Here is a 57,671-nt window from a genome sequence, read left to right on the forward strand (position 1 = left end):
GCACCAATCAACGAATTTTCGGGTAGCTTCTTCGTCACAAACTCCACGGACGGAGAACTTCATGACTTCTGGATCACTGAGCATTGCGGTGAGCACCGGAACGTCTTGATGGGACAGCTTCCTTGCAATCAACCTCTCTGTTTCAAACAATGGCACCTATCTCTCCCTGTGCATAACGCCAATATTAAGCGGCCGACTTGCCGGAGCACCGCGTAGGCAAGGCGGTCCGGTGGAGGCCCGTCAGGGCCGGAACGTACTTGAATGACTGGTTATGCTTTACTCATACAAAGTGGGCTCATCCCTAAGGCATTGCTCCAAATCCTTGGGCTCCATTACCCAAAAAACCCACTCTTTGTTTGGAAACACTGCCACCTTTACGCCGTCGCTCTCGAAAGTTGGAAGCCAATGAGACAGGAATTCATCTAGCGTGATTTCAACCGCATGATGACCAGGAAAATGCTCATCTACGATTTTCTGAGCATATTCCGGATGCGGCCAAACAGGGAAATATTCCAATTCATCAGGGGTAATTGGAACCAGCCAACCATCTTCGTTTTTCACACCCCATAGCTGCTGCCAATCAGCAACCTTACCGACAAAATGAGTGCTTCGATCAGCACTGCTAAGCGCTAATACAGACTCATATTGTTGGGGATTCATTCGATAAGGCATGTGATTTCCTTTTGAGCATAACGCCATGAATAAGCCGCCAATTTGGAGCGGCAGCGGAAAATTGGTCGGCTTAATTCACTTGTTAGCCGCTATGCCCGGCGATTCCGGAGCCGTGACACTTATGTAAACACTTTCCAATTCACCGGCGAAACCTCCAAGTACACTTGGATCTGAAGTATCTATCTCAGGGGCATTTCCACTGCTGGCATTCAAAACACCGGAGGACGGCATTGCAAAGGTAGCCAAGTATGTTCCCGGCTCTCTAACCGGAACGAGAAATTTAAAACCGCCTTTTCGATACGAAGCAATATGCCCCTTATTAGTTACAGTGCCACCAATCCGACCATCCTCTGTGATCAGTAAGGTCTCAGGTGTCAATCTGGCGACTGCAGCAAGCTCAGGCTCTGTTCCATTTGTCTCGTAGGAGATCTTTATGATGGAGAGAAATGCTTTACTGAAATCATAGTAGTAACCACGGCGGTTAGCCCCTGTGATTTGAACATTCACATTGATGAGATACGGTAAAGCACTCGTCGGCTGCTGTTTTGCCGAAACCACAATACCTGGGCCTGAAACATTTTTTCCATCAGCTACGAACTGATTTACTGCCCAGAGTCCGCCACAGATTGCCGCCACTACCAGAACGATGTGTTGGATAGCGGCAGCTTTCTTCTCGATTTGTTCCCAATCCCATCTTTCTGGCCCTGTCTTGCGAGCTTCGGTTTTCTTTTTTGTATGAGGCATATATCTCTTCTTGGCTAACGCCGCCAGCATGCGCGGCTACGAAATGGAGGCGGAGCCGCAATGTAGTAGGCGTCGCCGTGCCTGGCTTGGTTATGTGGCTGGCTCAATTTGCACCGCACCAAGAGCCAGTACCTCAACATTGTGATCTCCGCCAAGAAGCACGTAATGACAAAGGCTTTTTTCCTCCAGCATCTCTGCTAGTTCTGTCTGGAACTCTTGGCGCCATGAAGAGTCTTCCCAAATGTATGAGCACAACCGTTGCCGATCACGCTCAACGTGAAACCGCGCGTTCCGATCAAAACTCTCATCACAAATCTTGAGTGCCACTACGCTCTCAAACCAGACGCGCCAACGTTTTTCATCCTCTACAAAAACAGACATTTTCCCAAGGTGCGCCTCCATTGATACCCAGACGCTCGGGAAGAGATGCGACATGAAAGGTGTTTCCCAAGCTAGAAGTCTGCTCATTGCATTACCACATAACAGCTAATTATACGAACCCGTTCGTATATCCCAAGTTCGCATAATTCCAGAATTTTCCGAGGAGAATCAGAAGGGCATCCCTGAACGGAAACAGGCACATAACACCAATCCACCACGGCTACCGCAGGAGTTATGCGCCCTGTTTTTGAGCCACCCCTGCTCACGTTCTTGGGCGTATAACTCCGCCCGACTCCTTTCCTGTTTCCAACCTTATCAGAAGGTTATCGGTTTTTCGTTGGCGTTTTGCGTATCCGTTCGTATAACTCCGTCCGGATTTGATCTGTGCCAAAAAGGTTTTGGGGCAGTATGCGGAAGCCGAAGGGAGGTCTAGTCAAGGAAAGCGGTAGTAAGATAAAGGGATCAACAGGCAGAAACCAAACTGGCAACGCGAAGCAAACCAGCTTGAGTGCGCCGGCGTGTAACGAGAGAAATTCAGGGGGAATAGAAGAAGAAAGAAAAATGGCGGTGGGCCAGGGATTCGAACCCCGGGACGGCTACTAACCGTCGGCGGTTTTCAAGACCGCTGCATTCAGCCACTCTGCCAGCCCACCGTCTTACTTTTTTCATTGGAAACAACTGCTTGTCTCCGGCCGTCATTGCGACAGCGGGGAGAATGATACCGGATCTGCTCTCGCTGTCAACGCCTCGGCGGAAAAACTGGCGAAATTCCAGCGCCCGGTGGTGTCCGGCGCGAAAAATTAAACCGTTGTAATGGAATCCATTGCTGGATTTTCTGTCGTAAATGATTGAAAGTCACGCGTTCGACATTATGATTAGTAACAGCACTCAGTTTCATTAAGCGGAGAGAATAATGGAAGACAAACGTTTCGGCGTTCAGAACAACCAGGCGACGTATTCGTCAGCCGGTGAAACGGCGCGCGCCGGCATCAGCGATGACGCGATGAAGGTCCTGCGCAGCACTTACCTGCTGCTGGGCATGACGCTCGCATTCTCTGCTTTGACGGCGTTCCTGAACATGAACGGAAGCCATCCCGGTTTCATTATTACCATCGTGGGCTACCTTGGCCTGCTGTTTGCCACCTATAAGCTGAAGAACAGCGTATGGGGCATCGTAACCACCTTCGCCCTCACCGGCTTCATGGGTTACACCCTGGGCCCAATCATCGGTGCCTTCGTGGCTGCTGGCGCGTCCCAGATTGTCGCCCAGGCGCTCACACTGACCGCCGTGGCCTTTGTGGGTCTGTCTGCCACTGCCATCATCACCAAGAAAGACTTCAGCTTTATGTCCAGCTTCCTGACCGCTGGCGCATTCGTACTGATTGGTGCCATGGTGCTGGCGTTCATTATGGAAAGCTCCGCACTGCACCTGGCGGTGTCTGCCGGCTTCACCATCTTCGCCTCAATCATGATCCTGTTTGAAACCAGCCAGATCATCAAGGGCGGCGAGCGTAACTACATCATTGCCACGGTGGGCCTGTATGTGTCCATCTACAACCTGTTCGTGAGCCTGCTGCACCTGCTGGCTGCATTCAGCGGCGAGGATTAATCAGGGCCTTACAACCCTGACCCACGAAACCCCGGCCTTTGCCGGGGTTTCTGCTTTAGGTAGACTCCATAACCGACACCCCACCGGACACGAACCGAACTCATGTCGACCACCCTTTCCTACACACTGGTGATTACCGGAGCCCCCTGGGCCTCCCAGGCGCCCCAGAGCGCGCTGGCCGTTGCCCGTGAACTGATACAGGCCAATCACCGGATCGACCGGGTCTTTCTTTACGGTGAAGGCATTCACCTGGCGTCCGCGTTGAGCACCCCACCCTCGGATGAGCGCAACTGGCCCCGGGAATGGTCGGAATTTCTGGCCGAACATTCCATTCCGGCCGTTGCCTGCGTGGCCTCGGCACTGCGCCGTGGTTTGGTGAATGACGCGGAGCAGGCCCGTTACGAGCTGCCGGCCAGCAACCTGCGTGCGCCGTTTGAAATTGCCGGACTGGGTGAATGGGTCGAAGGCACCATGAAGTCTGACCGCGTCCTCTACTTTCACGGGAGCATTTGAGTATGAGCACTCTGATTGTGGTGGATCAGGCCCCCTACGGCTCCTGGGCCGGCCGTGAAGCGCTGGACATGACGCTGTCCCTGGCCGCGTTTGACCAGCCCGCTGCCCTGCTCTTTATCGGCGCCGGCGTAAACTGGCTACGCCAACAACAGGCACCCGAAGGCATTGGCCAGAAGTCCCTGGAGAAGAACCTGTCGGCCGCGCCCATCTTTGGCGTGGAGACCATCATGGCCAGCGCCAGCGACTGCCAGCGCTATGGGCTGACAGACGCCAATACGCTCGCCGGCGTGGTAACCGTCGACGACACAAAAGCGGCCATGGCCGGGTACGAACAGGTGGCTTTCGCAGGCTGAGGAATGAATATGACCAGCACACCCGTACAGACTCCAACTCTGCACATTTTGAACAAGGCCCCGGAGCACTCCCGGTTTGCAGCCTGCCTGGGCGCACTATCGCCGGGCGATGTGCTGGTGCTTTCGGAAAACGCCGTACTGGCGCTGCCGGCCCGGCGGAACGAGCTCCCCGAAGGTACTCTGGCTGTCTCAGCTGATCTCTCGGCCCGCGGTCTGGAAGAAGCCTTTGCTGCCCAGTCCATCGACTACGCCGAGCTGGTCCGTTTGACCGAACAACACCCACGCATTATCAGTTGGTGACCCATGACCGATTCAGCTATGCCACAACGCAACAACGAAGGTTTTCTGGAAGACGCCAGCGCCTGGACGCCGGAGGTGGCCCGGGTGATTGCCGGTGAATCCGACATCGAACTGACCGATAATCACTGGGAAATCATCGACTTCCTGCGGGATTTTTACAGGGAACACGAGATGTCGCCGCCATCAAACCGACTGTTCGTGAAGGCGGTCAAGGAGCATTTCGGAGAGGAGAAAGGCAACAGCATCTACCTGATGCAGCTGTTCCCGGGCACGCCGGCGAAAACCGCCTGCCGCATTGCCGGGATGCCACGGCCCACCAACTGTTTGTAAACCGGCCAGCCCTACCGAACCACAAAAAAGCCCGCAGGAGCGACAAACTCTCTGCGGGCTTTTGCGTACCAGTGCTGAACAATCTTACTGGTAGTAGGCGTTCTCGGTGTAGGAGTGGTCGGTCACGTCCCGCACTTCGGTGATTTCCGGCACCACTTCCTTCAGTGTTTTCTCAACGCCCTGCTTCAGGGTCAGGCTCACAGCGGAGCAACCCTGGCAGCCACCGCCGAAGCGCAGCACAGCCACGGACTCATCCACGATGTCCACCAGCTGAACATCGCCACCGTGGGCGGCCAGGTTCGGGTTGATCTCGGTGGCCAGCACGTAGTTCACTCGGTCCGGCAGGGGCGCGTCGTCGGCGACCTGCGGTACCTTGGCGTTGGGGGCCTTGATGGTCAGCTGGCCGCCCATCTGGTCCTTGGAATAATCCACGTACGCGTCTTCCAGGAAGGGTACCGAGTTGTGGTCCAGGTAAAGCGTGAACTTCTCCAGATCCACCTGCTCGTCGGTCGGGACGATCTCGTTCGGCGGGCAGTACGCCAGACAGGTTTCCGCATTGCGGGTGCCGGGCTGGGTGACGAAAACACGCACGCCCATGCCTTCAACATCCTGCTTTTCAATAAGTTGAGCAAGGTAGTCTCTTGCTGAATCTGTAACGGTTACCAAAGCCATGCTTCCTACCTGTTATCGAATTTACCCTCATTTTAAGAGAGTTCGCAGTAACTTAAAAGACCAAGTAAAATAGTCGGGCTTTAATGGGATAATCAATTGCACGTATTTCCCGCTTTTTTGCTATGATTCCGCGCCATTAACGTTAAAAAGCCGTTACACACGATATCCGGAAGAATTCTATGACCGATCGCAACACCCGTCTGGAACAGCTCAAGCAAGCTCTCAAGGAACGCATTGTCATTCTTGATGGGGGCATGGGCACGATGATCCAGAACCTGAAACTGGAGGAAAGCGCGTTCCGGGGCGATCGGTTCCAGGACTACGACCGGGAAGTCCAGGGCAATAACGACCTGCTGAACCTCACCCAGCCGGCCCTGCTGAAGAACATCCACGCCGACTATCTGGATGCGGGCGCGGACATCATCGAAACCAACACCTTCAACTCCACGCAGCTGTCCCAGGCGGATTACGGCCTGGAAGAGATTGCCCGGGAGCTGAACGTGGCCTCGGCCAAACTCGCTCGCGAAATCGCCGACGAGTTTACCGCAAAGAACCCGGACAAGCCCCGCTTCGTGGCCGGTGCCGTGGGCCCGACTTCCCGCACCGCATCCATTTCACCGGATGTAAACAACCCCGGTTACCGCAACGTGGATTTCCAGACCCTGGTGGATAACTACTACGAAGCGGTGTCCGGCCTGGTTGAAGGCGGCGTGGATCTGATCCTGCTGGAAACCATTTTCGACACCCTGAACGCCAAGGCGGCCATCTACGCCACCCAGCAGTTCTTCGAAGACAGCGGCATTGAACTGCCGATCATGATCTCCGGCACCATTACCGATGCCTCCGGCCGCACCCTGTCGGGCCAGACCACCGAAGCTTTCTACAATTCCGTGGCCCACGCCAAGCCCATTTCCATTGGCCTGAACTGTGCCCTGGGTGCGGACGCACTGCGCCCCTACGTGGAAGAACTGTCCAACAAGGCGGAAACCTACGTCTCCGCCCACCCGAACGCCGGTCTGCCCAACGAGTTTGGCGAATACGACCAAACCCCGGAAGAAATGGCCGAGATCATCGAGGGCTTCGCCCGCGATGGTTTTTTGAACATTATCGGTGGCTGCTGTGGCTCCCGCCCCGATCACATTGAGGCGGTGGCCAAAGCGGTTGCCAAGTACCCGCCGCGCCAGATTCCCGAGCGCCCGAAGGCTCTGCGCCTGTCTGGCCTGGAACCCTTCACCGGGGACGAGAACACCTTGTTCATCAACGTGGGCGAGCGTACCAACGTAACCGGTTCCAAGCGCTTCCTGCGCCTGATCAAGGAGGAGCAGTACGAAGAGGCCCTGAGTGTGGCCCGGGACCAGGTGGAGAACGGCGCCCAGATCATCGACATCAACATGGACGAAGGCATGTTGGAGTCGAAAGACGTGATGGTCACCTTCCTGAACCTGGTGGCCTCGGAGCCGGACATCTCCCGCGTGCCGATCATGATCGACTCGTCCAAGTGGGACGTGATCGAAGCAGGCCTGCGCTGCATCCAGGGCAAGGCGGTGGTGAACTCCATCAGCCTGAAAGAAGGCGAGGAAGAGTTCATCAAGCGGGCGAAAGACTGCATGCGCTACGGTGCCGCCGTGGTAGTCATGGCCTTTGACGAAGACGGCCAGGCCGACACCTTCGAGCGCAAGACCGAAATCTGTAAGCGCTCCTACGATGTGCTGGTGGGCATCGGCTTCAACCCGGCCGACATCATTTTCGACCCGAACATCTTTGCCATTGCCACCGGCATCGAGGAGCACAACAACTACGCGGTGGACTTCATCAACGCCACGCGCTGGATTCGTGAGCACTGCCCTCACGCGTCCATTTCCGGCGGCGTGAGCAACGTGTCCTTCTCCTTCCGGGGCAACGACGCGGTGCGCGAAGCCATCCACTCGGTGTTCCTGTACCACGCCATCAAGGCCGGCATGAACATGGGCATCGTGAACCCCGGCCAGCTGGTGATTTACGATGAAATCGAGCCAGACCTGAAAGAACTGGTGGAAGACGTGGTACTCAACCGCCGCGACGATTCCACCGACCGCCTGCTGGAGGCGGCCGAAAAGTTCAAGGGCAAAGGCGGCCAGGCCAAAGAAGAAGACCTCGCGTGGCGCGAATGGCCGGTGGAAAAACGCCTGGAGCACGCGCTGGTTAAAGGCATTACCAGCTACATCATTGACGACACCGAAGCCTGCCGGCAGAACGCCGAGCACCCCATCGAGGTGATCGAAGGTCCGCTGATGGCCGGCATGAACGTGGTCGGCGACCTGTTCGGCGACGGTAAGATGTTCCTGCCCCAGGTGGTGAAAAGCGCCCGGGTGATGAAGCAGGCCGTGGCCCACCTGATTCCCTATATCGAGGCGGAGAAGTCCGAAGGCCAGCAGGCCAAGGGCAAGATCCTGATGGCCACGGTCAAGGGCGATGTGCACGACATCGGCAAGAACATCGTGGGCGTGGTGCTGCAGTGCAACAACTACGAAGTGATCGACATGGGCGTGATGGTGCCCTGCGACAAGATTCTGGAAAAGGCGAAGGAAGAAAACGTTGATCTCATCGGCCTGAGTGGCCTGATCACCCCGTCGCTGGATGAGATGGTGCATGTGGCCCGTGAAATGCAGCGCCTGGATTTCAACATCCCACTGATGATTGGTGGCGCCACCACCTCCAAGGCCCACACGGCGGTGAAGATCGAGCCGCAGTACAAGAACGACATCGCGTTGTACGTATCCGACGCCTCGCGCTGCGTGAACGTGGCCTCCCAGCTGCTCAGCAAAACCGCCAAGCCGGCCTTTGTGGAGGCGGCCCAGAAGGAATACGACGAAATCCGTGAACGTCGCAAGAACCGGGGAGACCGCACCAAGCTGGTCTCCCTGAAAGAAGCCCGCAACCGGGCACCGGAGATCGATTTCGAAGACTACCAGCCACCCAAGCCGGCTTTCACCGGCGTGCGGGTGTTCGAGGACTATGACCTCAAGGAAGTACTGAATTACATCGACTGGACGCCGTTCTTCATTTCCTGGGACATTGCCGGCAAGTACCCGGCCATTTTCGATGATCCCAAGCGTGGCGAAGCCGCCCGAACCCTGTTCGACGATGCCCAGAAACTTCTGGCCCGAATGATTGAAGAGAAGCGCATCACCGCCAGGGGCGTGATCGGTTTCTGGCCGGCGAACCGTCGTGGCGATGACATCGTGGTCTACACCGATGAATCCCGCACCGAAGAGCTGACCACCCTGCACCACCTGCGCCAGCAGGATGAAAAGGCACCGAACAAGCCCATGATGGCGCTGTCGGATTTTGTTGCGCCGGAAGGCTCCGGCAAAGTGGACTATGTGGGCGGCTTTGCCGTGACCACAGGCATTGGCGTGGACGAGTTCACTCAGGAGTTCAAGGACGCCCACGACGACTACAGCGCAATCATGGTGCAGGCGCTCGCTGACCGCTTGGCGGAAGCCTTTGCCGAATGCATGCACGAGCGGGTGCGCAAGGAATTCTGGGGCTACGCCACCGACGAACAATTGGCCAACGAAGACCTGATCAAGGAACGGTATCGCGGTATTCGCCCGGCACCGGGCTACCCGGCCTGCCCGGACCACACCGAGAAGGGCACGCTGTTCGAGCTGCTGGAAGCCACCGAGAACACCGGCCTGCAACTGACCGAGCACTTCGCCATGTTCCCGACGGCGGCGGTGTCCGGCTGGTACTTCGCCCATCCGGAATCCAAGTATTTCGCCGTGGGCAAGATTGGCGTGGACCAGGTTGAGGACTATGCTGAACGCAAAGGCATGTCGAAGGCCGAAGCCGAGCGCTGGTTGATGCCAAGTCTGGCCTACGATCCGGCGGAGTAAACTTGAGGGGGTTTAATGGGCAGACCTGAGAACAACGAAAACAACCAGGAAGCTCAGAACCAGAACCCGCCCCGCAAACCCGGGGTGGGCAAAATCATGCAGAGCATTCTTGCCGGTGCCTTTGGCGTGCAGTCTGACAAACGCCGGCAGGAAGACTTTTCCAGCCACAGCCCGGTGCCCTACATCGTAGCCGGGTTGCTGTTTACCGCCATCTTTGTGGTTTCGCTGATTATTATTGTGAAACTGGTACTCGCCAGCCAGTAGCGTTTACTGGCCGGATACCCAAAGCACCGCAAACGACACCGCCAGCGTAATCAGTAGTACGGCAGCAATGGCGTCGGCCGTGCTGTCAGAACGGATGCCCTTTTTCATTTGGCTCTCCTCCCGGTTTTGTTCTTCTGCTCTTCAGTTAAGCCAGTAAATGCCTTTCCGTCCAATCCTCGCCCAACTCACTTATCGTCTGAGTCGATAACCATATGTTGAAATAATCATTTTGAGAATAAAAACTGAGTGGTATCCTGCGATTCAGTAATAACAGGCAGGATATTGACTCCATGTACGTATACGACGAACACGATCGAAAAATGGCCGCCGAGCGGGTTGCCCAATTCCGGGATCAGACTCGCCGTCGGCTGGCCGGCGAACTCGCAGAAGAAGAGTATCTGCCGTTGCGCCTGCAAAACGGGCTTTACGTGCAGCGCCACGCACCCATGCTGCGGATTTGTGTTCCTTACGGCATGTTGCGCTCCAAGCAGCTGCGCCGGCTGGCCCGCGTAACCCGGGACTACGACAAGCGTTTTGCCCATTTCACCACACGGCAGAACCTGCAGCTGAACTGGCCGGAGCTGGAGCAGGTACCGGACATTCTGGAAGAGTTGGCGGAAGTGGAAATGCACGCCAACCAGACCAGTGGTAACTGCATCCGTAACACCACCACGGACCAGTTCGCCGGCGTGCAGTCCGACGAAATCGCGGACCCGCGTCCCTACTGCGAGCTGATTCGCCAGTGGTCCACTTTCCATCCGGAATTCGCGTTCCTGCCCCGCAAGTTCAAGGTGGCGGTGAACGCTTCCGAGAAGACCGACAGGGCCGCCATCCAGGTGCACGACATCGGCTTGCAGATGGTGCGCAACGAGGCCGGCGAGTTGGGCTTCCGCGTACACGTTGGCGGTGGCCTGGGCCGTACGCCCATGGTTGGCCCGGTGATCCGGAACTTCCTGCCGGAACTGGACCTGCTGACTTACCTGGAAGCCGTACTGCGGGTGTATAACCGCTACGGCCGCCGGGACAACAAGTTCAAGGCACGCATCAAGATTCTGGTGAAGGCACTGACGCCGGAAGGCTTTGCCGAGAAGGTGGAAGCCGAGTGGGCTCACATCAAGGACTCCCCGACTCGCCTGACACCGGAAGCGGTTGAGCACATCAAGGGCTTTTTCACCGAGCCGGCGTACGAGGCACTGGAAAATGCCACCGATCTGCTGGCCAGCCAGCGTTTCGAGAACCGGGAGTTTGACCAGTGGCTGGCCCACAACGTGGACACCCACAAGAAGCCGGGCTATGCCATCGTCACGCTGACGCTCAAGCAAACCGGTACTCCGCCGGGCGACGTGAGCGACGAGCAGTTGGACCAGATCGCGGATCTGGCCGACGAGTTCAGCTTTGGCGAAGCGCGGGTCACCCACCACCAGAACGTGGTGTTGGCGGATGTGCGTCAGGATCGCCTGCTGGAGCTGTGGCAGACCATCAAACCCATGGGTTTCGCCACCGCAAACCTGCATACGCTGAACGATATTATCTGCTGCCCGGGCGGTGACTACTGCAACCTGGCAAACGCCAAGTCGATCCCCGTGGCCGAGGCCATCCAGCTTCGCTTTGACGACATGGATTACCTGTACGACCTGGGCGAGATCGACCTGAACATTTCCGGCTGCATGAACGCCTGTGGTCACCACCACGTGGGCAACATCGGTGTGCTGGGTGTGGACAAGAAAGGCGATGAGTTCTACCAGATCAGTCTGGGCGGCTCGTCCCACCACGATGCACAGATCGGCAAGATCCTGGGGCCGTCTTTCGCCCGCGAGGAAGTGCCGGATGTAATCTCGAACATTGTGAACGTGTACGTTGAGCAACGTACCAGCGAAGAGACTTTCCTGGATACCTATCGCCGGATTGGTATCAAGCCATTCAAGGAGCGGGTTTATGCCTGAGGTAATTACTGCTGAGGGCGCATTGCGCCAGGATGACTGGGTTGTGGTGCCCCGCCCCGAGGAAGGGGAAGCCCTGACCCTGCCGGATGACAAGCCTGCGCTGGTGCCGGCGGATCTGTGGCTGGAAAACGAAGCCACTTTTGCCAACCGTGACGATATTGGCGTGTGGTTCGACAGCCACGATGAGCCCGAGATCCTGGAAGGCAAGGTGAACGAGGTGCCGCTGATTGCGGTGAACTTCCCGCGCTTTGTGGATGGCCGTGGTTACAGTATTGCCCGGCTGCTGCGGGAGCGTTTTGGCTTTGAGGGCGATCTGCGGGCCATCGGTGATGTGCTGCTGGATCAGCTTCAGTTCATGAAGCGCTGTGGCTTCAGTACGTTTGTACTGCGGGCCGATAAGGATGCTTCCGAGGCGGCGCGGTATCTGGATTTCTTCAGCCAGACGTATCAGGCGGCTGGGGACACCGATTTGCCGTTGTTCCGGCGTCGGGCTTCCTAAGGATTGGAATACGCCTCCTGCTTCTCGTACCTCAGCCTTGGGGTACGAAGGGCGGGAGGTTACTTTCCAAAAACCGCTACGAGCACCCGCAAGCGGGTCCGGCCAGCAATCATAGATTGCTGTCGTTCGGCTGCGCATGAAGCTTCGCTTCATAACCGCTTGCCTCACCCATGTGCGCTTCTCTCAGGCCATCCTTGGCCTTCGAAATTTTTGGAAAGTAACCTCCCGCCCTTCTAATTAGTCTTTAGCGTTCGCCCGCCGATAGCTTCAATACCAGACCGGCGGCTTCTGCAATCCAAGTTGGTTCTCCAGTCTTTCAAAACATCCAATATGCAATCTGGCCCACCCAGTTACTGCATCTTCTGGTTCCGAAACGCGCTCAGCACCTTCCAAACACTGTGTTCAACAGCTGCACTGGTCGCAAGGCCAAGCTTCTCCGGCAGGCTGCGCTTGCGCTGATACGACACGGAAACCACCTCACCCCGGTCGCAGGCGTCGATCAGGTATTCATCCGAGGTTTTGATTTCATCGATCAGGTTCACTTCCAGGGCGCGTTTGCCGAACCAGATATCGCCGTTGGACACGGCTTTGATGTCCAGCGCCGGGCGGCGTTCGCTGACGTAATCCTTGAACAGGGTGTGGGTGTCTTCCAGGTCCTCAAGGAACTTCTTGCGGCCGCCTTCGGTGTTTTCGCCGAAGATGGTCATGGTGCGTTTGTGTTCGCCGGCGGTGAGCACTTCAAAATCGATGTCGTTCTTCTTGAGTACCCGGTGGAAGTTGGGCAACTGGGCAACCACGCCGATGGAGCCGAGGACGGCGAACGGTGAGGCGATGATGCGGTCGGCCACGCAGGCCATCATGTAGCCGCCGCTGGCGGCGACTTTGTCGACGCACACGGTGAGCGGGATGCCTTTGCTGCGGATGCGGTCGAGTTGCGCGGCCGCCAGGCCGTAGGCGTGTACCAGGCCACCGCCGCTTTCCAGGCGGACCACCACTTCGTCGCTTTCGGGGTTGGCGACGCTCAGTACGGCGGAAATGGAGCGGCGCAGGTTGTCGGTGTCGCTGGCTTTGATGTCGCCATCAAAATCCACCACGTAGATGTGGGATTTTTTCTCGGTGCCCTCTTCTTTGGCGGTTTCTTTTTTTGCCGCCTTTTTTTCGGCTTTTTCCTCTTTTTTCTTCCGCTTCTGCCAGACTTTGCGCTCCAGTGGCGACATCAGGTGTTTCTCGATGGATTCCCGGAGTTTGCGGTACTGTTCGTTCAGCTTGCGGATTTTGAGTTCACCGTCGTCGCCGTGCTCATCTGTCTGCTTATGGGCCAGAGAGATGATGATGGATACCAATACAATGGCGGCCACCACGAAGGTCGCTATTTTTGCCAGGAACAGGCCGTATTCAGTCAGAAATTCCAAGATGTTTTCTCCACTGGATTTGTTGCGAACTGGAAAGTGTACCTTGTGAAGGAACGGGTAATAAAGCTGGGCCCAAAGAAAGTTAAAACACTTGTTTGATTTTCCTTGACACCGCCGGGCACCGCCCATAAAGTCAAATTTGTAACGAGGCTCTGACACTCATATCAATAAAGGTAAAACAATGTCTGTAGATCAGGTATTTGAAAAACTCGAACAAAATTTCAACGCCGAGGCAGCCAAGGGTCTCGATCTGGTTTTCCAGTTTGATATCGAGGACGACAAGGTTTATCACCTGGTCATCAATGACGGCACCTGCAAGCTGGTGGAAGGTGAGCACGAAGATCCGTCCGTTACGCTGATCATGAATTCCGAAACCCTGAAGGGCATTGTTTCCGGCGAGACCGACGGCATGCAGGCGTTCATGGCCGGCCAGCTGCGCGCTGAAGGCGACATGATGCTGGCCACCAAGCTGGGCGAGCTGTTCAACATGGGTTGATCCCCACCCCATGAAACAAAAAAACCTGCGCTCCGGCGCAGGTTTTTTTATGCTTACTCGAAATACCCCGGCTACAGTCCCACGCCATCCAGTGAGCTTTCGGCGAGTTTCAGCAGGTCCGGGTTTTTCTCTTCATTCCGGCCGATGCTTTCGATGTAATATTCCAGCGAGGTCAGTGCATCCGCCAGCGCTTCCAGTACTTGTTCGGTAGGCGCTTCGGTGGCATCCAGCAACTGTTGCTGGATGGATGCAGCAATCCGTGATACCACGGCTGCTGCCTGGGGATCACCAATCATTTCCAGGCCACCCCAGATGCTATGCAGGGTTCCGGGAAGATTGGCCAGATGCAATTTGTCGTGATCCGATTCCAGGAACGCAGTAATCGCCCGCTTGGCCAGAGTCAGCGCACTTTTTGCTTCGTCTGCCACCACCCACACGGCTTCCTGCAGGTATACGGAGGCTTCCTGTTTGCTGTTTGCCGATGCCAGTGCGTCGGTTTCCGAGGTGATACCGCGGTTCACAAACTGCATCGCGGCATCTTCAATGGCCAGCACAGACCCCGCCAGGCGATAGAGTTCGTCCTCATTGGGCATGCGGCCCTCGGACTCGGTCTGCCGCAATCGGGAAGCTTCATCCCGGGCCAGTCCCGCCAGCCGGCTTAAGTCCAGCATCATCAGGGTGTTTGCGATGCTTTCGAGCCCGTCGGCAATGGCGGTCTGCTCAGCCAGATCCGGTTCCAGGCCCCGCTCGATGATATCCAGCCGATCTTTTAGCTTGTTCAGTTCTTCCCTTAGCGCCTCCGACAGCGATTTCAGAACGTCCGAACCAGGTCCGTACAGGCGCCGTGCGTGAGCTTCCATCATGTTGTCGGGAAACTCAGCGGGCGCCAGCTGGTAGGCGGTCAATATCCGGATGACTTCGGGATTGGCTGAGCCGGATCGATAAAGGAGGTAAACCAGCTCGGTCAGCAAAGAGTCTGGCGCGGGTCTCTGCTTGGCTGAGTCGCCCACGTAGATGATGTCCCGGGCCATTCTTTCCAACTGCATCAGCAGGCGCTTGCGGGCCTTGGTAAAGCCCATCGCCCGGTCCATCATGGTGTTGGCTACAATGGTGAACAGGCACCAGAGCTGGCCCTGGGGTGTGCCCTGGCACAGACGGGCAAAACCCCGGGCGGCGCGCGCCATAAGCTTTTTGCTGACGTCGGGATTGCGGTCTTTGAGGATGCCCAGCAACGCCACCTGCAGGGTCAACCGCATACGGCGGGCCATCACATCCTGGGCATCGTTATCCTCGCCCAGCGGGGACATGGGCAAGTCGGTGCAGAAATCCGGATGCTCGGACAGGCTCAGGTTAAAAAACCAGGACTCCGGGTAAGGCGCTTCTTTGCGGGTTTCGCGCAACTCGTTGATGGCCGGCAACAGGAGCTCGGGATGATCTTCACGCTGCTGGTGGTAGTAATCCACGTAACGGCGAAGCGTGAACAGCGCACCACTGAGTGCTGCCAGACGCGCATCGGCCTGATCGCCCACGGGCATGTCGTCACACAGGCTGGAGGCTTCCTGACACAGACGGCTGGCGCCCATGAGCTCCACGAGAATAAAGATGCCTCGCAGCTGGTTGAGGTAGTCTACGCAGTTCTGGAGTTCGTCCGCCTTTTCGCGGTTTTCCTGAAAGCGTTCCAGACTGGTTTCGGCCTGCTTGATGGTCTGCTCGATTTCATTTCTGACCAAGTCAAACGAATGAGACCTCGTCGCCAGAGATGGTTGAACCATAAACGCTTCCTGTTACTTTGCGGAAACTACCGCGTCCTGTTAATGACCCTTGTCGGGCTCGAGCCTTCCCTGCGCTGGAAAATACTTGAGTCGAACCTTTCCAGTTTGAAAAACTGATTAGCTATCCAGTATTTATAACATAAAACTGAAGTAGCTCAAGAAACTCCAGAGGGAAATGCGGAAGAGTCTGATCTGGTTCTCATTCCCCGTTATCAAGTTTGCCCCAGACGGTTTCCCCCGCCTGTTTTGCCATCATCGCCATGAACTCATCGTGGGCGGAGTTTTCCTCTTCGCTCGCGTGGATTACCGTTAAGGGAGCCCGGTCACTGCTGGCCCGACGAATGCCGGCGCCAGCCCCGCCCTCGCCACTGTCAGCATCCAGTGACAGCGCGGTCTGGCCACCGGTGAGCAGTAGATAGACATCCGCCAGGATCTCGGCATCGAGCAGTGCGCCGTGCAGTTCCCGGTTGCTGTTGTCTACGCCGTAACGTTTACACAGGGCATCCAGGCTGTTCTTCTGCCCCGGGTGCTTGGCCCGTGCGATGGCCAGGGAATCGACAATGCCGCAGTGATCAGCGGTTTTGCGCACCGGCTTGAGGCGGGCGAACTCGGAGTCCATAAAGCCCACGTCGAACGCGGCGTTATGAATGACCAGCTCGGCACCTTTGATGAATTCAAAGAACTCATCCGCGATATCCGCAAACTTGGGTTTGTCCGCAAGGAATTCGTTGGTGATACCGTGAACGGTAATGGCCTCGGCTTCCACTTCCCGCTCGGGGTTGATGTAAACGTGGTAGTTACGCCCGGTCAGCGCCCGCTCAACCACTTCCACACAGCCGATTTCGATAATCCGGTGCCCTTCGTTAGGGTCGATGCCGGTGGTTTCGGTATCCAGTACTATCTGTCGCATTACCTGTTCTTCCACATTTCTTCTAACTAGGAGGCAGCGAGCTCACTCACGCCACGGTTGGCCAATTCATCCGCCAGCTCGTTGTCCGGGTTGCCGGAGTGACCTTTTACCCAGTGCCAGTTGATCTGGTGTCGGGCGGTTTCGGCATCCAGTTCCTTCCAGAGATCGGCGTTCTTGACCGGCTTTTTCGCGGCGTTTTTCCAGCCTTTGAGTTTCCAGCCCGCCAGCCATTCGGTGATGCCCTTGCGCACGTATTGGGAGTCGGTGTACAGCTCCACTTCACATGGGCGAGTCAGAGCTCTGAGACCACGAATAGCGGCCATCAGTTCCATACGGTTGTTGGTGGTCTGCCCTTCACCGCCATGCAGGGTTTTGCAGGCATCCCCGTATCGTAGAACGACGCCCCACCCTCCAGGCCCGGGATTGCCTTTACAGGCTCCGTCGGTATACATGACTACCTTGCCAGCCATTTTTTCTCCAGATTGTCCGATTGCTGCTTTATTGATCGCCCCCGGCTGGCACAACTGCCTGTTGCACCGATGCTGCCGGCGGGCACCGGGATTACTTTCGCCTTACGCCAGTTCAACCGGGGTTTGAGGCGGGCGTATTCCCGTTTGCGGGCGAGAATACAGTAATACGCGCCAATCGGCAGCCAATCCCGTTGCCGTTTCAGCGCACGGCGGTGCCGGCTGGCGTTCTCCAGCGGCAAGGTAAGAAAGTGGGTGGCGGAATCGTCCACCTGAAAACTCAATAATCGGAGCCAGTCTTCCATCCGCGAGCGCAGCATGAAACGACCGCCCCAAGGCCCTTCGTGATGACGCGATATAGCACGGCGCATGCCCCACAGGCTCAGCGGGTTAAAACCAATCAGGGCGATTTTCCCTTCCCCTCGTAATACCCGGGCGGATTCCCGCAACACGGCGTGCGGGTCTGGGGAAAAGTCTGCCGTGTGATGCAAAATGACCAGATCCATTGAATCGGACGGAAAGGGTAATTCATCTGAATGGCAGACAACGGCGCCATCAGGCATGTGCGGGTGCCAGGCCGGTGAACTGATGATTTTCTGGGCGAAATCCGAACCGGTGGCCAGCGGCAGCCGGTGGCTTAACCCGACTTGCAGTTGGCGGGCGCCGGTCAATGGTGCCACGGCCTGATCCAGCACGCGGCGCTGGCTGGCCAGCATGGCGCGGCCAAGCGAGCTCTGAAACCATCGTTCAAAGCTCTCATGGCGAGCGCTGTAATCCACCTTGACCGAGTTACCCACGCCTTACTCTCCTTTCGTTAACCCGGAACGGTTTTCCCGTTCTTGGGATGGAGACTATGTTGATTTATGATAACAGGCACATTCGACGAACACATGGGGTTTCGATGTTCAGCATTCGCGCCATTCCGGCTTTTTCGGACAACTACATCTGGTGCCTCTCCCACGATGATTCCGGCCAGGCCCTGATTGTCGACCCCGGCCAAGCCGAGCCTGTGGAAGCCTACCTGGCGGAACAGGGGCTGACGGCAGACACGATTTTGGTGACTCACCATCACCCGGACCACACCGGTGGTATCAAGCAGCTGCAGTCCGCTTTCCCGGAGGTCCGCGTGACCGGCCCGGCCGATTCGCCGTTTAAAGGTACCACCAATGTCGTCCATCCTGGTGATGAAGTGGTCTGGCATGGCCTGACTTTCGACGTTATAGCTGTACCAGGCCACACACTTGATCACATTGCCTATTTCACCAGCAGCCTGATTAGCGGCCGCCCCCTGCTCTTTTGTGGTGACACGCTGTTTGCCTGTGGCTGCGGCCGACTGTTCGAAGGCTCGGCTGAACAGATGTATCACTCCCTGAAAAACCTGCGTGAACTCCCGGACGAAACCGCTGTCTATTGCGCCCACGAATATACCCTGGCCAATCTGCGCTTTGCCCGGCACTGGCTGCCAGACGATGAGGCGCTTGAGCAGTTTGAGCGCCGCTGCCAGAACCTGCGAGATCAGGATTTGCCGACAATTCCCACCACCATTGCCGATGAAAAAGCCCTCAACCCGTTCCTGCGTTGGGATGATCCGGCGGTGGTTGCCGCGGCGGAAAGCTATTGCGCCAAACATGGACTGCCTGCGAGCAGCGAGCGGGATATTTTTGCTGCGGTCCGGCACGGCAAGGATCACTTTTAAGGAAACTTTCATTTATGTCGTTTAAACGCCTTACCCTGCTGCTGCTTGCCACCAGCCTTGCCAGCGGCTGCAGCAGTCTTCTGCCAAACAACGATGGCCAGTCGGCCACTGCCAGCCCCATGGATTCCGAGGAAGTGATGGTGGCCACCGGGGATGAAGACTTCAAAGCCTCGGTGGCGGCCGGTTCGGGCAGCACTCGAAGCACCGACGCTCCGCTGGACGACGCCATTTCACCGGAGCTACAGGCCCGCGCCAAGGATGCCCGGGAGAAGCTGGAAAAACCCGCTTCCCAGCAGCAGGCTAACGAGTTAAACGACGACCTGTGGCACCGTCTACGCTCCGGCTTTGCCATGGACCACAGCGTCCAGAACGACCGGGTTCAGGCTCAACTGGACTGGTATGTACGCCATCCGCGCTACATCAGCCGCGTGGTGGATCGTGGCTCCCGCTACCTGTACCACATTCTTGAGCAGGCTGAAGCCCGGGGTCTGCCCACAGAGCTGGCCCTGCTGCCTGTGGTTGAGAGCGCCTTCGATCCTTTTGCTTATTCACATGGGCGTGCCGCTGGCTTGTGGCAGTTCATTCCATCCACTGGCAAGTATTTCGGCCTGACCCAAAGCTGGTGGCACGATGACCGGCGGGATGTACTGGAAGCCACCGATGCTGCTTTTACCTATCTGGAACGTCTGTCGAACCGTTTTGACGGTGACTACACCCTGGCCCTGGCCGCCTACAATGCCGGTGGCGGTACGGTTTCCAGCGCCATGCGTCGCAACCGGAATTCTGGCAAGCCCACGGACTTCTGGTCGCTCTCCCTGCCACGGGAAACCAGCCATTACGTGCCCAAGCTGATTGCCCTAGCCAAGATTTTTGATAACCCCAAGGCCTATAACATCGAACTACCGCCGCTCAAAAATAAACCCTATTTTGAAGTGGTCAAGACTGGCTCCCAACTGGATCTGGCCCAGGCCGCCCAACTGGCCGAGGTGGACATCGATGAGATCTACCTGCTGAATCCTTCCTACAACCGCTGGGCCACCAATCCCGATGGCCCGCACCGGTTGCTGGTCCCCAAACAGAACGCAGAAACCTTCCGAAAGGCACTGGCAGACTTCCCGAAAGAACAGCGGGTTTCCTGGCAGGACTACACGGTTCAGCCCGGTGATAATCTCGGCGCCATCTCCCAGAAGTTCTCGACAACGCCCAGTGTGATCAAACAGGTTAACAAGCTGGATTCCAACCTGATCCGCATCGGTCAGCAGTTGCTGATCCCGTCCGCCACCAAGGGCACCGACGCCTACGCGCTCAGCCAGTCCCAGCGACTGCAGCGTACCCAGGACCGCAAGCGTGATGGCACGAAAGTACGCTACACGGTGCGCAGCGGCGATACTTTCTGGGATATTGCACGGGACCACGACGTTTCGGTCCGCCAGGTCGCCGGCTGGAACGGCATGGCGCCGGGTGATCCGCTGATTCCGGGCAAGGAGCTGGTGATCTGGTCCAAGAGCACCAGCCCAACGGTTGCCAATTCTGCCCGGGACCGGGCCATGGTTCGCAAGGTGGGCTATCAGGTGCGCAGTGGCGATTCGTTATCGGCCATTGCCAGCCGCTTCTCCGTGAATGTCCGGGACATCGCTTCATGGAACGATCTTAATACCGACCGTTATCTTCAACCCGGACAAAGTCTGGTACTCTACGTGGACGTCAGAAACAGTCCCTAACGTGCGAGAACCATGACAAAAATACGGAAAGCACCCTGGTTTAAAACGCCTTCTTTGAACACATCAGGTAGAACGCCAGCAAAGCTGGGCGGACTGTTCACAGCCCTGGCTCTGCTGGCCTCCGCTTCCGTTACCCAGGCGGACAACCATTCCACAACGTCCGAGCTCGAACCAGTGCATGGCCTGGCCATGCACGGTGAAGTCAAATACCCCGCCAGCTTCCCTCACTTCGATTACGTCAACCCGCAGGCTCCCAAAAACGGCACCTTGCAGCTGGCTGTGGTTTCCAACGGTTTTGACAGCTTCAACCCCTTTGTCATTCGGGGCGTTGCAGCAGCGGGCATCAGCACCTACCTGTACGACACCCTGATGGAGGCCTCCGCCGACGAGCCGTTCTCGGAGTATGGGCTGATCGCCGAGAGCCTTGAGGTGCCCGAAGACCGCAGTTACGTGATTTTCAACCTGCGGGAAGAGGCCCGGTTCCAGGACGGCGAGCCGATCACCGCCGAGGATGTGGCGTTTTCCTACCGGGTGCTGACCACCGAGGGTCACCCGTTTTACCGCAACTACTACGCAGACGTGAGCGAGGTAACGGTTGAAGGCCCGCGCCGAATCCGTTTTGATTTCGGCGACACCAAGAACCGGGAACTGCCCCTGATCCTGGGCCAGATGCCCATTCTGCCCGCTCACTACTGGCAGGACCGGGACTTCAGTGGTAATGGCCTGAATATTCCGGTCGGCAGTGGGCCCTACCGCATTGCCGACTACGAAGCCGGCCGATCTGTCACCTACCAGCGGGTGGAAGATTATTGGGCGAAGGATCTGGGTGTGCGTAAAGGCCGTTTCAATTTTGACGAAATCCGCTACGAATACTTCACTGACGACACAGTAGCCTTGGAAGCCTTCAAAGCTGGCAGCTTTGACTTTCGTCAGGAAACCTCCGCCAAGAACTGGGCCACCGCCTACACGGGCCAAGCATTCGAGGAGGGGAAGATCACCAAGGAAGCCATTGAGCATCATCGTCCAGTGGGCATGCAGGGGTTTGTGTACAACACCCGCAGGCCGGTCTTCGCAGATCCCAAGGTGCGGGAGGCCCTGGCTTATGCGTTTGACTTTGAATGGGCCAACCGTAACCTGTTCTTTAATCAGTACACCCGGACAGACAGTTACTTCGAAAACAGTGAGCTTGCCTCCTCTGGTCTGCCCGAAGGCCGGGAGCTGGAGATTCTGGAGCCCTTCCGGGACCAGCTAAGCCCGGACGTCTTCACCGAAGACTACGCGCCCCCCAGTACCGAGGGTGAGACCACCCTGCGAGACAATCTGCGCACTGCACTCACGCTGCTTCGTGAAGCGGGCTACCACATCCAGGACCGCAAGATGGTGCATCAGGAAACCGGAAAGCCACTGGCTTTTGAGATCCTGCTGTTCCAGAAGAGCTTTGAGCGCGTGGTATTACCCTTCAAAAAAAACCTGGAGCGACTGGGCATTGACGTCACCGTGCGGTTGGTGGACAGCAACCAGTACATCCAACGTGTACGCAATTTCGATTACGACATGATTACCCAGGTCATCCCCCAATCCGATTCACCGGGCAATGAGCAGCGCGAATACTGGCATTCCAGCACCGCGGACGTCACTGGTTCCAGGAACTACATGGGGATCGAAGACCCGGTCGTGGATGAGCTGGTGAACCAGGTCATCCAGGCCCCAACCCGGGAGGAGCTGGTGTATCGGGTTCGGGCCCTGGACCGGGTATTATTGAATGGCCATTACGTGATTCCACATTGGCACCTGACCAAAGACCGGGTGGCCTACTGGAACAAACTCGAACGTCCAGAGGTCACACCGAAAAACGGCGTCGATATCAACAACTGGTGGATCACCCCCTGATCCACCGGGCCAACTCCCGTCTGTTATGAAAGGATTCGTCCTCTGAATGGGCATTTACATATTACGGCGGCTGGCACTGATCATTCCCACCCTGGTGGGAATCATGCTGCTCAACTTCATCATTGTTCAAGCCGCGCCCGGCGGGCCGGTGGAGCAGTTGATTGCCGAAATGGAAGGCCACGGCGGTAGCGCACTGGCACGGGCCGCAGGTGGTGATACCGGCGGGGAGGTGGCGTCGGCCAGCTCCGGGGATACGCGGGGTTCGAGGGGGCTGCCACCGGAGCTGCTCGCCGAAATCGAGAAAATGTACGGCTTCGACAAGCCGGCCCCCGAACGTTTCCTGAAGATGCTTAAGGACTACGCCACCTTCGATTTTGGCGATTCGTTCTTTCGTGACCGCTCCGTGGTGGAGCTTATCCTCGATAAGATGCCAGTTTCGATTTCCCTGGGGCTCTGGTCCACCCTGGTTATCTATCTGATCTCCATACCCCTGGGTATCCGCAAGGCGGTGCATGATGGCTCACGCTTCGATGTCTGGACCAGTTCTGCCATTGTGGTGGGCTACGCCATTCCCGGCTTCCTGTTCGCGATCCTGCTGATTGTGCTGTTCGCCGGGGGCAGCTATTTTGACTGGTTCCCGTTGCGCGGGCTGACCTCCTCCAATTTCGAACAGCTGAACTGGTACCAGAAAATCGCCGACTATTTCTGGCACTTGGCGCTGCCGGTAACCGCCAACGTGATCGGCGGTTTTGCCACCCTCACCCTGCTGACCAAAAACTCGTTCCTGGACGAAATCGGCAAGCAGTACGTGGTGACCGCCAGGGCGAAGGGTCTGGAGGAAAAGCAGGTGTTGTACGGCCATGTATTCCGCAACGCCATGCTGATTGTCATTGCCAGCCTGCCGGGCGTACTGGTGTCGCTGTTCTTCACCGGTTCACTGCTGATCGAGGTCATCTTCTCACTCGATGGCCTTGGCCTGCTCGGCTTTGAGGCGGCCCTGAACCGGGATTACCCGGTGATTTTCGGCACCCTGTTCATTTTCACCTTGATGGGGCTGGTGCTGAAGCTAATCAGCGACATCACTTACATGTTAGTGGACCCGCGTATCGACTTTGAAAGCCGGGAGGGCGCGTGACCCTGGTTAGCCTTTCACCCATCCAGCAACGCCGCCTGCATAATTTCCGCAATAACCGTCGGGGGTACTGGAGCCTCTGGCTGTTTTTGATTCTGTTTGGCCTGTCTCTTTGTGCCGAATTAATTGCCAACGATCGCCCCCTGGTGCTGTCATATAAGGGAGATATTTATTTCCCCGTGGTTCAGTCTATTCCGGAGGAAACCTTCGGCGGCTTTCTACCCACCGAAGCCAACTACCGGGACCCGTTTATTGCGAACGAAATCCGCGCCAACGGCTGGATGATATGGCCGCCCATCCGGTTCAGCTACGACACCATCAATTACGACCTAGACGTGCCCTCGCCCGCCCCGCCCAGCGCGGAAAACTGGCTGGGTACCGATGACCAGGGCCGGGACGTGGCCGCCCGGGTGATCTACGGTTTCCGGCTTTCCGTACTCTTTGGCCTGACCCTGACCCTGGCCAGCTGCGTGGTGGGCGTGACCGTGGGCGCCATCCAGGGCTACTACGGCGGTAAGGTGGACCTGTTTGGACAACGCTTTATCGAGGTCTGGTCCGGCCTGCCCATGCTCTACCTGCTGATCATCCTCTCCGCCATCGTCCAACCGAATTTCTGGTGGCTGCTGGGCATCATGCTGCTGTTCAGCTGGATGGGCCTGGTGGACGTGGTACGGGCGGAATTCCTGCGCGCCCGCAACTTTGAGTACGTGAAGGCGGCCCGGGCCCTTGGGCTGGATAACCGGCGCATCATGTTCCGGCACATCCTGCCCAACGCCATGGTGGCCACCCTCACCTTTTTGCCGTTTATCCTGACCGGCGCCATCACCGGCCTGACCTCGCTGGATTTTCTTGGCTTTGGCCTGCCTTCCGGCTCGCCGTCGCTGGGTGAACTGATCGCCCAGGGCAAGGCCAACCTGCACGCGCCCTGGTTGGGCATTTCCGCGTTTGTGTCCCTGTCGATCATGCTGACCCTGCTGGTTTTCGTGGGCGAGGCGGTTCGCGATGCCTTCGACCCGAGAAAGAGTTGATATGAGTGACTTGCTGAACGTCTCGGATCTGTCGATACAGTTTGATAACGGCCCGCACGTGGTCGACGGCCTGTCGTTTTCCCTTCAGGCCGGCCAGACCCTGGCCCTGGTGGGCGAAAGCGGTTCCGGCAAATCCATTTCGGCGCTGTCGGTGCTGCGATTGCTGGACGAGCGCCATGCTGGGTATCCGTCAGGCCGGATCGAATACCACGGTGAGGACCTGCTCAAAGCATCGGAAAAGCGCATGCGCCAGATCCGGGGCTGGAAGATCAGTATGATTTTCCAGGAGCCCATGACCTCCCTGAACCCGCTGCACACGGTGGAAAAGCAGATCACCGAGACTCTGGAGCTGCACAAGGGCCTGCGGGGCAAACAGGCCCGCGAGCGCTGCCTGGAGCTGCTGGATCTGGTGGGAATTCCCGAGCCGGAACGGCGCCTGAAAAGCTACCCGCACCAGCTCTCCGGCGGTCAAAAGCAGCGCGTGATGATTGCCATGGCCCTGGCCAACGAACCGGAACTGCTGATTGCCGACGAGCCCACCACTGCGCTGGATGTGACCGTGCAGAAACAGGTGCTGGAGCTGCTGGAATCTCTGCAGGAGAAACTGGGCATGGCCATGCTGCTGATCACCCACGATCTCACGCTGGTACGTCGCTACGCCGACCAGGTGGTGGTGATGGAAAAAGGCAAGGCCGTGGAGGCCGGTGAGTGCGAAGCCCTGTTCCGGAATCCCGAACACCCCTACACCCGCAAGCTGATCGATGCCGAACCGCCTGAAAGCCCGCTGACGATCGCCAGCAGTCACCCGGAACTGTTAACCGTCGAAGCCCTGAATGTGCGCTTCCCGATCCGCAAAAACCTGCTGGGGCGGGTGATAGAAGCGTTTCACGCGGTTCAAGAGGTGAGCTTCTCGGTACGCAAAGGGGAAACTCTGGGCATTGTGGGTGAAAGCGGCAGCGGCAAGACCACCATTGGCCACGCCCTGCTCAAACTGACCGGCGCCACCGGCAGCATCCGCCTCGATGGCACCGATCTGGGTGGCATGAGCCAAAAACAGTTCCGGCCCTGGCGCCGGCGAGTACAGATCGTGTTTCAGGACCCGTTTGGCAGCCTGAGCCCGCGAATGTCGGTAGCCGAGATCATCCGCGAGGGGCTGGAGATTCACCTGCCGGACAAACGGGCGGAACACGATGCCCTGGTGATCCAGGCCCTCATTGACGTTGGCCTGGACCCGGAGGCACGGCACCGCTACCCTCACGAGTTTTCCGGCGGTCAGCGCCAGCGCATTGCCATTGCCCGGGCACTGGTGCTGCAACCGGAAATCATTGTGCTGGACGAGCCCACCTCCGCGCTCGACCGCACCGTCCAGAAGCAGGTAATTGAACTGCTGCGCGATATTCAGGCCCGATATGGGTTATCCTATATCTTTATCAGTCACGATCTGGCTGTGGTACGAGCCCTCAGCCATAAACTGCTGGTATTGAAGCAGGGGCAGATTTTCGAGTACGGCAACGCCGAGACTATTTTCCGGAATCCTGAGCAGGCCTACACGCGGGAACTGCTCAGTGCGGCGTTGTTCTATCAGTCTACGACCAATTGATCGTTACCCGGGCTCCGACAGTCCGGGATAATTTATTGAAACCAAAGAACATAGGGAGTTCGAACCCATGGGTATGCTCAGTGGCAAGAAAGCACTGATTGTTGGCGTTGCCAGTAAACATTCCATTGCCTACGGCATTGCCGAGGCCTTTGCCCGTGAAGGCGCCGAGTTGGCCTTCACCTACCAGAATGAAAAACTGCAGTCCCGCGTTGAGAAGTTCGCGGACCAGTGGGGCAGCCAACTGACCTTCCCGTGCGACGTGGCCAGCGACGAAGAGATCGACAACGTTTTCACCGAGCTGAAAAAGCACTGGGACAACATCGATATCATCATCCACGCGGTAGGCTATGCCCCGGCCCACGAGCTGAATGGCAACTACGTGGACGTGACCACCCGTGAAGGCTTCAAGATCGCCCACGACATCAGCTCCTACAGCTTTGTGGCGCTGGCCAAGGGTGCCCGTGACATGATGCACGAAGGCAGCAGCCTGGTAACCCTGAGCTACCTGGGCGCCGAGCGCGTACTGCAGAACTACAACGTGATGGGTCTGGCCAAGGCCTCCCTGGAAGCCAACGTACGCTACATGGCGGCCAGCCTGGGCAAAGACGGCATCCGCGTGAACGGCATCTCCGCCGGTCCGATCAAGACCCTGGCCGCCTCCGGCATTGCCAGCTTCCGTCGCATGCTGGCCGAGAACGCCAAGCGTGCCCCGCTGCGTCGCAACGTGACCACCGAGGAAGTGGGCAACGCGGCCGCGTTCCTGGGTTCCGACCTGGCCTCCGGCATCACCGGCGAGATCATGTACGTGGACGGTGGTTTCAACATCACCGGCATGGGCGAGCTGGAAGACTGATCAGCTCAATCTGTGAAATCAAAAAGGGCCGGCATTTTGGAGGCTGTGTAAAAACTCGATTTACATAGCTTCTGAGTTGGCGAGCAAGATGCCTCGGATATCGTCCGGGGCATTTTTGCTTTGAGTCGGTTTATATTTCCAGGCAATAAAAACGCTGAGAAGGGACTCAGGCCAGTCTTGCCAGTATTCCCTTCACGCCCAGCACATTGATCGCTCGCATCAGGTTATAACTCAGCACACCCAGACTGTATTCGCTACTGGCAGAACCAAGGCCCCAGCAGGTAAATCGCCCTTTATTGAGCAGCCTTTTGAGAGTGGCGAAGGTGGGTTCAACGGTGGCCATTCGGCGGATCATCCGCTCAGGTGTGGCCGAGTCGTCGGCCCTATCCAGAGCCTCTTCATCAAAGTGGCGTGAGACCCAGCGTCGATCCGCCTTGGTGCACTGGCTTTGTAACGGGCATTGATTGCAGCCCGAACGCGCATACAGATGCATTCGATCTTTGTTGCTCACGGTCTTGTGCGGCAACAGCTTTCCAGCAGGGCAGCGGTAAGCGTCCTCTTCGGGCAAATAGGTGAAGTCACTTTTCTGGAAGTGCCCACCGGCTCCCTGATTATTCACCGCCCGGTTTGATGGCACCGCCACATCGTACTCAGAGGACTGAAGGTCGCTGATCTGCTGCCCGTTGGAATAGCCTGCATCGGCAACGATAGTCTCTAATTCGCCCTCCAGTACGTCACGAGCCTCTTGGGCTATCGGCTTTAATTGCTGGTTATCGTTCCCCGCCTGGGTCAACTCGTGGTGAACGATCAGTTGGTGTTCCTCATCAACGGCATTCTGCGCGTTATAACCCACCACCATGCCTTCCCGGCCGGATTTCATCAGCCTGGCATCCGGCTCGGTACGACAGTGCTGGGTTTTATCTTCATCGACCAGCGTCTTCAGCTCATCCTGCAGCTCTGCCTTGTGGGCTTCCAGGTAGGCCAGGGCTTCGGACACCTTGTCACTGTTGAGGCCTGAGTCACCGCCCTGTTCTGAAGCCGCCAGTTGAGCGAGATAACGATCGATCTTCTGGTCCAGCTTGCCCAGTTGTTTCTCCAGCTGCTTGCGGGTAACGGCCTGGTCTTTACTGGCGGCCGCTTTGAACTTGCTGCCATCAATGGCCACCAACTGGCCACTGACCAGCCCCGCCTGCTTGCAAAAGACAATGAACTGACGACACACCTTCTTCACCGCGTCACCATTATCCTTACGGAAGTCGGCAATGGTCTTGAAGTCCGGTGCCAGTTGCTTCATCAACCACAACACTTCCAGATTGCGATGACATTCTTTTTCCAGTCGTCGGGTGCTGCTGGTCTGATTGAGGTAGGCGTAGATGTAGAGCTTGAGCAAATCGCCGGGATGATAAGGGCGGCGGCCGGTATGAGCCGTCTGCGCCTTCCTGAATCCCATCTCGGACAAATTCAATGAATCCACAAACGCATCAATGACGCGAACTGGGTGATCTTCGGGGACATAATCTTCAACGCTGGGCGGGAGCAGCAGCGTCTGACTGCGAGGGGTGCCTTCCAGATGTCTCATAAAAAATAACCGCGAGCCATGTCGCGGTTATTTTGCCAGCTTCGGAGGCTGTTTTCACACAGCCTCCATTTTGCCAGCCCTTTTTGTTTCTGGTGACCCGTCCTGAATACATCCCTGGCATTCAGCATTCAGCCAGCGCATCAGCAATGGCCTCCATCCATTCCAGGTAATCGGTTTCATCCGATTCCAGCACGCTGACCCCGACCAGATAGCCCTGCTCCACCGGACGACACCATTTGACCTCAATGGTCAGGCCGTAGGTGTTGGCGCCATTGGCCAGATCCACACTGGCGGACAGGATGGCACCTTGGGTAAATGGCTCCCGGGAAATCAGGCTGAAACCACCCACGGAAATATCCCGAATCCGGCACTGCAGGACACGAGGTGCGGAATGGCCTGCCACGGCCGATTCCGCCGGCTCAGAGGTTTCAATCTGGATGCCGGCAACGGCGCGGGCCGTCAGCCGGTAATACGCCCGGTCATCGTGCCCACGGGGCAGCTCGGGTTCGGTTCCAAAGGTATAGTCCTGATCGGTCATGTCTGTCTCAGCTTCCTTAGCTTCGCCCTACCCGGATTCTGCCAACGACCCGGGTTAATGTGTCATCAAATTCCGCCGATTTCCCCAGCACTCGAATGCGATTCTCAACAATTCCTTCAACAAGATCTTCATAGTGGAACTCGGAACGGTTGAGCCCCAGACGGTCCACGAATACAAACTTGTTCGAAGCAGCAATCTTCACCGCCAGTTTGAGACGCACGGGTTCCGGATCGCCGGCAATGACAATCCATCCGCCCAATGGGATGCCATCAATCTGCTGGCCTGCCTCCAGTTCGCGCTGCCGCTTCTGGCGCAGCTGTTCGGCCTTCTCGTCTTCCTGACGCTGCTTTTCCGCCTCGGCACGCTGACGCTCCAGCTCTGCCTGGCGGGCGGCTTCCTGCTCCCTGTGTTTGCGCTCAGCCTCCTGCTTGGCCAGGCGCGCCTCTTCCGCCCGGGCCCGGGCCTGTTCCGCTGCTTTTTCCCGTTGCTTCTGCTGTTTTACACACACCTGGGCCAGGACGGTCACCGTCTCGCCTAAAATCTGGCCAAATGGGGTCGGGGCGGGAAGCTCCCGTAGCGTGCCGGATTCCAGAGCGGCAACAAAGGTGGGCCATCCCTGGGTGCTGAGTTTGGCACCCACACCGTTGGTCCACAGGATTTCATTGGTGTGTTCCAAAAGGGCGAAGAAGAATCGGCGTTGCTCGTGCACCCCTTCGCCTTCGACATACCATTTATGGACGAATCGCTCGACATCCACGGGCTCTACAGGCGTAAGCGATAACCAGGCGGTATCCCACTTGAATGGTCTTGATTGGGGCAACGCCGGCTCCAGCGCCGGTTCGTCACCCCGGATACGGGCGACAATGTCGGCGTGTGCCTTGGCAATAGCATCGGCCGGAGCCGGGCTGGAAAATACCCGGGACCAAACGCTGTTCAGGCGGTCCTCAATCTGCTCACCCACGTGGTACAGGCGGCTGGGATCATTCCGGGACAACTGCGGGTCACCGGCCCAAACCAGCCACTCCAGCAGCTTGTTGGCATGGCGGTGCGCTTCACCGGCGGTACCTTCGAGCCAGACGCTCTGCTTGAGCACCGAATACCAGTCCTCGAGGATGAAGCGGCTGATGCCCCGGGGTAACTGGCGACCTTCCAGGGCGCGGCCGATCAGAGCCCGGGCCACCTGGTCGGCAAAGCGTTGGCGTGAGGCACCCTGCTCGGTGTCCAGCAAGCGTTCGCTCAACCGGTTGACCTGAGCCTGGCGTTTTTCCGCGTCGGCCAGCCAGTGCTCACAGAACGACTCCACCAACGTCGGACTTTCCTGCTCAAAACTGTCGGCAACCAGCTGTTTCAGGACGTCCAGCTGATCCAGCAGTGCCCGCGCGGAACGACCGCCGGTATCGCTCCAGCCACGCCATTCCTTCAGGTGATCCAGCCAGTTCAGCAACCGGCCATTGAATGCCTCCGCACCGGCCACGTCCAGGCGCCACGCGAGCCAGAAGCGCAGGCGGGCAATCCGGGTAATCAGTGTGGGATGCAGGCCACTGGTTTTCAGGAACAGATCCATGATCCGGTCGGACAGGTAAGCGGCATTTACCTGGCGCACAGACCAGGTGATGTCGACCGAACCCAGTACCCGCGTTACCCGCTCATCACGTTGTTCGGCCCAGCAGGACAGCAACAGGGAGCGCCATTCGGGCTCCGCCTCGGAAGGAACTTTACTGGCTGGATATGGGAGATCCGGCACCCGGAGAGCGGACAGAATCTGGTTGATCTTTTTGGAAACCACCTTGTGTGACGACGAGTCGTTACGTGGTTTCTGTTGCTCAGGCGACATCCGGGACCCATTGTATGGAAGCGTTGAAAAGGGATTGTAAATAACGCAGTATAACCAACTCGCCGGGGTCTGCCGCAACTGCGCGCCGGCGCCTTTCAATAAAAATCTTCAAATATCCATCGGGTGAGTTTAGATGTCCGGGAAGAAACTGGAAAACCTGAATGTGGCCAGTCAGGAACCCCTGATTACGCCGGAAGCACTGAAAGAGCAAATGCCACTGTCGGACAAAGCCGCAGAAACCGTTGAGAGCGGCCGACAGGCCATCTACGACATCATGGACGGCAAGGACCATCGCCTGTTTGTGGTGGTAGGCCCCTGCTCGATTCACGATGTGGAAGCGGCCAGGGATTACGCCAACCGCCTGAAGAAGCTGGCGGATGAAGTCAGTGACACCCTGTTTCTGGTTATGCGGGTCTATTTCGAAAAACCCCGGACCACCGTCGGCTGGAAAGGCCTGATCAACGATCCCCATCTGAACGATACCTTCGATATTGAAGAAGGGCTGCACATGGGCCGCCGCCTGCTGCTGGACATCAACGAGCTGGGTCTGCCCACGGCTACCGAGGCCCTGGACCCGATCTCTCCTCAGTACCTGCAGGACACCATTGCCTGGTCCGCCATCGGCGCCCGTACCACCGAGTCCCAGACCCATCGGGAAATGAGTAGCGGTCTTTCCATGGCCATCGGCTTCAAAAACGGCACCGACGGCAGCCTGGATGTGACGGTCAACGCCATGAAGTCCGCTTCCCACCCTCACAGCTTCCTGGGCATTGACCAGCAGGGCAAGGTGGCCATCATCCGGACCAAGGGCAATAACTACGGTCACGCCGTTCTGCGTGGCGGTGGCGGCAAGCCGAACTACGATTCCGTCAGCGTTGCGCTGTGCGAACAGGCACTGGAAAAAGCCGGTCTTCGCAAGTCCATCATGGTGGACTGCAGCCACGCCAACTCCAACAAGGACCCGGCCATCCAGCCGCTGGTGATGCAGGATGTGACCCACCAGATCCTGGAAGGCAACACGTCCATACAGAGCCTGATGGTGGAAAGCCATATCAACGAAGGCAATCAGAAGATTCCGGAAAACCTGGCAGACCTGCAGTACGGTGTATCAATCACCGATGCCTGCATTAACTGGGAAACCACGGAAAAAGCCATTCGTGACATGCGCGCCAAACTGAAAGACGTGCTGCCCAAACGCGGCAAGTAATCGAATCGGCCCGGCACCCAGCGGTCCCGGGCCAGCCTCCCCCATCAGTGATTGACGGGGCCAGCCCCCAGCCAGTCCAGCTTGCTGCGAAGCGTAACCACCTGCCCGATAATCACAAGCGTCGGCGCTCTCACTTCACTGCTTTGTACTGTCTCGACGATTGTCGCCAAGGTACCCGTAATCACCTGCTGCTCCGGCGTGGTGCCCTTGGAGATCAGTGCTACCGGCATCTCTTCCGACATGCCATGGGCAATCAGCTCCCGGCAGATAATCGGCAAGCCCACCAAGCCCATATAAAACACCAGCGTCTGGCTGTTCTGGACAAAATCCGACCAGGGCAAGTCGCAGGTATCGTTCTTCAGGTGGCCGGTGATGAAGCGCACCGACTGGGCGTGGTCCCGATGGGTAAGGGGGATCCCGGCAAAGGCGGCGCAACCGGAGGCCGCCGTGATGCCCGGCACCACCTGGAAGCGCACACCGGCCTCCGCCAGGGTTTCGATTTCCTCGCCACCCCGACCGAAGATGAACGGATCGCCGCCTTTCAGGCGAACTACCCGTCGCCCCTGACGGGCCAGCTCCACCAAACGCTGGTTAAGCTGGTCCTGGGGCAAGGTATGATGAGAACGCTGTTTACCGACGTGAATGGTTTCCACGTGATCGGGAATCAGTGCCATGATCTCTGCCGATACCAGGCGATCATAGAGAATCACTTCCGCGGACTGGATCAGCCGCAGGGCCTTTAACGTGAGCAGCTCCGGATCGCCGGGACCGGCCCCCACCAGGGCAACCTCCCCCGCAGACTCGTTGGTGTTACCAGTCACCGGGTTGACCTGATCCTTTGATGGAGCGGGCACCGCTGTCTGGACCTTTGGCTGGGGAGGCTGCTGATTACTCATTGGATTCGATCAATACCGCCCATGTAGGGTTTGAGGACTTCCGGCACCAGGATGCTGCCGTCTTCCTGCTGATAGTTTTCCATGACGGCGATCATGGCGCGACCAACGGCCAGGCCAGAACCGTTCAGGGTGTGCACGGGCTCCGGCTTGCCGGTTTCCGGATTGCGCCAGCGCGCCTGCATGCGACGAGCCTGGAAATCACGGGTGTTGGAGCAGGAAGAGATTTCCCGGTACTTGCCCTGCCCCGGCAGCCACACTTCCAGGTCGTAGGTTTTGGCTGCGGAGAAACCAATGTCACCACCACACAGGGTCATGACCCGGTACGGTAGCTCCAGCATCTGCAGCACTTTCTCAGCATGACCAGTTAGCTCTTCCAGGGCCTGCTCGGAGTCTTGCGGGCGCACGACGTGTACCAACTCAACCTTGTCGAACTGGTGCTGACGAATCATGCCCCGTACATCACGGCCATAGGAGCCCGCTTCGCTCCGGAAACACGGCGTGTGACAAACCAGGCGAAGCGGCAGTTCGGCGTCGTCCAGAATGGTGTCCGCCACCAGGTTGGTGGCCGGCACTTCGGCGGTCGGAATCAGGTACAGCGGGTTGTCACCGGCTGTACGAAACAGGTCCGCCTCAAATTTTGGCAGCTGGCCGGTGCCAAACAGGGTGTTGGCATTCACCAGATACGGCACATAGGCCTCGGTGTAGGCGTGCTCGCCGGTGTGCAGGTTCAGCATGAACTGCGCCAGGGCGCGATGCAGCCGGGCAATCTGGCCCTGCATGACGGCAAAGCGGGAATGCGCCAGATGGGTGGCCTTTTCAAAATCCAGACCCTTTAACTGCTCACCAAGCGTGACATGGTCTTTGGGCTCAAAGCCGAACTCCTTGGGCGTGCCCCATTTGCGAATTTCAACGTTGTCGTCTTCGCTTTCGCCCGGCGGTACGTCTTCATCCGGAATATTAGGAATGCCGGCAAAAAAGGCGTTCAGGGATTCCTGAACGGAACGCAGCTCGTCTTCTGCTTCGCCACGCTGGCGCTTCAGGTCTTCGACTTCCTGCAGCAACGGCTGGATGTCTTCACCGGCGGCCTTGGCCTTACCGATGGATTTGGAACGCTTGTTCTGTTCACTCTGCAGCGTTTCCGTACGAACCTGAATGGCTCGGCGGCGTTCTTCCAGCTTTTCGAAGGTGGCAATTTCAAATTCAAAGTTTTTGACGGCCAGCCGACGGGCGATCTCTTCAGTCTGAGTACGGACGCGTTTCGGATCGAGCATGGTGTTCCTGAATTTCCGGTGAGCGAATGTAAAGTTAAAGGCGCATTATACCTGCACGGAACGGCCTGAACACCACCTGGGGGTTTGGGATGCCGATTTCACGCTGGGAGTTTGCCGGGATCAGTAGGTAGGCCTTTCCAAAACACGCTGTGAATACATCCCTGTACCGCTCGAGCTCCGCCCTTCATCGCTTATTGCTCCTGCGTCGCGCTGAAGGTCCTGGGCAGGCCATCCTCGGCCAGCCCGTGAAGAGCTATTCGCTCTTCACCCCTGGCTCCGCACGGTTTTGGAAAGGCCTACCTACTGCTCCCTCCGCTGACTATCGGTAACGCTTATTAGGGCTGCCCTCATCCATCGCTTCAAGCCGCTGGCGCTTCTCCTCCAGCTTGATTTCCAGCCCCCGCTTGACCGGCTGGTAATAACGGCGCTGGTGGATGGCCTCAGGCAGGTAACATTCGCCAGCGGCGTAGGCATCGGGTTCGTCGTGGGCATAGCGGTATTCGTCACCGTGACCCAGACTTTTCATGAGTTTGGTGGGCGCATTGCGCAGGTGTACCGGCACTTCGTAGTCCGGGTCCTGACGAACATCGGCCATGACCTGGTTGAACGCCTTGTAGACCGCATTGCTCTTGGGCGCCAGGGCAATGTAGGTGACTGCCTGGGCCAATGCCAGTTCACCTTCCGGAGAGCCCAGGCGTTCCTGGGCGTCCCAGGCCTGCAAAGTGATCTGAAGCGCCCTGGGATCGGCATTGCCGATATCCTCACTGGCAATGCGCACCAGGCGGCGGGCAACGTAGAGCGGATCGCAACCGCCGTCCAGCATCCGGCACAACCAGTACAGGGCTCCGTCCGGGCTGGAGCCGCGCACGGACTTGTGCAGGGCGGAGATCTGGTCGTAGAAGACATCGCCGCCTTTGTCGAAACGGCGCAGGCTGGTTTGCAGTACCTGTTCCAGGGTGTCTTCGGTGATCCGGTTTGCACCCTGCTCGTCCCGCTCCGCCAGGTCGGCCGCCACTTCCAGGATATTCAGCGCCCGACGGGCGTCGCCCCCGGAGGCCTGGGCGATGGTGTCACGCACTTCCGGTGCCACCGCGAGGGTGCCGCCGAAACCGCTGTCATCCGTCAGCGCACGCTCAATAAGCTGGAGAATGTCAGCCTGTTCCAGATTCTTGAGCACATAGACGCGAGTGCGTGACAGCAGGGCGCTGTTCAGCTCAAACGAAGGGTTTTCAGTGGTGGCCCCGACAAAAATAAAGGTGCCATCCTCGATGTGAGGCAGGAAGGCGTCCTGCTGGCTTTTGTTGAACCGGTGCACCTCGTCCACAAACAGCAGGGTATCCTCCCCATGGGCCTGTTTACGGTTGCGGGCACGTTCGACCACCTCGCGGATTTCCTTGACGCCACTGAGCACGGCGGAAATGGTCTCAAAGGAGAGATGGCCCAGGTTCGCCAGCAGGCGGGCAAACGTGGTTTTCCCCACCCCCGGCGGTCCCCACAGGATCATGGAATGCAGCTGGCCCTGCTCCACGGCCCGACGCAGGGGCTTGCCGGGTCCAACCAGGTGCTGCTGCCCAACGTATTGGTCGAGGGTAGCGGGCCGCATACGGGCGGCCAGTGGCTGGAACCCGGCGTCGGATTCGAACAGGCTATCCTGCATCAACCAGCATCCCGGATGATGTCGACGCCCTCCGGATAGTCCAGGTCAAAAGCGCCCTGTTCGATCGATTCATTCAAAACGATGTCATCAAAGCTGAGGATGCTGAGCTGGCCCAGGGAATCCTGCATGCGCATTTCCTGCAAAACGCCGTTCTCGAAGCTCAGGCGCAGGGAAACAAACAGGGAATCCGGCGCACGGGGTACCAGCTTGAATTCCTGCACTCGCGTACCAACGCCACGCTCGTACACTTCGTAGCTATCGTTAAGGTTCGCCACCTCGCCACTGAGCAAAAGCGCCGGTGTGGTCTGAACGCGGTCGTCCAGGTTATGGATGGTCACCTGTTCCAGATCGGGGTCGTACACCTCAACGGTGTCGCCATCACTGACAATAAACTGCGGCAGGGGCTTACTGGTTTCCCAATAGAACAATCCCGGACGCTTGGCCATGAGCCGGCCATGGGTTTCCTGAACCTGGGTCCCACTCTCATTGACAACAATCTGGATGAAATCGGCCTGGTAGCTTTGATAATCACGCAGCATGCCCGCCAATTGCTCTGCCGCCGCCCGGGAGGCTTCCCCGGCTTCAGCTGACGCCAAGGGAGCAGAAAACGACAGGATGACAGCAAGAGCAACCGAGAAAAATCGGATCATGAAGATAACTCCTAATCTCTGGGTGGCGGTGGAGCCAGCACTTCCCTGGCGCCGTTATGGCCCGCCGGACTGACTACACCCGACGCCTCCATGGCATCCACCAGGTTGGCGGCACGGTTGTAGCCAATCTTGAATTTACGTTGCACCGAAGAAATGGATACCCGGCGACCTTCCGTTACAAAGGCCACGGCCTCATCAAACAGGGCGTCCCCTTCGTCACCGCCCCCGCCTTCGGCCAGGGTGGGCACACCCGGCAGATGTTCACTCTCCGCACCGTTGAGCACGTCATCGACGTACTCCGGCTCACCTCGTGCTTTCCACGCGTTCACTACACGGTGCACTTCGTTATCATCCACGAATGCGCCATGTACCCGCACCGGCAAACCGCTACCCGGCGGCAGGTAAAGCATGTCGCCATGGCCAAGGAGCTGTTCGGCTCCGCCCTGATCCAGCACCGTGCGGGAATCAATCTTGGATGAAACCTGGAAGGAGATCCGGGTGGGAATGTTGGCCTTGATCAGGCCGGTAATCACATCCACGGACGGCCGCTGGGTCGCCAGGATCAGGTGGATGCCCGCCGCCCTCGCCTTCTGGGCGATCCGGGCAATCAGTTCTTCCACCTTCTTGCCAACGATCATCATCATGTCGGCGAATTCGTCGACCACCACCACAATGAACGGGAGGGTATCCAGCTCAGGCCGTTCCTGCTCATCGTTGGCCAGGTGATCATCCGGTTTCCAGAGTGGGTCGAGCAGCGGCTCGCCCTCGGCCCGGGCGTCCCGGACCTTCTTGTTATAACCGGCAATATTACGCACACCCAGGCTGGCCATCAGCCGGTAACGGCGCTCCATTTCCGCCACACACCAGCGAAGGGCATTGGCGGCTTCCTTCATGTCGGTGACCACGGGCGCCAGCAGATGGGGAATGCCCTCATAGATGCTCAATTCCAGCATCTTCGGGTCCACCATGATAAAGCGCACTTCCTCCGGCGTGGTTTTCATCAGCATGCTCAACAGCATGGCATTCACGCCCACCGATTTACCGGAACCGGTGGTACCGGCCACCAGCAGGTGCGGCATCTTTGCCAGGTTGGCGACCATGGGATTGCCGCCAATGTCGTTGCCCAACGCCAGGGTCAGCGGCGAAGTGGATTCCGTGAATACCCGGGCGCCCAGCACTTCACTCAGGCGCACCATGTCGCGTTGCTCGTTGGGGATCTCGATACCCACCACCGACTTGCCGGGAATCACTTCCACCACGCGGACGCTGAGTACCGCCAGGGAACGCGCCAGGTCTTTGGCCAGGTTGGAAATCTTGCTGACTTTCACGCCGGGTGCCGGCTTGATCTCGAACCGGGTAATCACCGGGCCCGGGTTCACTTCCACCACTTCCACGGACACGCCGAAGTCGGCCAGCTTTTCTTCCAACAGGCGCGACATGTGCTCCAGGGCTTCCTCCGAATAGCCCATCTGCTTGTTCTGCTCGGGAGGGTCCAGCAGTGATAGCGGCGGAATCGTCGTTTCCACGTCTTCCAGCAGCGAGCCCTGGCGGCTGTCGCGTTTCTTGGACGGGGCTTTTTCCTCGTTCTTCTTGAACGGCGAGATCTTCACTGACCGGCTCGCGGATTTCTCGGCCTTCTTGGGCGCGGGCGCGTCTGCGCCTTCGTTGTCCGTGGCGCTGAAATGCTCCAGCGACGGTGGCTTGGGCTCCGGCCTGGAGGAGCCATCGATCAACGGCTCCTTGCGCTCAGCAGGCGTTTCTTCGGAATCTTTCCGCTTACGACCACCGCGTCCTAACACCCGGCTCAACCAGGAATCCTTTTTCTGGTTCTCCGTCTCGAATGGCGGCAGTTGATCGTGGACCACAGGGGGCGCGGGCTCTTTGCCCTGCTCTTCAGAAGAGTCATTTTCAAGGTCGCGCTTGAACACCCCCACGACACGACGCACCGCTTTCAGGGTCAGGCCGCCCACCTTGTCCATCAACCAGAACCAGGACAGACCGGTAGTCACGGTAAGCGCGAACAGGAAAATCGCGATAAGCAGCAGTGTGGTGGCTGGCAGGTTGAAAAAGCGCACCATGGATTCGGAGACGGCAGTACCCAGCACGCCCCCGGAGGAGGCGCCCAGTCCGAACAGGGAATACAGGGAAAGCAGACTGGTGGCGGAAAGCAGAATCAGAACGAAGCCACCAAAACGCACCAGGAGCAGCGGCCAGTGCACATCCAGAGGCTGGTTTCGCAAGCGGATCAGCATCAGCGCATAGCCGGCGATCATCACCGGGAACAGCCAGGCCACGTGCCCAAACAGGTCCATCAACAGGCTGGCCAGCCAGGCACCGGTGCGACCGGCGTGGTTGCTCACCTGGGTCTCGTGACCCACGCTGGCCCAGCCCGGATCGGAAGGGCTGAACGTAAACAGCGCCATCGCCAGATAGATGCACAGTGCAATCAGACCGATGACTGCGCCTTCCCTTGCGCCCTGTGTCATAAGGCGGCGAAAGCGTTGTTGCTTGTGGCTCAGTTCAGCGTTTTCCGCTGTATTCGCTTTGCCGGTTTCCGCCATGAATGCTCTATTGGTCAATAAGTTCGTTCAGTGCCTGAAAGCCCCGTTGCAGGTCGGCTTTCAGGTCATCGATTGCTTCAATGCCCACCGAAAGCCGGATCAGGCCTTCGGTAATGCCAGCCTTTTCTTTGTCTTCAGGCGACAACCGACCGTGGGTGGTGGTCGCCGGATGCGTGATGGTGGTTTTAACATCGCCAAGATTGGCGGTGATGGAAATCATCCGGGTGGCGTCAATAAAACGCCAGGCATGAGCCCGGCCACCCGCCAGCTCAAAAGATACAATACCACCAAAACCACTCTGCTGGCGCTTGGCCAGTTCATGCTGGGGATGACTTTCCAGACCAGCATAGAAAACGTTGGTCACGGCCGACTGTTGCTCCAGCCAACGGGCCAACTCTAACGCATTGTCGCAGTGGGCGCGCATACGAATTGGTAAGGTTTCCAGGCCCTTCTGGAACACCCAGGCGTTGAACGGGCTCATGGTCGGGCCCGCCGAACGGATAAAGCCGTAGATCTCATCCAGGTACCTGGCCGGACCTACCACCACACCGCCGACACAGCGGCCCTGGCCATCCAGGTACTTGGTGGCTGAATGAATCACCAGGTCGGCGCCCTGCTCCAGCGGCCGCTGAAGTACCGGGGTGCAAAAACAGTTGTCCACCACCAGCAGGGCGTCACTGGCTTTTGCCAACGCGGAAAGCCCCGCCATATCCGCCACTTCGCACAAGGGGTTAGACGGTGTTTCCAGGAATAGCATGCGGGTTTCCGGGCGCACCGCCGCCTTCCAGCCTTCCATATCCGTCACGCTGACAAAGGTGGTTTCCACGCCAAACCGGGCCATGTACTTCTGGAACAGCACATTGGTGGTGCCGAATACGCCCCGGGAACAGACCACATGGTCTCCGGCCTGCAACAACGACATACAAGTAGCGAGAATCGCAGACATGCCAGAGGCGGTGGCGACAGCCTTTTCTCCCCCTTCCATGGCAGCAATACGGCCCTCGAAGGCCTGCACCGTGGGATTGGTGAAACGGGAATAAATGTTACCCGCCTCTTCACCACCAAAGCGGGCGGCCGCCTGGGCGGCACTGCCATAAACAAAGCTTGAGGTGGGGAAAATAGCGTCGCTGTGCTCCAACTGCCCGGTACGGATCTGCCCGGCCCGCACTGCCAGGGTATCCAGAGACATGCCTTCCAGGTCCGATTCAGGAATCCAGTGGTGCTCGTCATGGCCAAATGTCATAGCGTTCTCCGGCAGTTACAGGTTGGAGCTTCAATTTTCATCGTTGTGCAGGTCGATGATGCCGTTATCCGAATCATCCATCATCTGGCCGGATGAACGGGCATCGTCGTTGCGCAGGTCTTCCAGTCTGCCCAGATAGGCTTCGTTAACATCGCCGGTGACGTAATTGCCGGTGAAGACTGAGCATTCCCAGCCATCAATATCTTCGTTGACATCGTTCACGCAGGTAATCAGGTCGTCCAGATCCTGATACACCAGCCAGTCCGCACCAATCAGCTCGCCGACCTCTTCAACGGTGCGATCATGGGCGATCAGCTCGTTGGCAGACGGCATATCGATGCCGTACACATTGGGATAACGCACGGGGGGCGCGGCGGAAGCGAAATACACCTTGCGGGCGCCGGCATCCCGGGCCATCTGAACAATTTCCTTACAGGTGGTGCCGCGCACGATGGAATCGTCCACCAGCATCACGTTCTTGCCCCGGAATTCCAAGTCAATGGGGTTCAGCTTCTGGCGCACGGATTTCTTGCGCATCTTCTGGCCCGGCATGATAAAGGTCCGGCCAATGTAGCGGTTCTTGATGAAGCCTTCCCGGTATTTGACGCCCAGTTCGTGGGCCATCTGCATGGCCGAGGTGCGGCTGGTATCGGGAATCGGCATGACCACATCGATATCGTGGTCGGGCCGGTCGCGCAGCACCTTCTGGGCCAATGTTTCACCCATGCGCAGGCGGGCCTTGTAAACCGACACCTTGTCCATAATGGAATCCGGGCGGGCAAAATACACGTGCTCGAAAATACACGGGTAAAGTTTGGGATCTTCCGCACACTGCTCGGTGTAGAGGGAACCGTCGGTTTCGATATACACCGCTTCACCCGGCGCAATATCACGCACCAGGGTAAATCCGGCCGCGTTCAGGGCCACGCTTTCGGAGGCAATCATGTACTCTTTCTGGCCGTTGTCATCTTCCCGGACACCGTAACAGGCCGGGCGAATGCCGTTGGGATCCCGGAAACCGACGATACCGTAGCCCGTAATCATGGCAATCACGCCATAAGCCCCCCGGCAGCGCTTGTGCACGGCGCGAACGGCAGTAAAGATCTCATCCTTGGTGGGGTTCAGCTTGCCCTGTTTCTGCAGCTCGTGGGCAAACACGTTCAACAGGACTTCGGAATCGGAGTTGGTATTGATGTGACGCAGATCAGTGCGGAACAGGTCGCTGCTCAACTCGTCGGCGTTGGTCAGGTTGCCATTATGAGCCAGGGTAATGCCGTAGGGACTGTTTACATAAAACGGCTGGGCTTCGGCGGAGCTGGAGCTGCCGGCCGTGGGATAGCGCACATGACCAATTCCCACGTTACCCACCAGACGGCGCATGTGGCGGGTGTGAAACACATCCCGAACCAGCCCGTTATCCTTGCGGAGAAAAAAACGATTGTCCTGGTAAGTCACAATACCCGCTGCGTCCTGGCCACGGTGCTGAAGCACGGTCAGTGCATCATAGAGAAGCTGGTTGACGTTAGAACTACTGACAATACCGACAATGCCACACATGGCTGGACAATTCTCCGAGTGTAAAACTGAAAGTTAACGGCCTGCTGGCGCAAGCAAACGAGCGTATTCATCACCAAAGGTTCGGCGTGACCAGTCCTCCAACACCCCCAGGTGTTCGATCATCACCGATGACTGCCACCAGGTGTCTTCCGACAACGGCGTATAGCGCGTAAACGCAATGGCCACCACCACCACGACAACGCCGCGGAGCAGCCCAAACCCCATTCCCAATACACGATCGGTTGGTGAAAGACCGGTCGCCTTGATCAGGGATCCGATCAGGTTGTTGATAACGGCCCCGACAATAAGGGTACCGAAAAACAGGATGGCGAACGCGGCGATCAACCGCACCAGGGGCGTTTCCACCGTGCTCTGCAGCAATCCCTGCATTTGCGGATGAAATGCGCGGGCGATCACAAAAGCGCCAATCCACGTAACCAGCGACAGGGCTTCTTTGACAAAACCCCGCTTCAGGCTGATAACGGTGGAAACTGTAATGAGGGCAATGATGACCCAATCAATCCAGATCAGCGTTTCCATGAGTGTCCCGGCGGCATAGAGAAGACGCGGATTTTAACAGGAAACGGGGTCACACCAAACTCTAGTTGGCCAGAACCGGCCCTTGGAACCAAACTATTTGTCACCGCGCGTGATCAGACTGTCCAGACCGAACTCATTGTCCAGGAGACGCTTGGCGTCCTCGGCACCGGCTTTGTCAGCGAAGGGCCCGCTGAACACGCGGGTCAGGCGACCATCACCGGAGCCGACCTGCTGGAGGTGGGCGTCATACCCCAGTTCCAGCACTTTATCCCGAAGACCACGGGCGTTGCTTTCTTTGCCAAAACTGCCCAATTGAACAATCCAGGCTCCCTCGAGAGACCGGCTAAACTCAGCGGGCTTTTGCTCTTCGGCAGGCTCACTTTGGGCAACCTCATCAGGTGCCGAAGGTTCTGTATTCTCGGAAGCGGTATTCTCAATCAGGCGATAACCGGCAGACTCACCCGTATCGCTGGCCTCTTCCTCTGGCGAAGGCTGAGGCTCTGCCTGGGCGACCGGATCTTCAGAAAGTGAAGGATCGGCCTGGGATTCCAGAACATAATTATCAGTTTCCATGGCCGGCTCATCGGGCATATCCACTTCCGGGAATGGCGGCTCTTCAGGAATGGTGATGGGCGTTGCCTGACGCTCCGAATGTGGCTCGTCGAAAATCATCGGCACAAAAATAACGGCCAGACAAACCAGGACAAGGGCGCCAATGATCCGTTGCTTTAATCCATCCACCAGGAGAACTCCCGTCGGTTACCGGTTTTCAGACTGATAGTATCAAAGCGCCCTGGCCTCAGCCACGGTATAGAACGACCCAAAGACAACAATAACGTCCGCCGGAGCCGCCTGCGCCCGGGCTGCAGCGAGGGCCTCGGCCACTGTTACAAATTGGTCACCATCCATCACGCCTGCATCAAGGGCCCGTTGCTGTACCTCACCGGCAGACAGCCCCCTGGGCACATCCAGACCGGCGAAGTACCAGGCATCCACCACGTCTGCCATTGCAGTCAACACCCCAACGGTATCCTTATCGGCCAACGCCCCATAAACACCCCGCACCAATCGACCGGACTGCCGGTATTGAGCGAGTTTGCCGGCAAGCCATTGAGCCGCATGGGGATTATGCCCAACATCCAAAAACACGGCAGGATCGGAGCCAATTTGCTCAAACCGGCCGGGAACGCGCACGGATTTCAGCGCATCACTGAGTTGGACGCCAGACATCTCTGGAGCCAGCTCTCGGGCCAGGACAGCCGCCGCACCAACACTCTGAATGGGCAACGGGGTATCGGGCAGAGCGATAACGCTATCGCCCATCACCAGATCCACGCCATCTCCACTCCGAGGCTGGAACTGGTAATCCCGGCCGGTCAGGCGCAAATCCACTTTCTGGGCAGACGCCTGCTGCAACACAGACTCCGGCGGCTGGGGATCGGCACAGACCGCTGTAATACCAGGGCGCAGAATTCCGGCCTTTTCAAAGCCGATGACTTCCCGGTTATCCCCCAGGAAGCCTATGTGATCGATATCGATGGCCGTGATGATGGCATAGTCGGCATCCAGGACATTGACCGCATCCAGGCGACCACCGAGCCCCACCTCCAGAATCCAGTCCTGCACGCCGGCCTCGGAAAAGGCCACGAAGGCGGCCAGGGTGCCGAACTCAAAATAGGTCAGGGAGATATTGCCTCGGGCAGCTTCCACCTTCTCAAAGGCACCAACCAGGGCTGCGTCGTCGATGTCCAGACCTTCGAGCCGCACCCGTTCGTTGTATCGCTGCAAATGCGGCGAGGTATAAGCCCCGGTGCGACGACCGGCGGCCAAAAGAATACGTTCAAGCGTGGCAACCGTGGTTCCCTTGCCGTTGGTCCCGGCAACGGTGATGATCCGTGCATTCGGTTTACGCGGAAATAACCGACGCAACACCACCAGCACACGATCAAGACCCAGATCTATTTCGGTAGGATGAATGGCTTCAAGAAATTGAAGCCATTCATCAACAGAAGCGCCGGCGGCAGGAGAGGATGCCGGCGCTGTCGCGGACTTATTGCCCTTGAGGTTCATCGGTTTCCGGTTTTTCCGAAACTTCAAACTCGATGGGCTCTTCGGTGCCCGGCTTTTCCTGATTGTTGAACTTGGCCAACAAGTGAGCCACACGCTCACGCATCTGGTGCCGGTGCAGGATCATGTCAACAGCGCCATGCTCGAGCAGGAACTCTGCCCGCTGGAAACCTTCCGGCAGCTTTTCACGAACGGTTTGTTCGATAACCCGAGGACCCGCGAAACCGATCAGGGCGTACGGCTCGGCAATGTTGAGATCGCCCAACATGGCCAGACTCGCAGACACGCCGCCGAATACCGGATCAGTCATAACCGACACATACGGGACGCCTTCCTGCTTCATACGCTCCAGCACCGCCGAGGTTTTGGCCATCTGCATCAGCGACAGGATCGCTTCCTGCATACGGGCGCCGCCACTGGCAGAGAAGCAGACCAGCGGAATGCGATGCTCCAGGGCAACGTTCGCGGCCTGGACAAATTTCTCACCAACGACCTGGCCCATGGAGCCACCCAGGAAGTTGAACTCAAAGGCACAAGCGACCAGAGGCACACCCATGGTGGTACCACGCATGGCCACCAGCGCGTCCTTCTCACCCGTCGCCTTCTGGGCCGCGGACAGGCGGTCCTTGTAGCGCTTGCTGTCCTTGAACTTCAGGCGGTCATAAGGCTCGAGTTCCGCACCAATTTCTTCGCGACCATCCGCATCCAGAAAGATGTCGAGCCGACGACGAGCGGGCACGCGCAGGTGGTGATTACATTTCGGACAAACGTCCAGGTTTTTCTCCAGCTCGGGCTTGTAAAGAAAAGCACCACACTTCGGGCATTTCTTCCACAATCCTTCGGGTACGCCGGTACGTTGCCGTGATTCCGAGCGGATTTTGCTCGGCATAATCTTTTCAAGCCAGTTACTCATGCTCTCATCCTGTCCTTTGAAGCCTGGATGGTGTCTGCTCAGTTGACCTGGTTGTCCAGAGCCTCACGCATCGGGTGCAACAGATCGGTGAGCGCCTGGTTCAGGGCTGCGGGATCTGTCTGATTTTCTGCTATTGTATTCACCAACACACTGCCCACAATTACACCATCGGATACTTTGCCGACGGCAGCGGCTGTTTTTGCATCCCGAATACCGAAGCCAACGCCAACTGGCAGCGCGGTCAATTCGTGAATGTGTGCCACCTTCCGGGCAACATCGTCCACATCAATACTGGCCGAGCCGGTGACACCCTTGATGGATACATAATACACATAACCCGAGGAATGCTCAGCAATGGCCCGGATACGATCATCCGTCGTGGTCGGTGCCAGCAGGAAGATCGGGTCCAGGTGCCGCTCGGCAAACAACGGCGCCACCTGATCGGCTTCTTCCGGCGGAAGATCGACAGTCAGGACGCCATCAATACCCGCCTCGGCGGCGGCATCGGCAAACTCACGGTACCCCATGGCCTCCATGGGGTTAAGATAGCCCATAAGAACCACCGGCGTGTCGGCGTCGACTTTCCGGAATTCCGCCACCATGCCAATCACCTGGCGCAGGGAGGTGTTGTGTTTCAGGGCCCGCTCACAGGCCAGCTGAATCACCGGGCCGTCCGCCATGGGATCAGAAAACGGCACCCCAAGTTCGATAATGTCGGCACCGGCAGCGACCAGCGTATGCATCAACTCAACGGTCTGGTCCGGGTGGGGATCACCGGCGGTGATATAGGGAATCAGGGCCTTACGGCCCTGCTCTTTCAGGGATTTCAATACACCTTCAATTCGGCTCATGCCTGCTCCTGCTAACCTCAGATCTCGATACCATCCAGTTCGGCGACGGTATGAATGTCTTTATCGCCCCGACCGGAGATGTTGATAACGATGTTCTGGTCTTTGTCCATTTGCGCCGCCAGTTTCAAACCGTAGGCAACCGCATGGGCGGTCTCCAGAGCCGGCATGATGCCTTCCACTCGGGTCAGGGTACGGAACGCGGCCAGTGCTTCATCATCGGTTACCGAAACGTAATTGGCCCGGCCAATGTCTTTCAACCAGGAGTGCTCCGGACCCACGCCCGGGTAGTCCAGGCCGGCGCTGACCGAATGGGTACCGGCAATCTGGCCATTCTCATCTTCCATCAGATAAGTCCGGTTACCGTGCAGTACCCCCGGGCGACCCGCACACAGGGGCGCAGCGTGCTGACCGGTTTCGATACCCAGACCGCCGGCTTCCACACCGTAAAGCTCGACATTCTCATCGGCCAGGAACGGATAGAACATGCCAATGGCGTTGGAACCGCCACCGACGCAGGCTACCAGGGCATCCGGCAACTTACCGGTCTTATCCAGGCACTGCTGCCGGGTTTCACGTCCAATCACCGACTGGAAATCACGAACCAGAAGCGGATACGGGTGCGGGCCAGCCACGGTGCCAATGATGTAGAAGGTATCGTCCACGTTTGCCACCCAGTCACGCATGGCATCGTTCATGGCATCCTTGAGCGTCTTGGTGCCACTCTCGACAGCATGGACCGTGGCGCCCAGCAGCTTCATCCGGAACACGTTCAGGGACTGGCGCTTCACATCCGATGAGCCCATGAAGATATGACACTCCAGGCCCAGGCGGGCGCAGACAGTCGCCGTGGCCACGCCGTGCTGGCCGGCCCCGGTTTCGGCAATGATGCGTTTTTTGCCCAGGAACGAAGCCAGCAGCGCCTGACCGATGGTGTTGTTCACCTTATGGGCGCCGGTGTGGTTGAGGTCTTCACGCTTGAGCCAGATCTGGGCGCCACCGGTTTCGCGGGTCAGGCGCTCAGCCAGATACAGGGGGCTCGGGCGGCCCACATAGTCGGCAAGATCTTTGTCGAAAGCGGCCTGAAAGTCCGGATCGTCTTTCAGTCGCAGATACTCTTTTTCCAGAGTCATCAGCGAATCCATCAGGGTTTCCGAGACAAAACGGCCACCAAAGTCACCGAAGTGACCCCGGGCATCCGGAAACGCCTTCAACATTTCTTCAGTCAGTTTTACAGACACGGCGTACCTCGTTGAAAAAATCAGTTAGTTTGGTGGCGTCTTTCCTGCCTTTCCCGGACTCTACCCCGCCACTGACATCAACCGCCCATGGGCGGACCTGCTCAATGGCGTCGGCCACGTTAGCAAATGTCAGGCCGCCGGCCAATATAAGCGGCAGAGGGCGTTCGGCCGGTATCAGGGACCAATTGAACGATTGTCCGGTGCCGCCATAACGATTCGGGTCCCAGGCGTCCACCAGCAGCCCGGAAGCGTTCCGGTATTCCTGGAACGCGGCTTCAATCTGTCCGGCCTCACGCACCCGTACCGCCTTGATCCAGCGCCGACCAAATGAGGCGCAAAACTCTGCGGGCTCATCGCCATGGAACTGCAACAGATCCAGCGGTACCGCTTCGAGGACCTGCTCCACCCATTTACGCTCGGGATTCACAAACAGGCCGGTGACGGTCACGAATGCCGGCACCCGAGCGGCAAGTTCTCTTGCCTGGGCGATCGACACGGCACGCGGACTTGGCGCATAGAACACCAGACCGATGGCGTCGGCGCCGCTACTCACGGCAGCATCAATATCTTCCGGCCGGGTCAGGCCACAAATTTTTACTCGGGTGATCATGCGTCGGTCACCCTCCGTTTCGGATGAATATGCGTCGGTTCAATCGGCCGGCTCGCGTCCGCATCCAACCAGGGCGTCACAAAGGCGGGCCCGCACTGAGCCAGGGGCACCTGATACCGCGTGGGGTAACCCACGTCCACCAGGTAAAGCCCGTGGGGCGGCGCCGTCACACCGGCTTTGCGCCGATCCCTGGCCTGCAGGATATCACCAATCCAGCCAATCGGCTTCTGGCCCGCCCCAACCGCCATCAAGGCTCCAGCAATATTGCGAACCATGTGATGCAGAAACGCGTTGGCCTGGACATCGATTACGACAAAACTTCCACAACGGGTTACCGAAATTCGCTCCATATAGCGAACGGGTGTGCGGGACTGACAACCGGCGGCCTGAAACGCTGAGAAATCGTGCTCGCCAAGCAGCGCCTGGGCAGCTTCCTGCATCCGGTCGGCATCCAACGGCCGAAACGTCCAGCTAACCTGCCCTCGCTGGATGCCCGGACGCACCGGATGGTTGTAGATCACGTACCGATAACGCCGGTAGATCGCCGAAAAGCGGGCATGGAAATCATCCACGCCGTTGCCGGCCCAGTGTACCGCGATATCGTCCGGAAGTGCCGTATTGATGCCCATCACCCAGGACCGGAGGTTGCGAACCGAGGGGGTATCAAAATGAGCCACCTGGAAGCTGGCGTGGACGCCGGCGTCGGTCCGTCCAGCACAAACCAGGTCCACCGGGTGATCGGCCACTTTCGCCACTGCCTTGGACAGCTCCGCCTGAACCGAGCGCACACCGCTTTTCTGGAACTGCCAGCCGTGAAAAGCACGGCCATCGTATTCAAAGACGAGGGCTACCCGGCCATTGCCGATGGCATTATCTGTTGTCAGGGGCTGAGGGGTAAGAAACAAGTTTTGATCCGAAATATGAAATTCAGAAACACAAAGCGCCGGCTCGGAGCCGGCGCTTTGCCTTTACAGGAGGGATTATAACGAATCAGGACAGATTTTTAAGAAGCTCCTGAGCTTCCGCCTTCTGCTCATCGTTACCTTCCAGGGCGACTTCCTCGAGAATGTCCCGGGCACCGTCGCTATCTCCCATTTCCACATAGGCCCGGGCAAGATCCAGCTTGGTGGCAGCCTCATCCGTACCCGCCAGGAAATCAAAGTCATCGTCGTCTCCGAGATCACCTTCATCCAGGTCCAGCGCGGAAGGCTGAGGCTGTTCTGGCTCACCCGCTTCTGCTTCCGGTTCGCCCGCTCCTGTTTCCGGTTCAGCTGCCGGCTCTTCCTCTTCCGCCGTAGGAATTTCCTCTTCGGTATCGGAGGACTCGACCGCATCCTGCTCTTCAGCCTGGGCGATTTCTTCCTCCAGCGGCTGCGCCTCCTCCGAGTCTGACAGTTCATCCATGATGGCAAGATCCTCATCTGAAAGGTCCATATCCAGATTGCTCAGATCAGGGGCATCCGCCTCGGGTTCAGGCTCTCCAGCCGACTCTTTCTCTCCGGCTACCTCGTCCAGATCCGCGTCCAACTCTTCCAGGAACGAATCGTCCAGGGTTTCCGGGGAGATCGACAGGTCGTCCTCGGCTGGCTCAGGCTCAGCTTCCGACTCCATTGGCTTCTCCGAAGAGGTTTCTTCGAATTCAGACGCCATGTCTTCCAGCTCAGGAGACTCCTCGAGCTCAAGACTGGACCAGTCTTCACTCAGGTCGACGTCATCCTCGGCCGACAGCTCTTCACCAGCTTCAGATTCAGACTCTTCATCCATTTCTTTGTCGGATTCCAGCTCGAAATCGATCGAGCCAAAGTCATCTTCTTCAGAAGCAGCTTCGGATTCCGCCTTACCGGACTCCTCCGGTTCCTCAAGATCTGCGAGAGAGAGGTCGAACTCCATTTCTTCTTCGCTGGCGTCGGTTTCTTCGGCCACGTCGGAGGCGAGATCCCCAAACTCATCTTCCAGAGTCTCTTCCTTGGAAGCCTCAAACTCCTCAGACTTGAATTCCTCGGTCATGGAGTCGTCGCGATCGCTCTGAAGAGACTCCTCGACTGTGCTGAAGGAAGTATCGGAACGCAGCTGGGACTCAAGGTCATCAATGCTGGGGCCAGCCTCAGCCTCTTCCAGACGGGCGCGCAACTCGTTGGCCTGGGCTGTTGCATCTTCGTCATCCAGCGCCGCCAGTTCGTTGTACTGCTTATCGAAGGATTCGGAGTCCTGGCTGTCGGCGTAAACCGCAAGAAGTTTGAGCCTCAGATCGGTACGGCTGGGTTCGCGGGAAATACCGGCCTCCAGCACTTCCGCTGCTTGCGGATGCTGGCCATAGGCAAGGTACTTTTCAGCCTCTTCCAGCGCATCACCGGTCGGCGCCTGTGCTTCGGTATCCGCTTCGTCATCCAGGCTGAGGTCAAAAGAGTCCTCGCCTGGTTCATCCGACTTTTCGTCAGCAAACTGGTCAAAAAACGCCTTTTCCTTGTTGGCCCTGCGACGACTTACCAGAAGCAGCAACAGCAGCAACAGGATCAGCCCACCTCCCAAAGCGATCTGGTAGAGCGGGTTGCCCATGATCAGATCGATAATATTGCCCGGGAACGGCTTCTGTGCCGGAGCCTGGGGCTGCTCAGGCTGAGCCGGAGCGGTAGCCACAGCCTCTTCAGGGGCAGCTTGTTGATCGGCAGGCGCTGCGGTCTGAGCCATCTCAGCTGCTTGCTCGGGCTCTGCGGCACCAACGGCCCCGCCCGAATCCTCGGTAGTGGTCGGCTCTGCGGTCGGGCCCTCAACTGTCATCGCCGGCCCGGCTTCTTCCTGTGCTACTGCTGACTCTTCAGCAGGCTCATTGGCCGCGTCCTGCGGCTGCCCAGCCATTCCAGCATCGCCGGGCTGGGTATCTCCGCCCTGGTCTGCTGCAGGCTGCGCCATCTGTTCTCCATCAGCAGCGGCCGTCTGTTCTCCGGCCATACCCTGCATCTGTGCCAGCTGGTCATCCTTAAGCTCGAGCAGGCGCTGAAGCGTTTGCACCTGGTCCTGCAGGTCATTCAGGCGGCTATCAAGTTCCTGGTTCTCTCGACGCAGCGCATCCAGCTCTTCGTTGGCAACGGCTTCGCCAGCGTCCTGGCCACCGGGCAGGTCACCGTCACCACCGGCTGAACCGCCGTCTTCGGCATTACGCGATGCCGCGTCCTGCTCTTCCGCCACCAGCAACTTGAGCTCGCCGTCACCAGCAGCCTGTTGCGCAGGCTGAGCAGCGCCAGATCCTTCAGAGCCGGCTGTCTCGGCAGGAGCCGGGCTCTCTGCAGGCGAACGAAATTCCTGATTCTGCTGAGCCACAATGCGGTCGGCTTCCCGACGGCTGCGACTACGAATCTGTTCTTCGGTGGGCACCCGAAGGACCTGCCCCTTCATCAGGCGATTGATATTGCCACCAATGAACGCGTTGGGGTTTGCGTCCTGGATCGCCAGCATCATTTGGGGCATGGAGATGGAGGAATCCGGGCGCATTTGCTGGGCGATCGACCAGAGCGTGTCAGACGGCCCGGTAGGGCCATAGGTCTCAGTTGCACCGTAGCGACGGGACAATGAGCTTTCGGCCTGAGCCCGGCGCCGACTGGATTCAGCACTACGCTGATCCTGAGCGGGCTCCGAGCGCGTTGAGGTCGAAGGCGCAGATACCGGCTCCTCGAGGCCCGATTCTTCCGCGTATACCGGAGGATCCACCAATACGGCGTATTCACGCATCAAGCGGCCACTGGGCCAGGTCAGTTCCAGCAGGAAGTTGAGATAGGGTTCACGGAGGGGTTCGCGGGAAGTTACGTTGATGGCGAGCCTGCCATCGGGGGCGGTCACCACTTCAAATCGAAGCTTGCTCAGGAACTGATTGCGTTCCAAGCCGACGCGCTGATAAGCCGCTTCCGGTGCCACATTGACGAACACATCGTTGGGATTGACCCCCTGACTTTGCCGGAGTGAAATCTCCGCATCGAGGGGTTCATTCAGCCATGACTGGAGTTCAATTTCGCCCAGTCCCAGGGCATGTGCCATCCCGGAGCCAAGCCCTCCCGCCAGCGCCAGGGCAACCGCAAGCTTGCGTACCTTCATGCTTTTTCCTTTCCAGTCTCCGTTATTATTCACTGCTGAATCTCAACAGAATCGGACCCGCTTATATATTGTTAGATCAAGCAAGTATTGTTGATAAGCTCCCTTTTATCAATCAATCAGACGCAATCCTTGCACTGTTTTGAGATATATCAGCCGGAACTTGTTCACCTTATTGAAAATAACAGGGGCGAGCACTGAAATCAGCACCCGCCCCTGATCGGCTTTTAAAAACCGGACACAGTTGGCATTACTACCAACTGTTAACGCTCCTGCAGAATCCGCAGCATGCGGCGCAACGGCTCTGCTGCACCCCACAGAAGCTGGTCACCCACGGTGAAGGCGGAAATGTATTCCGGCCCCATACCCAGTTTACGGATACGGCCAATCGGCACACTCAGGGTACCGGTGACTTTCGCCGGGGTCAGTTCCTGCATGGTGGCTTCTTTTTCGTTCGGGATCACTTTCACCCAGTCGTTAGCCTTGGCCAGGATGCTCTCGATTTCAGACACCGGGATGTCTTTCTTGAGCTTGATGGTCAGGGCCTGACTATGGGAGCGCATGGCACCGATACGAACGCAGATGCCGTCAATGGGAATCGGGTTGTCGCTGCGACCCAGGATCTTGTTGGTCTCAACGCCCGCTTTCCATTCTTCCTTGCTCATGCCGTTATCGAGCGGCTTGTCGATGAACGGAATCAGGCTGCCGGCCAGCGGCACTTCGAAGTTGGCCGTCGGGAAGTCACCGGAGCGCATAGTCTCGGTCACCTTACGGTCAATTTCGAGGATGGCTGAAGACGGATCTTCCAGTTCCGGCTTGACCGCACCGTTCAGGGCACCCATCTGGTCCAGCAGCTCACGCATGTGCTTGGCACCGGAGCCGGAGGCCGCCTGATAAGTCATGGGAGACACCCACTCAATCAGATCCTGCTCCAGCAGGCCGCCCAGGGCCAGCATCATCAGGCTAACGGTGCAGTTGCCGCCGATGTAATCCTTCACGCCCTTGTCGAGCGCTTCGTCGATCACGTTGCGGTTAACCGGATCAAGCACGATGACAGAATGATCCACCATCCGCAGGGTAGACGCGGCATCAATCCAGTAGCCGTTCCAGCCGGCGTCCCGCAGTTTCTGATAGACCTCGCCGGTGTAATCGCCACCCTGACAGGTCACGATGACATCCATGGTCTTCAGGGTGTCGATGTCGAACGCGTCCTGCAGAGGCGGAACGCCGTCCTTGCCTACGTCCGGGGCCGGCTTCCCGGTCTGGGAAGTGGAGAAAAACACCGGATCGATATCGGCAAAATCGTTTTCTTCACGCATGCGCTGCATGAGGACCGAGCCCACCATGCCACGCCAACCTACAAGTCCAACTCGCTTCATGTGCAACCTTTGAACCCTAGTACTCCGCAAAGATGATATTGCGCGATTCAGCGCCAAACAGGGCTCGACCTGCAAGGCGCAGGGGTGAAGGCATAGTGGTGCTATGTCTAGCCCATGCAACACGGCAGGGCGTGCCCTGTTTGGCGCCCTTCGGGTCAGTGCGGAACAGGCTCATTGCTGTGTTGTTTACTCTTGGCATAGAGCCACTATGCCTACGAGCAAACGCCTTGCACTGAACCTGTTCCGCACTGACTGAATCACGCAATATCATCTTCGCGGAGTACCGTTATGCCCACCCGCTACCGTTATCGCTGGCAGGGACAGGATGGATGATCCCGCAGCAGCTGCATCCTGCTGCTGTCGGGTCTTTTACAAACGGATCAGCCGAGCTTAAAGCGCGCTGAGAACGGCTTCACCCATCTCGCGGGTGGAAACCTTCTTGCCGTCTTCAGACATGATATCGGCAGTACGCAGCCCCTGATCCAGCACCTTGCTGACCGCCGCCTCGATTGCCTGGGCGGCTTCTTCCTCGTCAAGACTATAGCGCAACATCATCGCGGCGCTAAGAATTGTGGCCAGCGGGTTGGCAATGCCCTGCCCGGCGATATCCGGCGCAGAACCGTGACACGGCTCGTACATGCCCTGCTTGTCGGAGTTCAGCGACGCCGACGGCAGCATGCCGATGGAACCGGTCAACATTGCCGCTTCGTCAGAAAGAATATCACCAAACATGTTGCCAGTCACAATCACGTCGAACTGCTTGGGCGCCCGAACCAGCTGCATCGCGGCGTTGTCCACGTACATGTGGGTCAGTTCCACATCCGGGTATTCGCGCTTCAGGTCTTCCATGATTTCCCGCCACATAACAGTGACTTCCAGCACGTTGGCTTTGTCCACGGAACACAATTTCTTACCACGCTGCTGGGCGGTTTCAAACGCCACCCGACCAATACGACGAATTTCCGATTCGGTGTAGGCGTAAGTGTTGTAGCCCTGACGCTCGCCATGCTCCAGGTTACGAATGCCACGCGGCTGACCGAAGTAGATGCCGCCGGTCAGCTCACGGACAATCATGATGTCCAAACCAGACACCACTTCCGGCTTAAGCGAAGAAGCCGAAGCCAGCTGCGGATACAGGATGGCGGGGCGCAAGTTGGCGAACAGCTCCAGGTTGGAGCGCAGGCCCAGCAGGCCCTTTTCCGGACGCTTGGCCATGGGCAGGCCGTCCCACTTCGGGCCGCCCACGGCGCCCAGCAGGATGGCGTCGGCCTTGCGGCCCTTGTCCAGGGTTTCGTCCGGCAGCGGATCGTCGTGCTCATCCAGAGCCGCACCACCCACCAGGGCGGACTCAAAGTGCAGATCCAGTTTGAAATCGTCGTTGACCTTTCTCAGCACCTTCTCGGCTTCGGCAACAATTTCCGGGCCAATGCCGTCACCCGGCAGCAACAGAATATTACGGGGCATATCTTTTATTCCTTATTCGATTAGTGTCCGGCGTTAAACAGCCAGGGTGCCGTTTGCTTGCGCTTCTCTTCGTAATCCTTGATCAGGTCGGCATCCTCAAGGGTAACACCGATGTCATCCAGGCCATTGAGCAGGCAGTGGCGGCGGAAGTCGTCCACCTCGAAGCTGAAAGACTCACCCGACGGCGTGGTCACGGTTTTCGCTTCCAGGTCCACCGACAGCTGGTAGCCTTCGTTCTCCTCGGTTTCGCGGAACAGCTGGTCAACCACTTCTTCAGGAAGAATAATGGGTAACAGGCCATTCTTGAAGCAGTTGTTGTAGAAGATATCGGCAAAGCTCGGGGCGATAATCACCCGGAAACCGAAATCGTCCAGCGCCCAGGGGGCGTGCTCGCGGCTGGAGCCACAACCGAAGTTGGACCGTGCCAGCAGCACACTGGCGTTCTTGTAGCGATCCTGGTTGAGCACGAAATCCGGGTTGATCGGACGCTGGGAGCAATCCTGGTCCGGCTTGCCTTCGTCCATATACCGCAGCTCGTCAAACAGGTTCGGCCCGAAGCCCGTGCGCTTGATCGACTTCAGAAACTGCTTGGGAATGATCATGTCCGTATCCACATTGGACCGGTCCATGGGGGCGACAACGCCCTGGTGTTGCGTGAATGCGCGCATGGTGTCTCTCCTGTGGATCAGTTCATCAATTCGCGGACATCAACAAAATGGCCGGTGACCGCCGCAGCCGCCGCCATGGCCGGGCTCACCAGGTGGGTGCGACCACCAAAGCCCTGACGCCCTTCGAAATTCCGGTTGGAGGTGGAGGCACAATGCTCGCCCTGCCCCAGCTTGTCGGCGTTCATGGCCAGACACATAGAGCAACCCGGGTCACGCCATTCCAGCCCGGCTTCAATGAAGATCTTGTCCAGACCTTCTTGCTCCGCCTGAGCCTTCACCAGACCGGAACCCGGCACCACCATCGCCTGCTTGAGGCTCGGAGACACCTTGCGGCCCTTAACCACGGCGGCCGCTTCACGAAGATCCTCGATCCGGCTGTTGGTGCACGAACCGATGAACACGCGATCCAGCTGGATATCAGTAATTTTCTGGTTTGGCTTGAGGCCCATGTATTTCAGGGCGCGGACAATGCCTTCGCGCTTGATGGGATCAGCTTCCTGTTCCGGGTCCGGCACGCTGCCTTCAACGCCGGTGACCATTTCCGGAGACGTGCCCCAGCTGACCTGCGGGTTGATGGCAGAACCATCGAGTTCTACGACCTTGTCGAACTCGGCGTCATCGTCGCTGTGCAGGGTGCGCCAGTAATCCACGGCCTTGTCCCAGGTCTCGCCTTTCGGCGCGAACGGACGGCCCTTGACGTAATCGATGGTGGCGTCATCCACCGCCACCATGCCCACGCGGGCACCGGCCTCGATGGACATGTTGCAGATGCTCATGCGGGCTTCCATGCTCAAGCCACGAATGGCCTCACCACCGAATTCGATGGCGTAGCCGGTGCCGCCGGCGGTACCGATCTTGCCAATGATGGCGAGCACCACGTCCTTGCCAGTCACGCCCGGGGCCAGCTTGCCGTTGACCTTGACCAGCATGTTTTTCATCTTCTTCTGCACTAGACACTGGGTGGCCAGCACATGCTCCACCTCGGAGGTGCCGATACCATGGGCCAGACAGCCAAAAGCACCGTGGGTGGAGGTGTGGGAGTCACCACAAACAATGCTCATACCCGGCAAAGTGGCGCCCTGCTCTGGCCCGATCACGTGCACGATGCCCTGGCGCTGGTCCTTGATCTTGAATTCGAGGATGCCAAACTCGTCGCAGTTCTTGTCCAGGGTTTCCACCTGGATACGGGAAACCGGGTCAACAATGCCTTCCACGCCTTTGTCGCGGTCGGTGGTCGGTACGTTGTGGTCCGGGGTGGCGATGTTGGCGTCCAGACGCCACGGCTTGCGACCAGCCAGGCGCAGGCCTTCAAACGCCTGCGGGGAGGTCACTTCGTGCAGCAATTGCCGGTCGATGTAGATCAACGCGGAGCCGTCGTCCCGCTGTTTGACCAAGTGGTCGTCCCACAATTTGTCGTATAAGGTCTTGCCCGCCATGATTCTCTCTCACTCTTTGGGGGTTTCTGTTTTATGACGCTTTCCGAAGAGTTTACCCGCTGTTACTGAATAACCTCAATTCATGTTTTTTATTCATTGCATTCCATAACGGAATCCTAAATCATTGGCTTTCGACTAAGTGCCGGACGCGCGGTGGCGGGGAGTGCTTTCCAAAAGACGCTACAAGCATGTCCCTATGCGCTTAACTCGGGCCATCCATGGCCCTCGATACTTTTGGAAAGCACTCCCCGCCACCCCGCTGTTAGACATCCGCGCGAAACGCACAAGCCTTCA

At 58.0% G+C, this 57,671-nt stretch carries 50 protein-coding genes and 1 tRNA gene; 18 read left to right on the forward strand and 33 right to left on the reverse strand.

The genetic code is table 11. From position 1 onward, the window contains the following. Positions 1-276: 276 nt before the first annotated feature. The 4 genes from BY454_RS10660 to BY454_RS10675 all read right to left on the reverse strand — a co-directional run bounded on the left by BY454_RS10660 (position 277) and on the right by BY454_RS10675 (position 2,450). Positions 277-672, reverse strand: coding sequence for a DUF2750 domain-containing protein (locus tag BY454_RS10660; RefSeq protein ID WP_181049686.1), 396 nt, complete (start codon positions 670-672; stop codon positions 277-279). 75 nt (positions 673-747) lie between these two features. After that, a complete protein-coding gene (locus tag BY454_RS10665) occupies positions 748-1,446 on the reverse strand; it encodes a hypothetical protein (RefSeq protein ID WP_219821024.1) in 699 nt (232 codons plus the stop codon). A gap of 60 nt (positions 1,447-1,506) precedes the next feature. Next, positions 1,507-1,851 carry a hypothetical protein gene (locus BY454_RS10670; RefSeq protein ID WP_104416457.1) on the reverse strand — a complete coding sequence of 115 codons (345 nt, stop codon included), beginning with the start codon at positions 1,849-1,851 and terminating at the stop codon, positions 1,507-1,509. 508 nt (positions 1,852-2,359) lie between these two features. Then, positions 2,360-2,450, reverse strand: a tRNA-Ser gene (locus BY454_RS10675). 260 nt (positions 2,451-2,710) lie between these two features. Here BY454_RS10675 and BY454_RS10680 point away from each other — a divergent pair. From BY454_RS10680 to BY454_RS10700, 5 genes are all read left to right on the forward strand, one after another. Continuing rightward, positions 2,711-3,406 (forward strand): Bax inhibitor-1/YccA family protein, encoded by a 696-nt coding sequence (locus BY454_RS10680; RefSeq protein ID WP_104416458.1) that lies wholly within the window; start codon positions 2,711-2,713, stop codon positions 3,404-3,406. 102 nt (positions 3,407-3,508) lie between these two features. Then, complete coding sequence (tusD, locus tag BY454_RS10685; RefSeq protein ID WP_104416459.1) at positions 3,509-3,919, forward strand: sulfurtransferase complex subunit TusD; 411 nt, start codon at positions 3,509-3,511, stop codon at positions 3,917-3,919. A 2-nt stretch (positions 3,920-3,921) separates the two neighbouring features. Beyond that, positions 3,922-4,272, forward strand: coding sequence for a DsrE family protein (locus BY454_RS10690; RefSeq protein ID WP_104416460.1), 351 nt, complete (start codon positions 3,922-3,924; stop codon positions 4,270-4,272). Between the two features lie 9 nt (positions 4,273-4,281). Then, positions 4,282-4,572: a sulfurtransferase complex subunit TusB gene (tusB, locus tag BY454_RS10695; protein ID WP_104416461.1), complete on the forward strand. Its 291-nt coding sequence runs from the start codon at positions 4,282-4,284 to the stop codon at positions 4,570-4,572. A 3-nt stretch (positions 4,573-4,575) separates the two neighbouring features. Next, positions 4,576-4,902, forward strand: a complete 327-nt coding sequence (locus tag BY454_RS10700) for a TusE/DsrC/DsvC family sulfur relay protein (RefSeq protein WP_104416462.1) — start codon at positions 4,576-4,578, stop codon at positions 4,900-4,902. Positions 4,903-4,986: 84 nt separating this feature from the next. Here BY454_RS10700 and nfuA read toward each other — a convergent pair whose 3' ends face one another. Beyond that, positions 4,987-5,574: a Fe-S biogenesis protein NfuA gene (gene nfuA / locus BY454_RS10705; protein ID WP_104416463.1), complete on the reverse strand. Its 588-nt coding sequence runs from the start codon at positions 5,572-5,574 to the stop codon at positions 4,987-4,989. Between the two features lie 179 nt (positions 5,575-5,753). Between nfuA and metH the strand changes: the two genes are divergently transcribed. The 4 genes from metH (at position 5,754) to BY454_RS10725 (ending at position 12,158) form a co-directional block, all read left to right on the forward strand. After that, entirely contained in the window at positions 5,754-9,452 is a 3,699-nt protein-coding gene (gene metH, locus BY454_RS10710; RefSeq protein ID WP_104416464.1) for a methionine synthase, read from the forward strand. Between the two features lie 15 nt (positions 9,453-9,467). Further along, positions 9,468-9,716: a DUF2970 domain-containing protein gene (locus tag BY454_RS10715; protein WP_104416465.1), complete on the forward strand. Its 249-nt coding sequence runs from the start codon at positions 9,468-9,470 to the stop codon at positions 9,714-9,716. Positions 9,717-10,006: 290 nt separating this feature from the next. Next, entirely contained in the window at positions 10,007-11,659 is a 1,653-nt protein-coding gene (locus tag BY454_RS10720) for a nitrite/sulfite reductase (RefSeq protein WP_104416466.1), read from the forward strand. Continuing rightward, entirely contained in the window at positions 11,652-12,158 is a 507-nt protein-coding gene (locus BY454_RS10725; protein WP_104416467.1) for a DUF934 domain-containing protein, read from the forward strand. The genes BY454_RS10720 and BY454_RS10725 overlap by 8 nt, the downstream gene beginning before the upstream one ends. A 350-nt stretch (positions 12,159-12,508) precedes the next feature. On the opposite strand, the gene sohB is transcribed toward BY454_RS10725, so the two are convergent. Next, entirely contained in the window at positions 12,509-13,570 is a 1,062-nt protein-coding gene (gene sohB, locus BY454_RS10730) for a protease SohB (protein WP_104416468.1), read from the reverse strand. A gap of 181 nt (positions 13,571-13,751) precedes the next feature. On the opposite strand from sohB, the gene BY454_RS10735 reads away from it, so the two are divergent. Further along, the gene (locus BY454_RS10735) at positions 13,752-14,066 is read left to right on the forward strand and encodes an SCP2 sterol-binding domain-containing protein (RefSeq protein WP_104416469.1); all 315 of its coding nucleotides are present in this window, start codon (positions 13,752-13,754) and stop codon (positions 14,064-14,066) included. 71 nt (positions 14,067-14,137) lie between these two features. On the opposite strand, the gene BY454_RS10740 is transcribed toward BY454_RS10735, so the two are convergent. From BY454_RS10740 to BY454_RS10755, 4 genes are all read right to left on the reverse strand, one after another. Further along, complete coding sequence (locus tag BY454_RS10740; RefSeq protein WP_104416470.1) at positions 14,138-15,838, reverse strand: chemotaxis protein; 1,701 nt, start codon at positions 15,836-15,838, stop codon at positions 14,138-14,140. Between the two features lie 199 nt (positions 15,839-16,037). Beyond that, positions 16,038-16,748 (reverse strand): DNA polymerase III subunit epsilon, encoded by a 711-nt coding sequence (dnaQ, locus tag BY454_RS10745; RefSeq protein WP_104416471.1) that lies wholly within the window; start codon positions 16,746-16,748, stop codon positions 16,038-16,040. A 26-nt stretch (positions 16,749-16,774) separates the two neighbouring features. Next, a complete protein-coding gene (gene rnhA, locus BY454_RS10750; RefSeq protein WP_104416472.1) occupies positions 16,775-17,218 on the reverse strand; it encodes a ribonuclease HI in 444 nt (147 codons plus the stop codon). Further along, positions 17,203-18,012 carry a class I SAM-dependent methyltransferase gene (locus BY454_RS10755; RefSeq protein WP_258075628.1) on the reverse strand — a complete coding sequence of 270 codons (810 nt, stop codon included), beginning with the start codon at positions 18,010-18,012 and terminating at the stop codon, positions 17,203-17,205. The genes rnhA and BY454_RS10755 overlap by 16 nt, the downstream gene beginning before the upstream one ends. A gap of 104 nt (positions 18,013-18,116) precedes the next feature. Here BY454_RS10755 and gloB point away from each other — a divergent pair, with 104 nt between their 5' ends. The 7 genes from gloB to BY454_RS10790 all read left to right on the forward strand — a co-directional run bounded on the left by gloB (position 18,117) and on the right by BY454_RS10790 (position 27,135). After that, positions 18,117-18,911: a hydroxyacylglutathione hydrolase gene (gloB, locus tag BY454_RS10760; RefSeq protein ID WP_104416473.1), complete on the forward strand. Its 795-nt coding sequence runs from the start codon at positions 18,117-18,119 to the stop codon at positions 18,909-18,911. Positions 18,912-18,925: 14 nt separating this feature from the next. Beyond that, positions 18,926-20,632, forward strand: coding sequence for a LysM peptidoglycan-binding domain-containing protein (locus BY454_RS10765; protein WP_104416474.1), 1,707 nt, complete (start codon positions 18,926-18,928; stop codon positions 20,630-20,632). A 189-nt stretch (positions 20,633-20,821) separates the two neighbouring features. Beyond that, positions 20,822-22,522 carry an extracellular solute-binding protein gene (locus BY454_RS10770; protein ID WP_258075630.1) on the forward strand — a complete coding sequence of 567 codons (1,701 nt, stop codon included), beginning with the start codon at positions 20,822-20,824 and terminating at the stop codon, positions 22,520-22,522. Positions 22,523-22,568: 46 nt separating this feature from the next. Further along, positions 22,569-23,657: a microcin C ABC transporter permease YejB gene (locus tag BY454_RS10775; RefSeq protein ID WP_104416476.1), complete on the forward strand. Its 1,089-nt coding sequence runs from the start codon at positions 22,569-22,571 to the stop codon at positions 23,655-23,657. A 2-nt stretch (positions 23,658-23,659) separates the two neighbouring features. Next, complete coding sequence (locus BY454_RS10780) at positions 23,660-24,682, forward strand: ABC transporter permease (protein WP_181049688.1); 1,023 nt, start codon at positions 23,660-23,662, stop codon at positions 24,680-24,682. Between the two features lies 1 nt (position 24,683). Beyond that, positions 24,684-26,282 carry an ABC transporter ATP-binding protein gene (locus BY454_RS10785; RefSeq protein WP_104416478.1) on the forward strand — a complete coding sequence of 533 codons (1,599 nt, stop codon included), beginning with the start codon at positions 24,684-24,686 and terminating at the stop codon, positions 26,280-26,282. 67 nt (positions 26,283-26,349) lie between these two features. Continuing rightward, positions 26,350-27,135 carry an enoyl-ACP reductase FabI gene (locus BY454_RS10790; RefSeq protein ID WP_104416479.1) on the forward strand — a complete coding sequence of 262 codons (786 nt, stop codon included), beginning with the start codon at positions 26,350-26,352 and terminating at the stop codon, positions 27,133-27,135. 166 nt (positions 27,136-27,301) lie between these two features. On the opposite strand, the gene BY454_RS10795 is transcribed toward BY454_RS10790, so the two are convergent. From BY454_RS10795 to BY454_RS10805, 3 genes are all read right to left on the reverse strand, one after another. After that, positions 27,302-28,714: an IS1182 family transposase gene (locus BY454_RS10795; protein ID WP_104416480.1), complete on the reverse strand. Its 1,413-nt coding sequence runs from the start codon at positions 28,712-28,714 to the stop codon at positions 27,302-27,304. A 121-nt stretch (positions 28,715-28,835) separates the two neighbouring features. Then, positions 28,836-29,252 (reverse strand): PilZ domain-containing protein, encoded by a 417-nt coding sequence (locus BY454_RS10800; protein WP_104416481.1) that lies wholly within the window; start codon positions 29,250-29,252, stop codon positions 28,836-28,838. 16 nt (positions 29,253-29,268) lie between these two features. Next, the gene (locus BY454_RS10805; protein WP_104416482.1) at positions 29,269-31,086 is read right to left on the reverse strand and encodes a DUF1631 family protein; all 1,818 of its coding nucleotides are present in this window, start codon (positions 31,084-31,086) and stop codon (positions 29,269-29,271) included. A gap of 133 nt (positions 31,087-31,219) precedes the next feature. Between BY454_RS10805 and BY454_RS10810 the strand changes: the two genes are divergently transcribed. Then, the gene (locus tag BY454_RS10810; RefSeq protein ID WP_104416483.1) at positions 31,220-32,293 is read left to right on the forward strand and encodes a 3-deoxy-7-phosphoheptulonate synthase; all 1,074 of its coding nucleotides are present in this window, start codon (positions 31,220-31,222) and stop codon (positions 32,291-32,293) included. Positions 32,294-32,337: 44 nt separating this feature from the next. Here BY454_RS10810 and cobA read toward each other — a convergent pair whose 3' ends face one another. The 20 genes from cobA to leuC form a co-directional block, all read right to left on the reverse strand. Then, complete coding sequence (gene cobA / locus BY454_RS10815) at positions 32,338-33,189, reverse strand: uroporphyrinogen-III C-methyltransferase (protein WP_104416484.1); 852 nt, start codon at positions 33,187-33,189, stop codon at positions 32,338-32,340. Then, positions 33,186-34,460: a serine--tRNA ligase gene (gene serS / locus BY454_RS10820; RefSeq protein ID WP_104416485.1), complete on the reverse strand. Its 1,275-nt coding sequence runs from the start codon at positions 34,458-34,460 to the stop codon at positions 33,186-33,188. Before serS ends, cobA begins: the two co-directional genes overlap by 4 nt. A gap of 319 nt (positions 34,461-34,779) precedes the next feature. Beyond that, on the reverse strand, positions 34,780-36,117 hold the full coding sequence (locus tag BY454_RS10825) for a replication-associated recombination protein A (RefSeq protein ID WP_104416486.1): 1,338 nt from the start codon (positions 36,115-36,117) through the stop codon (positions 34,780-34,782). After that, positions 36,117-36,767, reverse strand: coding sequence for an outer membrane lipoprotein chaperone LolA (gene lolA, locus BY454_RS10830; RefSeq protein ID WP_104416487.1), 651 nt, complete (start codon positions 36,765-36,767; stop codon positions 36,117-36,119). Before lolA ends, BY454_RS10825 begins: the two co-directional genes overlap by 1 nt. A gap of 11 nt (positions 36,768-36,778) precedes the next feature. Further along, entirely contained in the window at positions 36,779-39,328 is a 2,550-nt protein-coding gene (locus tag BY454_RS10835) for a DNA translocase FtsK (protein ID WP_104416488.1), read from the reverse strand. Positions 39,329-39,335: 7 nt separating this feature from the next. Continuing rightward, on the reverse strand, positions 39,336-40,571 hold the full coding sequence (locus tag BY454_RS10840) for an O-succinylhomoserine sulfhydrylase (protein WP_104416489.1): 1,236 nt from the start codon (positions 40,569-40,571) through the stop codon (positions 39,336-39,338). Positions 40,572-40,601: 30 nt separating this feature from the next. Continuing rightward, positions 40,602-42,128: an amidophosphoribosyltransferase gene (gene purF, locus BY454_RS10845; protein WP_104416490.1), complete on the reverse strand. Its 1,527-nt coding sequence runs from the start codon at positions 42,126-42,128 to the stop codon at positions 40,602-40,604. 33 nt (positions 42,129-42,161) lie between these two features. Further along, positions 42,162-42,668: a CvpA family protein gene (locus BY454_RS10850; protein WP_104416491.1), complete on the reverse strand. Its 507-nt coding sequence runs from the start codon at positions 42,666-42,668 to the stop codon at positions 42,162-42,164. Positions 42,669-42,761: 93 nt separating this feature from the next. Continuing rightward, the gene (locus BY454_RS10855; RefSeq protein ID WP_104416492.1) at positions 42,762-43,409 is read right to left on the reverse strand and encodes an SPOR domain-containing protein; all 648 of its coding nucleotides are present in this window, start codon (positions 43,407-43,409) and stop codon (positions 42,762-42,764) included. Positions 43,410-43,451: 42 nt separating this feature from the next. Beyond that, a complete protein-coding gene (gene folC, locus BY454_RS10860; RefSeq protein WP_104416493.1) occupies positions 43,452-44,738 on the reverse strand; it encodes a bifunctional tetrahydrofolate synthase/dihydrofolate synthase in 1,287 nt (428 codons plus the stop codon). After that, positions 44,719-45,648 (reverse strand): acetyl-CoA carboxylase, carboxyltransferase subunit beta, encoded by a 930-nt coding sequence (accD, locus tag BY454_RS10865; protein WP_104416494.1) that lies wholly within the window; start codon positions 45,646-45,648, stop codon positions 44,719-44,721. Before accD ends, folC begins: the two co-directional genes overlap by 20 nt. Before the next feature lie 38 nt (positions 45,649-45,686). Next, positions 45,687-46,499 (reverse strand): tryptophan synthase subunit alpha, encoded by an 813-nt coding sequence (gene trpA, locus BY454_RS10870; RefSeq protein ID WP_104416495.1) that lies wholly within the window; start codon positions 46,497-46,499, stop codon positions 45,687-45,689. Between the two features lie 17 nt (positions 46,500-46,516). Beyond that, positions 46,517-47,725: a tryptophan synthase subunit beta gene (trpB, locus tag BY454_RS10875; protein WP_258075631.1), complete on the reverse strand. Its 1,209-nt coding sequence runs from the start codon at positions 47,723-47,725 to the stop codon at positions 46,517-46,519. After that, complete coding sequence (locus tag BY454_RS10880) at positions 47,718-48,347, reverse strand: phosphoribosylanthranilate isomerase (RefSeq protein WP_104416497.1); 630 nt, start codon at positions 48,345-48,347, stop codon at positions 47,718-47,720. Before BY454_RS10880 ends, trpB begins: the two co-directional genes overlap by 8 nt. Continuing rightward, on the reverse strand, positions 48,344-49,252 hold the full coding sequence (gene truA, locus BY454_RS10885) for a tRNA pseudouridine(38-40) synthase TruA (protein WP_104416498.1): 909 nt from the start codon (positions 49,250-49,252) through the stop codon (positions 48,344-48,346). The genes BY454_RS10880 and truA overlap by 4 nt, the downstream gene beginning before the upstream one ends. 85 nt (positions 49,253-49,337) lie before the next feature. After that, complete coding sequence (locus BY454_RS10890; RefSeq protein ID WP_104416499.1) at positions 49,338-52,433, reverse strand: FimV/HubP family polar landmark protein; 3,096 nt, start codon at positions 52,431-52,433, stop codon at positions 49,338-49,340. 260 nt (positions 52,434-52,693) lie between these two features. Further along, the gene (gene asd / locus BY454_RS10895; protein WP_104416500.1) at positions 52,694-53,809 is read right to left on the reverse strand and encodes an aspartate-semialdehyde dehydrogenase; all 1,116 of its coding nucleotides are present in this window, start codon (positions 53,807-53,809) and stop codon (positions 52,694-52,696) included. Positions 53,810-54,199: 390 nt separating this feature from the next. After that, positions 54,200-55,273 carry a 3-isopropylmalate dehydrogenase gene (leuB, locus tag BY454_RS10900; RefSeq protein ID WP_104416501.1) on the reverse strand — a complete coding sequence of 358 codons (1,074 nt, stop codon included), beginning with the start codon at positions 55,271-55,273 and terminating at the stop codon, positions 54,200-54,202. 20 nt (positions 55,274-55,293) lie between these two features. After that, complete coding sequence (gene leuD, locus BY454_RS10905) at positions 55,294-55,941, reverse strand: 3-isopropylmalate dehydratase small subunit (protein ID WP_104416502.1); 648 nt, start codon at positions 55,939-55,941, stop codon at positions 55,294-55,296. Positions 55,942-55,958: 17 nt separating this feature from the next. Next, positions 55,959-57,377 (reverse strand): 3-isopropylmalate dehydratase large subunit, encoded by a 1,419-nt coding sequence (gene leuC / locus BY454_RS10910; RefSeq protein ID WP_104416503.1) that lies wholly within the window; start codon positions 57,375-57,377, stop codon positions 55,959-55,961. Positions 57,378-57,671: the final 294 nt, after the last annotated feature.

The organism is Marinobacter persicus (assembly GCF_002934325.1).
Lineage (GTDB): Bacteria > Pseudomonadota > Gammaproteobacteria > Pseudomonadales > Oleiphilaceae > Marinobacter > Marinobacter persicus_A.

Bases quoted from the DNA above. Each gene is read 5' to 3' on its own strand.
- dnaQ (WP_104416471.1), bottom strand. From the start codon at position 16,748: ATGCGACAGATAGTACTGGATACCGAAACCACCGGCATCGACCCTAAC.
- BY454_RS10785 (WP_104416478.1), top strand. From the start codon at position 24,684: ATGAGTGACTTGCTGAACGTCTCGGATCTGTCGATACAGTTTGATAAC.
- BY454_RS10825 (WP_104416486.1), bottom strand. From the start codon at position 36,117: ATGCAGGATAGCCTGTTCGAATCCGACGCCGGGTTCCAGCCACTGGCC.
- BY454_RS10690 (WP_104416460.1), top strand. From the start codon at position 3,922: ATGAGCACTCTGATTGTGGTGGATCAGGCCCCCTACGGCTCCTGGGCC.
- asd (WP_104416500.1), bottom strand. From the start codon at position 53,809: ATGAAGCGAGTTGGACTTGTAGGTTGGCGTGGCATGGTGGGCTCGGTC.
- nfuA (WP_104416463.1), bottom strand. From the start codon at position 5,574: ATGGCTTTGGTAACCGTTACAGATTCAGCAAGAGACTACCTTGCTCAA.
- rnhA (WP_104416472.1), bottom strand. From the start codon at position 17,218: ATGGCTGGCAAGGTAGTCATGTATACCGACGGAGCCTGTAAAGGCAAT.
- accD (WP_104416494.1), bottom strand. From the start codon at position 45,648: ATGAGTAACTGGCTTGAAAAGATTATGCCGAGCAAAATCCGCTCGGAA.
- BY454_RS10880 (WP_104416497.1), bottom strand. From the start codon at position 48,347: ATGATCACCCGAGTAAAAATTTGTGGCCTGACCCGGCCGGAAGATATT.
- purF (WP_104416490.1), bottom strand. From the start codon at position 42,128: ATGTGTGGCATTGTCGGTATTGTCAGTAGTTCTAACGTCAACCAGCTT.
- BY454_RS10715 (WP_104416465.1), top strand. From the start codon at position 9,468: ATGGGCAGACCTGAGAACAACGAAAACAACCAGGAAGCTCAGAACCAG.
- tusB (WP_104416461.1), top strand. From the start codon at position 4,282: ATGACCAGCACACCCGTACAGACTCCAACTCTGCACATTTTGAACAAG.
- metH (WP_104416464.1), top strand. From the start codon at position 5,754: ATGACCGATCGCAACACCCGTCTGGAACAGCTCAAGCAAGCTCTCAAG.
- BY454_RS10840 (WP_104416489.1), bottom strand. From the start codon at position 40,571: ATGACATTTGGCCATGACGAGCACCACTGGATTCCTGAATCGGACCTG.
- BY454_RS10775 (WP_104416476.1), top strand. From the start codon at position 22,569: ATGGGCATTTACATATTACGGCGGCTGGCACTGATCATTCCCACCCTG.
- BY454_RS10835 (WP_104416488.1), bottom strand. From the start codon at position 39,328: ATGGCGGAAACCGGCAAAGCGAATACAGCGGAAAACGCTGAACTGAGC.
- gloB (WP_104416473.1), top strand. From the start codon at position 18,117: ATGTTCAGCATTCGCGCCATTCCGGCTTTTTCGGACAACTACATCTGG.
- BY454_RS10800 (WP_104416481.1), bottom strand. From the start codon at position 29,252: ATGACCGATCAGGACTATACCTTTGGAACCGAACCCGAGCTGCCCCGT.
- tusD (WP_104416459.1), top strand. From the start codon at position 3,509: ATGTCGACCACCCTTTCCTACACACTGGTGATTACCGGAGCCCCCTGG.
- BY454_RS10670 (WP_104416457.1), bottom strand. From the start codon at position 1,851: ATGTCGCATCTCTTCCCGAGCGTCTGGGTATCAATGGAGGCGCACCTT.
- BY454_RS10700 (WP_104416462.1), top strand. From the start codon at position 4,576: ATGACCGATTCAGCTATGCCACAACGCAACAACGAAGGTTTTCTGGAA.
- BY454_RS10735 (WP_104416469.1), top strand. From the start codon at position 13,752: ATGTCTGTAGATCAGGTATTTGAAAAACTCGAACAAAATTTCAACGCC.
- BY454_RS10725 (WP_104416467.1), top strand. From the start codon at position 11,652: ATGCCTGAGGTAATTACTGCTGAGGGCGCATTGCGCCAGGATGACTGG.
- lolA (WP_104416487.1), bottom strand. From the start codon at position 36,767: ATGATCCGATTTTTCTCGGTTGCTCTTGCTGTCATCCTGTCGTTTTCT.
- BY454_RS10805 (WP_104416482.1), bottom strand. From the start codon at position 31,086: ATGTCGCCTGAGCAACAGAAACCACGTAACGACTCGTCGTCACACAAG.
- trpA (WP_104416495.1), bottom strand. From the start codon at position 46,499: ATGAGCCGAATTGAAGGTGTATTGAAATCCCTGAAAGAGCAGGGCCGT.
- BY454_RS10720 (WP_104416466.1), top strand. From the start codon at position 10,007: ATGTACGTATACGACGAACACGATCGAAAAATGGCCGCCGAGCGGGTT.
- leuD (WP_104416502.1), bottom strand. From the start codon at position 55,941: ATGCGCGCATTCACGCAACACCAGGGCGTTGTCGCCCCCATGGACCGG.
- leuC (WP_104416503.1), bottom strand. From the start codon at position 57,377: ATGGCGGGCAAGACCTTATACGACAAATTGTGGGACGACCACTTGGTC.
- leuB (WP_104416501.1), bottom strand. From the start codon at position 55,273: ATGCCCCGTAATATTCTGTTGCTGCCGGGTGACGGCATTGGCCCGGAA.
- folC (WP_104416493.1), bottom strand. From the start codon at position 44,738: ATGAACCTCAAGGGCAATAAGTCCGCGACAGCGCCGGCATCCTCTCCT.
- BY454_RS10665 (WP_219821024.1), bottom strand. From the start codon at position 1,446: ATGCTGGCGGCGTTAGCCAAGAAGAGATATATGCCTCATACAAAAAAG.
- serS (WP_104416485.1), bottom strand. From the start codon at position 34,460: ATGCTCGATCCGAAACGCGTCCGTACTCAGACTGAAGAGATCGCCCGT.
- BY454_RS10890 (WP_104416499.1), bottom strand. From the start codon at position 52,433: ATGAAGGTACGCAAGCTTGCGGTTGCCCTGGCGCTGGCGGGAGGGCTT.
- BY454_RS10740 (WP_104416470.1), bottom strand. From the start codon at position 15,838: ATGGTTCAACCATCTCTGGCGACGAGGTCTCATTCGTTTGACTTGGTC.
- BY454_RS10660 (WP_181049686.1), bottom strand. From the start codon at position 672: ATGCCTTATCGAATGAATCCCCAACAATATGAGTCTGTATTAGCGCTT.
- cobA (WP_104416484.1), bottom strand. From the start codon at position 33,189: ATGAGTAATCAGCAGCCTCCCCAGCCAAAGGTCCAGACAGCGGTGCCC.
- BY454_RS10770 (WP_258075630.1), top strand. From the start codon at position 20,822: ATGCACGGTGAAGTCAAATACCCCGCCAGCTTCCCTCACTTCGATTAC.
- BY454_RS10810 (WP_104416483.1), top strand. From the start codon at position 31,220: ATGTCCGGGAAGAAACTGGAAAACCTGAATGTGGCCAGTCAGGAACCC.
- BY454_RS10795 (WP_104416480.1), bottom strand. From the start codon at position 28,714: ATGAGACATCTGGAAGGCACCCCTCGCAGTCAGACGCTGCTGCTCCCG.
- BY454_RS10790 (WP_104416479.1), top strand. From the start codon at position 26,350: ATGGGTATGCTCAGTGGCAAGAAAGCACTGATTGTTGGCGTTGCCAGT.
- BY454_RS10850 (WP_104416491.1), bottom strand. From the start codon at position 42,668: ATGGAAACGCTGATCTGGATTGATTGGGTCATCATTGCCCTCATTACA.
- BY454_RS10765 (WP_104416474.1), top strand. From the start codon at position 18,926: ATGTCGTTTAAACGCCTTACCCTGCTGCTGCTTGCCACCAGCCTTGCC.
- BY454_RS10680 (WP_104416458.1), top strand. From the start codon at position 2,711: ATGGAAGACAAACGTTTCGGCGTTCAGAACAACCAGGCGACGTATTCG.